The sequence below is a fragment of the Mesorhizobium sp. L103C131B0 genome, assembly GCF_000502275.1.
Lineage (GTDB): Bacteria > Pseudomonadota > Alphaproteobacteria > Rhizobiales > Rhizobiaceae > Mesorhizobium.
The window spans coordinates 1-43,623 of the sequence record NZ_AYXC01000030.1 but is presented as its reverse complement, the minus strand read 5'-3'; the positions used below and the strand labels follow the sequence as shown (position 1 = coordinate 43,623).

General features: G+C 60.9%; 39 protein-coding genes. 21 read left to right on the top strand and 18 right to left on the bottom strand.

The features are described 5' to 3' along the window. Positions 1 to 304 (top strand): cbb3-type cytochrome c oxidase subunit I (locus X730_RS0134870; protein ID WP_031197449.1); only part of this gene is annotated, 304 nt, incomplete at its 5' end. A gap of 265 nt (positions 305 to 569) precedes the next feature. Here X730_RS0134870 and X730_RS136980 read toward each other — a convergent pair. Together X730_RS136980 and X730_RS136985 are read right to left on the bottom strand one after the other, a co-directional pair. Further along, the gene (locus X730_RS136980; RefSeq protein WP_023827605.1) at positions 570 to 2,204 is read right to left on the bottom strand and encodes a GMC family oxidoreductase; all 1,635 of its coding nucleotides are present in this window, start codon (positions 2,202 to 2,204) and stop codon (positions 570 to 572) included. Between the two features lie 283 nt (positions 2,205 to 2,487). Next, positions 2,488 to 2,778 carry a DUF982 domain-containing protein gene (locus tag X730_RS136985; RefSeq protein WP_023827604.1) on the bottom strand — a complete coding sequence of 97 codons (291 nt, stop codon included), beginning with the start codon at positions 2,776 to 2,778 and terminating at the stop codon, positions 2,488 to 2,490. Positions 2,779 to 3,521: 743 nt separating this feature from the next. On the opposite strand from X730_RS136985, the gene X730_RS136990 reads away from it, so the two are divergent. The 3 genes from X730_RS136990 (at position 3,522) to X730_RS137000 (ending at position 8,850) form a co-directional block, all read left to right on the top strand. After that, on the top strand, positions 3,522 to 4,694 hold the full coding sequence (locus X730_RS136990; RefSeq protein WP_023827603.1) for an efflux RND transporter periplasmic adaptor subunit: 1,173 nt from the start codon (positions 3,522 to 3,524) through the stop codon (positions 4,692 to 4,694). Positions 4,695 to 4,701: 7 nt separating this feature from the next. Continuing rightward, complete coding sequence (locus tag X730_RS136995; RefSeq protein ID WP_023827602.1) at positions 4,702 to 7,845, top strand: efflux RND transporter permease subunit; 3,144 nt, start codon at positions 4,702 to 4,704, stop codon at positions 7,843 to 7,845. 498 nt (positions 7,846 to 8,343) lie between these two features. After that, complete coding sequence (locus tag X730_RS137000; RefSeq protein ID WP_023827600.1) at positions 8,344 to 8,850, top strand: GNAT family N-acetyltransferase; 507 nt, start codon at positions 8,344 to 8,346, stop codon at positions 8,848 to 8,850. A gap of 30 nt (positions 8,851 to 8,880) precedes the next feature. Here X730_RS137000 and X730_RS137005 read toward each other — a convergent pair whose 3' ends face one another. From X730_RS137005 to X730_RS137035, 8 genes are all read right to left on the bottom strand, one after another. Next, the gene (locus X730_RS137005; RefSeq protein WP_023827599.1) at positions 8,881 to 9,318 is read right to left on the bottom strand and encodes a nuclear transport factor 2 family protein; all 438 of its coding nucleotides are present in this window, start codon (positions 9,316 to 9,318) and stop codon (positions 8,881 to 8,883) included. Between the two features lie 461 nt (positions 9,319 to 9,779). After that, positions 9,780 to 10,283: a DoxX family protein gene (locus tag X730_RS01715; protein ID WP_245261439.1), complete on the bottom strand. Its 504-nt coding sequence runs from the start codon at positions 10,281 to 10,283 to the stop codon at positions 9,780 to 9,782. Between the two features lie 49 nt (positions 10,284 to 10,332). Then, positions 10,333 to 10,812, bottom strand: a complete 480-nt coding sequence (locus tag X730_RS137010) for a tetratricopeptide repeat protein (RefSeq protein WP_023707900.1) — start codon at positions 10,810 to 10,812, stop codon at positions 10,333 to 10,335. A gap of 31 nt (positions 10,813 to 10,843) precedes the next feature. After that, entirely contained in the window at positions 10,844 to 11,815 is a 972-nt protein-coding gene (locus tag X730_RS137015; RefSeq protein WP_023827596.1) for an MBL fold metallo-hydrolase, read from the bottom strand. Between the two features lie 95 nt (positions 11,816 to 11,910). Further along, positions 11,911 to 12,156 (bottom strand): DUF680 domain-containing protein, encoded by a 246-nt coding sequence (locus tag X730_RS137020; RefSeq protein WP_023827595.1) that lies wholly within the window; start codon positions 12,154 to 12,156, stop codon positions 11,911 to 11,913. Between the two features lie 275 nt (positions 12,157 to 12,431). Continuing rightward, positions 12,432 to 13,271: an anti-sigma factor gene (locus X730_RS137025; RefSeq protein ID WP_023827594.1), complete on the bottom strand. Its 840-nt coding sequence runs from the start codon at positions 13,269 to 13,271 to the stop codon at positions 12,432 to 12,434. Continuing rightward, positions 13,268 to 13,765 carry a sigma-70 family RNA polymerase sigma factor gene (locus tag X730_RS137030; RefSeq protein WP_245261438.1) on the bottom strand — a complete coding sequence of 166 codons (498 nt, stop codon included), beginning with the start codon at positions 13,763 to 13,765 and terminating at the stop codon, positions 13,268 to 13,270. Before X730_RS137030 ends, X730_RS137025 begins: the two co-directional genes overlap by 4 nt. 576 nt (positions 13,766 to 14,341) lie before the next feature. Next, positions 14,342 to 15,250, bottom strand: coding sequence for a LysR family transcriptional regulator (locus X730_RS137035; RefSeq protein ID WP_023827592.1), 909 nt, complete (start codon positions 15,248 to 15,250; stop codon positions 14,342 to 14,344). 109 nt (positions 15,251 to 15,359) lie between these two features. Between X730_RS137035 and X730_RS137040 the strand changes: the two genes are divergently transcribed. The 5 genes from X730_RS137040 (at position 15,360) to X730_RS137060 (ending at position 20,541) form a co-directional block, all read left to right on the top strand. Then, positions 15,360 to 16,163, top strand: coding sequence for an alpha/beta hydrolase (locus X730_RS137040; protein ID WP_023827591.1), 804 nt, complete (start codon positions 15,360 to 15,362; stop codon positions 16,161 to 16,163). An 82-nt stretch (positions 16,164 to 16,245) separates the two neighbouring features. Continuing rightward, positions 16,246 to 16,803, top strand: coding sequence for a carboxymuconolactone decarboxylase family protein (locus X730_RS137045; RefSeq protein ID WP_023827590.1), 558 nt, complete (start codon positions 16,246 to 16,248; stop codon positions 16,801 to 16,803). A 909-nt stretch (positions 16,804 to 17,712) separates the two neighbouring features. After that, on the top strand, positions 17,713 to 18,618 hold the full coding sequence (locus X730_RS137050) for an SMP-30/gluconolactonase/LRE family protein (protein ID WP_023713489.1): 906 nt from the start codon (positions 17,713 to 17,715) through the stop codon (positions 18,616 to 18,618). Between the two features lie 68 nt (positions 18,619 to 18,686). After that, the gene (locus tag X730_RS137055; RefSeq protein WP_023827589.1) at positions 18,687 to 19,859 is read left to right on the top strand and encodes an alpha-hydroxy acid oxidase; all 1,173 of its coding nucleotides are present in this window, start codon (positions 18,687 to 18,689) and stop codon (positions 19,857 to 19,859) included. Further along, the gene (locus X730_RS137060; RefSeq protein WP_023689452.1) at positions 19,852 to 20,541 is read left to right on the top strand and encodes an aldolase; all 690 of its coding nucleotides are present in this window, start codon (positions 19,852 to 19,854) and stop codon (positions 20,539 to 20,541) included. The genes X730_RS137055 and X730_RS137060 overlap by 8 nt, the downstream gene beginning before the upstream one ends. A gap of 13 nt (positions 20,542 to 20,554) precedes the next feature. Here the strand turns inward: X730_RS137060 and X730_RS137065 are convergent, their stop codons facing one another. From X730_RS137065 to X730_RS137100, 7 genes are all read right to left on the bottom strand, one after another. Next, a complete protein-coding gene (locus X730_RS137065; protein WP_280816247.1) occupies positions 20,555 to 21,508 on the bottom strand; it encodes a PleD family two-component system response regulator in 954 nt (317 codons plus the stop codon). A gap of 47 nt (positions 21,509 to 21,555) precedes the next feature. Then, positions 21,556 to 22,593, bottom strand: coding sequence for a chemotaxis response regulator protein-glutamate methylesterase (locus tag X730_RS137070; protein WP_023752935.1), 1,038 nt, complete (start codon positions 22,591 to 22,593; stop codon positions 21,556 to 21,558). Positions 22,594 to 22,615: 22 nt separating this feature from the next. Further along, the gene (locus tag X730_RS137075; RefSeq protein WP_023827587.1) at positions 22,616 to 24,889 is read right to left on the bottom strand and encodes a hybrid sensor histidine kinase/response regulator; all 2,274 of its coding nucleotides are present in this window, start codon (positions 24,887 to 24,889) and stop codon (positions 22,616 to 22,618) included. Then, positions 24,886 to 25,590 (bottom strand): chemotaxis protein CheW, encoded by a 705-nt coding sequence (locus X730_RS1000000166950; protein ID WP_081731675.1) that lies wholly within the window; start codon positions 25,588 to 25,590, stop codon positions 24,886 to 24,888. The genes X730_RS137075 and X730_RS1000000166950 overlap by 4 nt, the downstream gene beginning before the upstream one ends. Next, positions 25,590 to 26,690, bottom strand: coding sequence for a protein-glutamate O-methyltransferase CheR (locus X730_RS137090; protein WP_023827586.1), 1,101 nt, complete (start codon positions 26,688 to 26,690; stop codon positions 25,590 to 25,592). The genes X730_RS1000000166950 and X730_RS137090 overlap by 1 nt, the downstream gene beginning before the upstream one ends. 137 nt (positions 26,691 to 26,827) lie before the next feature. Then, positions 26,828 to 27,295, bottom strand: coding sequence for a chemotaxis protein CheW (locus X730_RS137095; RefSeq protein WP_031197438.1), 468 nt, complete (start codon positions 27,293 to 27,295; stop codon positions 26,828 to 26,830). 23 nt (positions 27,296 to 27,318) lie between these two features. Continuing rightward, entirely contained in the window at positions 27,319 to 28,956 is a 1,638-nt protein-coding gene (locus X730_RS137100; RefSeq protein ID WP_023705668.1) for a methyl-accepting chemotaxis protein, read from the bottom strand. Between the two features lie 1,101 nt (positions 28,957 to 30,057). Here X730_RS137100 and nanR point away from each other — a divergent pair. The 12 genes from nanR (at position 30,058) to ligD (ending at position 42,922) form a co-directional block, all read left to right on the top strand. Further along, the gene (nanR, locus tag X730_RS137105) at positions 30,058 to 30,765 is read left to right on the top strand and encodes a transcriptional regulator NanR (RefSeq protein WP_023689446.1); all 708 of its coding nucleotides are present in this window, start codon (positions 30,058 to 30,060) and stop codon (positions 30,763 to 30,765) included. Further along, the gene (locus X730_RS137110) at positions 30,765 to 31,070 is read left to right on the top strand and encodes a putative quinol monooxygenase (RefSeq protein WP_023669450.1); all 306 of its coding nucleotides are present in this window, start codon (positions 30,765 to 30,767) and stop codon (positions 31,068 to 31,070) included. Before nanR ends, X730_RS137110 begins: the two co-directional genes overlap by 1 nt. 47 nt (positions 31,071 to 31,117) lie before the next feature. Next, positions 31,118 to 31,894: an aldolase/citrate lyase family protein gene (locus tag X730_RS137115; protein WP_023705665.1), complete on the top strand. Its 777-nt coding sequence runs from the start codon at positions 31,118 to 31,120 to the stop codon at positions 31,892 to 31,894. A gap of 14 nt (positions 31,895 to 31,908) precedes the next feature. Beyond that, positions 31,909 to 32,961, top strand: coding sequence for an NAD(P)-dependent oxidoreductase (locus X730_RS137120; protein WP_023827584.1), 1,053 nt, complete (start codon positions 31,909 to 31,911; stop codon positions 32,959 to 32,961). Positions 32,962 to 33,081: 120 nt separating this feature from the next. Then, entirely contained in the window at positions 33,082 to 34,737 is a 1,656-nt protein-coding gene (locus tag X730_RS137125) for an extracellular solute-binding protein (protein ID WP_023827583.1), read from the top strand. Between the two features lie 27 nt (positions 34,738 to 34,764). Beyond that, on the top strand, positions 34,765 to 35,763 hold the full coding sequence (locus X730_RS137130) for a sugar ABC transporter permease (protein WP_245260549.1): 999 nt from the start codon (positions 34,765 to 34,767) through the stop codon (positions 35,761 to 35,763). Further along, complete coding sequence (locus tag X730_RS137135) at positions 35,763 to 36,611, top strand: carbohydrate ABC transporter permease (protein ID WP_023827582.1); 849 nt, start codon at positions 35,763 to 35,765, stop codon at positions 36,609 to 36,611. The genes X730_RS137130 and X730_RS137135 overlap by 1 nt, the downstream gene beginning before the upstream one ends. 12 nt (positions 36,612 to 36,623) lie before the next feature. Beyond that, complete coding sequence (ugpC, locus tag X730_RS137140; RefSeq protein WP_023827581.1) at positions 36,624 to 37,718, top strand: sn-glycerol-3-phosphate ABC transporter ATP-binding protein UgpC; 1,095 nt, start codon at positions 36,624 to 36,626, stop codon at positions 37,716 to 37,718. Beyond that, on the top strand, positions 37,715 to 39,688 hold the full coding sequence (locus tag X730_RS137145; protein ID WP_031197436.1) for a hypothetical protein: 1,974 nt from the start codon (positions 37,715 to 37,717) through the stop codon (positions 39,686 to 39,688). The genes ugpC and X730_RS137145 overlap by 4 nt, the downstream gene beginning before the upstream one ends. A gap of 440 nt (positions 39,689 to 40,128) precedes the next feature. Then, entirely contained in the window at positions 40,129 to 40,623 is a 495-nt protein-coding gene (locus tag X730_RS137150) for a YidB family protein (protein ID WP_023827579.1), read from the top strand. Positions 40,624 to 40,678: 55 nt separating this feature from the next. Then, positions 40,679 to 41,038 carry a DUF4112 domain-containing protein gene (locus X730_RS137155; protein WP_023827578.1) on the top strand — a complete coding sequence of 120 codons (360 nt, stop codon included), beginning with the start codon at positions 40,679 to 40,681 and terminating at the stop codon, positions 41,036 to 41,038. 96 nt (positions 41,039 to 41,134) lie between these two features. Next, a complete protein-coding gene (ligD, locus tag X730_RS137160; RefSeq protein ID WP_023827577.1) occupies positions 41,135 to 42,922 on the top strand; it encodes a DNA ligase D in 1,788 nt (595 codons plus the stop codon). 13 nt (positions 42,923 to 42,935) lie between these two features. Here ligD and X730_RS1000000169300 read toward each other — a convergent pair whose 3' ends face one another. Further along, positions 42,936 to 43,031, bottom strand: coding sequence for a hypothetical protein (locus tag X730_RS1000000169300; RefSeq protein WP_348633135.1), 96 nt, complete (start codon positions 43,029 to 43,031; stop codon positions 42,936 to 42,938). Positions 43,032 to 43,623: the final 592 nt, after the last annotated feature.

Below are 43,623 nucleotides of genomic sequence, written 5' to 3'. Positions count from 1 at the left end.
CTGGACGACCTTCGTCGGCGTGAACCTCGTCTTCTTCCCCCATCACTTCCTTGGATTGGCTGGCATGCCGCGTCGTTATGTCGACTATCCCGACGCATTCGCCGGCTGGAACATGGTGTCCTCGTATGGATCGTACCTGTCGGCCGCGAGTGTCGTGATTTTCCTCTTCGGCATCTTGGAAGCTTTCTACCGGCAAAGAGCCGCCGGCATGAACCCATGGGGGCCAGGAGCTACCACATTGGAGTGGGAGCTGACCTCTCCACCCCCTTTCCATCAATGGGACAGGCTGCCGCAAATCAGATGAGGCCGGGTTGTCGAGGTCCTTTCGGGCGGGCCTGCCCCGGTTCCGCCTTGCTCGACTGGAGACGACTGTCCTGGCGAGCTATCCGTCGGAACCCGCAGCCAGGGGAACCCCCAAGAGCGTGAGTTATGTTGCGCAGCAATGTGCAAGCCCTCGATCTCAGAGCCGCCGCGTCAGGGAATAAGCGGGCCATGCCGGAGCCGGATTTCGCACCTGGAAGCATTGGTCGAAGCGGCGGCTGTCATTCCGCTTCTGCCCGCATCGGTCATCACTGTCGAAACTTCTCGGCAAGGCGGAGCCCAAGGGCCAAGATAGTCAGCGTGGGATTGGCCTCGCTGGATGTGGCCAGAACCGAGCCACCTGCGATGTGCAGGTTCGTCAACCCATGCACTCGGCATTCAGCGTCAACAACCCCGTCACTCGGGCTGGCAGACATTCTTGTAGTGCCGAGATGATGACCATTCATGGCTCCTGATTTTCTTGCCATTTCGACCACATTGTCAGGCTCAAATCCGGAAATGGTGGCTCCGATCTTCTCCAACTTGCAACCCAGCAGCCGATGGGCGCGGGCAATGCTCTGGAGATCGTTGTCCGTGAATTTCCAATCGACGCGCAGCTTCGGCATGCCCAGCCGATCGCGTTCGGTCGTTAACGTCAACCTGCTTGCGTGGTTCGGCTCCTGCTCCGAATGGAACTCCAGGTCGACCAAATTGGAGCGCGGCTCCAACACCACAGAGGGCAGCTTTCGCCGTGCGAATGTTCTGTTCGCCATCCAGCCCGCACTGAAGCGCCCGAGGCGCAACGGCGAAGAAACGACGTTGTGAAGGTGCGCGAACGTTTGCTTCAGTGTCACTGAACGTTGCTGCTGACCTCTCAGGTATCTTGGGAGAAATGTCCTTTTAACGAGATACATCGCCGAGAGGATCGGGTCGTTGTGGCTGGGGTCGGCAGGATCTGGTAGATGGGTGCGAAAGATCTGGTTGAGCAACCCATGCTCCCGCTGCGCTCCGTGAGTGAGCGCCAGCCGCCTTCGGCAGTAGATTCCCGCCGCGTCCCGCTCGTACCCAAAAGCGACTGCCTGAAGGGCGTTGGGCAACCTTAGAGCTCCGACTGTGCCTCCAAGATGGGCCATATAGTAGCGGCCAAGCTGATCTCGGGCGTTGCCGATTCCAGCCTGCATCACATCATTCGAGGCGAGTAGCAGCCGGGTAGTCTCGAGGCCGCCGGCGGCCAATATGTAGTGGCACGCTGTGACCTCACGCTTTGTGCCCTTCAGGTCAACAACGTCGATGTGGTGAACTGAGCGCCCGTTCGGCACCAGGCGAATTCCCGTCGCCGCAGCGTTTAACCAGACGTGGATGTGCTGTGAGCGCCGCAGCAACTTGGCAAACCGCTTCCACATGTTCGTTGGTGGGCTAAACCGCTCCAACCGGGTTCTAAACAAATCGCCGTCGACACCTTGGACGAGTTCAGGTGGAGAACCCGGTAACGCACTTGTTGGATCGTAGTCGAACGGCCCAGCCTCGATCACCTCGTGCGCAAGACGATAGTAGGGCAGCAAGGTTTCGTAGGTGATTGGCCAGCCCGATTGGTTCACCCATTCGCGCTTCTGGAAGTCAATGCTATCGAACGGCACGCAGCGGCCACCCCATGCTCGGCTCGACCCTCCCAGAGCGCGTATCCGGAAACTCTTCAGCGACGAATGGGCGAGAGGATCTGCAACGATGCCGTCATAGAGCTCTTGCGAGCGCTTGGTCTGCCACTTCCCGCCAGCTTCCAGAACGCAGATTCGAAGCTTCGCATCTTCGAGAGCCGAGGCAATGGCCAGTCCGACAGTGCCACCTCCGATAATGCAGATATCGTAGGCAAGTCCATCACCCGCTGTGGTGAATTGAGCGATCAAGCTTCACTCCGTGGCGAGCCAAGGCATTCGCACGAAAGCAGAAGGGTTCCAACGCCAAGCGCGCTCAAAGCAGGCCCTCGCCCGGCTTGGCAAGGCAGGTAGGGCGCGAAGGAGCAGTTTGATGGGTGGTCGGTCTCACTAGAAAAAACCCCGGGGGAATTTACGCCAGTGGCGTCGCGTTCTCTCCGTTTGGGCTTCATTAGGCCAACTGCAAGCGCGCGTAACCAATCTCTACCCTGGGTCCGGAACGTCAGCCAGAGCCCTTGCTTGAACAGTTGAGCTTTCAGACCCCCAGCCACTCTTCCGCGTGACGCGCGGCGGCCGTGTCGATGGCGTCCGGCGCGAGGATGCCTCGGGCTCGGGCGAACTCCTCGAAGGCGACACGCGCCTGCTCCGCATGACCGCCGCCCAACAGGGCCGAACGGCAGGCCGCCAGCGTCTCCGAATGCGCGGTACCGCGGCTGCCAGACCAGTCTTCAAGCACGCGGTAGGCCTCGAGAACGGAACCGACCTCGTGCGGAAATCCCAGCCCTACAAAGACGTGTACAGGGTGGATGAAGGTGCAGGACATCATGGTGGGAACTCCTTGATCTATATCTTCGGAACGTGCGAACGGCCCGACAGTTGCATGGGCCCGAGCGACATCCTGGGCAAGCTGCTTGGCGTGGAGCGAGCACCAATCCTTGAAAGATTGCCGCTCTTGTAGGCATTCGCCATCGGCTTCACCTGGTCCTTGTCATCCGCCAGAATCCGGAGGGCGCCTAACCGGGCCACGGCGTCATTGTTCCGTCGGGGTACCCTCTGACGTGGCCTGCAAGTGGGCTGGCAGTCGTTCCTGCCGGTCTTCAGCTCAGCCATCGCAACGAGCGCTGCAGGCGCGAGGCGGCCTCGGTTTGAACCAGTTCGTCAAGGTGACGCGCTGCCAGCACGAGACTGGCGCGGTGCGGGCAAGGGCTTCGTCAGTGGCTTGCCGATGCCGCTGGACGCTCCGGTGATGACGATGACGCCTGCGCCTCTCGGCGGCGCTGGAGCCGCTCTTCCATTGCAAATCCTTTCGAATGAGGCCCGGCCGAACGGGACCGGGCGACCCGACAGCGAGTGGATCGAGCCATGGTTGCGCCCCGAACCACGCTGCGGCCCAGGCGTTCCCGCACGCCGCGACGAATCCGCGGCCGTGACCGGCCGAGAGGGCCGGGGATTGTAGAACGAACAATTTGGCGCCTTGCCAGTTAGGGCCCTTCGTAACGCCTTCCCGAGCGCGACCAGCGCATTGATCAACGAGGTAGCGTCGTGAGATTTTCATCGGCTCCCACCCTCTTGGCGGCAGCGCTTGCCGCGACATTCAGCGGCTGCTCGAACAGCGATAGCAATTCGGCTGCGCCGGTCGGCGCGGCCGCGCCCGCGGTTCCGCAAGTCGGCTTCGTGACGCTGCATGGGCAGCAGGTTCCGTTCGTCGCCACCGTGCCGGGCCGCACGGTCGCTTCGGGGGTCAGCGAGATACGCCCGCAGGTGAGCGGGATCATCCAGAAGCGGCTCTTCCGGGAGGGCGGGGAAGTCAAATCCGGCGATGTCCTCTACCAGATCGACGACCGCCTATACCGGGCGGCGCTCGATTCCGCCAAGGCCGCCGCGGAACGGGCCAAGGCGACGGTCGCCAATGCGCAGGCCGAGTTCGGGCGTCAGGGCGAACTCGCCCGCCGCAACGTCGCCTCGCAGCAGCAGCTCGATGTCGCGCGCGCGGCGCTGGCGCAGGCGCAGGCCGATCTTGCCGGCGCGAATGCGGCGATCGAGACCGCGCAGATCAACCTCGACAATACCCGGCTGACAGCACCGATTTCGGGACTGATCGGGACATCGCTGGTCACCGAGGGAGCCCTGGTCACAGCGAACCAGACCAGCGCCCTGGTCACGGTCAGGCAGACCGATCCGATGTTCGTCGACATGACCGCGTCCAGCGCCAACCTGCTGCGGGTCCGCAAGATGATCGCCGAAGGCACCTTGCATCAGGCAGGTCCGTCGCCGGAAGTCCGGCTCACACTCGAGGATGGCTCTCAATATCGGGAGGTCGGTTCGATCGAGGCTGCCGAGGCGAATGTCAGCGAGACGACCGGAACCGTGACGATACGGGCGCGCATCGGCAATCCGAAACACGTGCTGCTGCCCGGCATGTACGTGAGCGCGACGGTCGCGGTCGGGACCGGTGACAAGGGGTTTCTTTTGCCGCAGCGCGCGGTGAGCCGCAATGCGAAGGGGCAGGCGACAGCCATGTTCGTCACCGCCGACGGCAAGGCCGAGCAGCGCGTCCTGCAAACGCAACAATCGTACCATGACGCCTGGCTCGTCTACGAGAACGTGAAGGAGGGCGACAGGCTGATCGTGGACGGCTTGCAGAAGCTGCGCAACGGAGAGGCCGTGAAGACGACCGAAGTCGGGCTCGATGCCCAGGGCGTGGCGCAGGACGCGACGTCCTCAACCACGCCGAGCCAATGAGGCCGACATGTCGCTGTTCTTTATCCGCCGGCCGGTCTTCGCCTGGGTCATCGCGATCGCCATCATGCTCGGCGGCGCGCTCGGCATAACCAGGCTGCCGATCTCGCAATATCCGGAGATCGCCCCGCCGACGATCCGCATCACCGCGACCTATCCCGGCGCCAGTGCGCAGACGGTGGAAAATTCGGTAACCCGCGTCATCGAGCAGAACATGACGGGGCTGGAAAATCTCGATTACATGACGGCGTCGAGCGATTCCAGCGGCCGCGCCAGCCTGACGCTGACCTTCAACAACCAGGCGGACCCCAACATCGCGCAGGTCGACGTGCAGAACCAGCTGCAACTGGTCGAATCGCAGATGCCGGACCCCGTCCAGGCAAATGGCATCAGGGTCAACAGGTCGACGACCAGCATCCTGATGGTCGTGACGCTGACCTCGACCAATGGCAGCATGAGCTCGAACGACCTCGGCGACTACATCTCCAGCAACATCGAGGATGTCATCCGGCGGGTGCCGGGTGTCGGTGACCTCAACGTCTTCGGCTCCGGCTATGCGATGCGGATCTGGCTCGATCCGACGCGGCTCGAACGCTTCCAGCTTACCCCCGCCGATGTCACGTCAGCCGTCCGGGCTCAGAATACCCAGGTCTCCGTAGGCCAGCTCGGCGCGACGCCGGCGGTTTCCGGCCAGCAGCTCAACGCAACGATCACCGCTCAGAGCCAGCTGCAAACGCCCGACCAGTTCCGCAACATCATCCTGAAGACCGAGACCGCCGGCGCGGTCGTGCGCCTCGGCGACGTGGCGCGGGTGGAAATCGGCGCCGAGGCCTACGCGACCAGCTCGCAATATAACGGCAAGCCCGCCGCCGGTTTCGGCGTGAACCTGGCCGCCGGAGCCAACGCGATCGACACGGCCGCCGGCGTGCGGGCGGCGATGGAGCGCCTGAAGGGAACGCTCCCCGCCAATGTTCAGGTGGTGTACGCCTATGACACGACACCCTTCGTCGAGCTTTCGATCGGGGAGGTGGAGCGTACGCTGCTTGAGGCGATCGTGCTGGTATTCCTGGTGATGCTGCTGTTCCTGCAGAACTTCAGGGCGACGATCATACCGATGATCACGGTGCCGGTGGTGCTGCTCGGAACCTTCGGCGTGCTGTGGATCGCGGGCTATTCGGTCAACACGCTCACCATGTTCGCCATGGTGCTGGCGATCGGCCTTCTGGTCGACGACGCCATCGTGGTGGTCGAGAACGTCGACCGGCTCATGGGGGAGCAGGGGCTTTCGGCGCGCGAGGCGACGGAGAAGTCGATGGGGGAGATCACCGGCGCGCTGATCGGCATCGCGCTGGTGCTGACGGCGGTGTTCGTGCCGATGGCATTCTTCGGCGGATCGGTCGGCATCATCTACCGCCAGTTCTCGGTCACCATCGTGACGGCGATGCTGCTGTCCGTCCTGGTGGCGCTGATCCTCACGCCGGCGCTTGCGGCGTCCTTGCTGAAGCCGCGCCAGGGGGAGAGCCGGTTCCCCCCGTTCCGCTGGTTCAATCGAGCGTTCCAAGGCACGACCAACGGCTACGAGCGCTCGGTCGGCGGCATCATCCGGCGCCCGGCGCGCGTGGTTGTCATCTTCCTGTTGATTTCCGCCGGCGCAGTCTACCTGTTTCGCGACCTGCCAAGCTCGTTCATTCCGGCCGAGGACCAGGGCGTCCTGATGGTGCAGGTGCAACTGCCGAGCGGCGCGACCGAGCAGCGGACACGGGCTGTGCTCAGCCAGATCAGCGATCATTTCCTCAACACCGAAAAGCAGTCGGTGGAGAGCGTCTTTGCGGCGATCGGTTTCGGCTTCGCCGGAAGCGGGCAGAACGCCGCCATGGCATTTGTCCGGCTGAAGCCGTTCGAACAACGGGCAAGCCCGGACATGGCCGCCACCGCGATCGCGATGCGCGCGATGAAGCGGTTCGCCGCCATTCGCGATGCGCAGGTGTTCGCGCTCGCACCCCCCGCCATCCCCGGCTTGGGCACTTCGGCCGGCTTTGACATGTATCTGCAGGATACCGCCGGGGCAGGCCGGGATGCGCTGGTCAGCGCGCGTGACGCCCTGCTTGCGAGCGCCAACCAGGATCCGAGCCTGAGCGGGGTGCGGCAGAACGCACAGGAGGACCAGCCGCAATTCCGCATCAACGTCGACGGCGAGCGGGCCGGCGCGTTCGGCGTCGGCATCGCCGACATCAATTCGATCCTCGGCACGGCCTGGGCCGGATCCTATGTCAACGATTTCGTCGATCGCGGCCAGATCAAGCCTGTCTATGTGCAGGCCGACGCCCCGTTTCGCATGCAGCCCGAAGATGTCAGCCGCTGGTACGCCCGCAATTCGAACGGCGAGATGGTGCCGTTCTCGGCCTTCACCAGCACGCAATGGGCTTTTGGACCACCGAAGCTCGACCGGTTCGGCGGCGTCTCGGCGGTTGAAATTCAGGGGACGGCCGCAGCTGGGACCAGTTCGGGCACGGCCATGGACAGGATGGAGGAACTGGTGGCGAAGCTTGGCAACGGCTTCACGGTGGCCTGGACCGGGCTGTCTTACCAGGAGCGTCTGTCGGGAAGCCAAGCGCCGGCGCTGTACATGATCTCCCTCGTCGTCGTGTTTCTCTGCCTGGCCGCTCTCTATGAAAGCTGGTCGATCCCCTTCGCGGTGATCTTGTCGGTCCCCATCGGCATCTTCGGCGCGCTGCTCGCGGCGTGGCTGTTCGGTCAATCCAACGACGTCTACTTCAAGGTGGGGCTCCTCACCACCATCGGCCTCGCCTCGAAGAACGCGATACTGATCATCGAATTCGCCCGCGACCTCGAAGCCTGCGGCCGCAGCCGCGCCGATGCGATCATGGAAGCGGTGCGGCTGAGGTTCCGGCCGATCATCATGACCTCGCTTGCGTTTATTCTCGGCGTCACGCCGCTCGCGACCGCGACAGGAGCTTCTTCGGGTGCGCAGAACTCAATTGGGATCGGCGTCATGGGCGGCATGCTGGCGGCAACCTTGCTCGGGGTGTTCTTCGTCCCGCTGTTCTTCGTCCTCGTCTCGGCGCTGACGAGCCGACTGCGCGGCGAAAAGTCCGCGCGCGGACAGGCAGATGGCCGGCAAGAGCCTGTCTAGCGCCGTCCACCGGGCCGGCCCGTACCCTTCGGGACCCCCATAGGTGGCCGACGGCTACCGCTTCCTGGCCGGCCGCAAATGGTGGGTGGTGATCTTCAACCCCGCAGCCATCGTTTCGCTTGCCATGGCAACCGACGTGATCGCCCAAGGCATCGGCGCTTTCGAAAAACGATGGATGAATGCCAGCAGTTCTGGTCCTTCTCGGCCATCACCAGATTGCGTTGCTACCGCACATCAGCAGAACCGGATTTCGAAAAGTCGTTCCTTAGCTCATAGATTTTGTCGAATATCGTCTCCCCCGGTTCGACCCGGTCGCTGTACTGCTTGCTACGAGTTCTCGGCACGAGCGACTCAATCGCAGACATGTGTGAAAATTCTTTCGATCGGCGTGGTTCCGGGTAAGGTTCCTCTCGGAATTAGGGGCAGGCCCATACGGAATTTGCCAATTCTGTTTCAAACAGTAACTTCTGCTTTGTGTCGCTTTTGGGAGGCGTCTAGGTGGTCATTGACATTTTACTGGTTGCCCCGACCGATCTCCTTCGGGTCCGGGACCTAGCCCTGGTCATCTGGCAGGCCCACTATACACCCCTGATCGGCGCAGACCTGGCGGCGGGCATCGTAGCCGATATCTATTCCATGCCCAGTCTCTACGCGGACATGCACGAGCGACGGCAAAGCTATTGGATCATTACGACAGACGGGAAGGACGCAGGTTATGCCTCCGCGTATGTTCAAGGCGGAACCCTGTGGATCAAGAAGCTGTATCTGCTGCCTGAAACCCGAGGGATGGGATTGGGCAAACTCCTGATCGAGACAGTTCGCAACTACTTCGGCGTAGGTTATCCGCAAGCGCTCTTTGTCGCTGAAAAGAACCAATCCGCGATCGATTTCTACCGTTCCCAGGGGTTTTCGATCGAGCGTCTGGAGCCTGTAATGATGGGTCCACACCAATTCCACGACTACTTGATGACCAGAGCGGGTTTACCGGACGCAGCAGGAAAATAATGGCTTCACCCGGCTGCGGCTATCGGCTCATTAATCCAATATATCTGTGGGCAGGCTCGTGTCCTCCCCTGCCTTGTCCCAAGCCTGCGCCGCAATCTTCCAGTTGCCCTGATCCTTCACCAAAAGCATCATTTCAACCACTCGCTCCAAGTTGATCTCGTTTTCGACATTCTCACAGGCGATAACTGCCACTGCTACATTGCCAAACACCTGTATCTTGCTGCCGAGAACCCTTTCATCAAGCGACAACAGGTCGCTTCCTGCGAGAGAACTCATTCGCTTGATGAACGCGGGGACGGATTGGGGCCGGGCCGGCCGCGATGAAGGAAACATTTGCGCATCCGGAAAAAAATCGGATCGGAATTTCTCCCAGTCGGGCTCGCCCGCCGCCTTCCAACTCATGCTTGCAAACTGGCGCGAGATCAGAGCCCGTATGGCGTTACAGTCGCTCTCAACCGTTGTGTCCATTGCAGAATCCTCCTCAGATTATACTCAGGGGTTAGCAGAGGCTTCCCGGGCCGATTGGAACGCTGCACCCTTTGCGATAGCTGCTCCAAGACCTGGTCCAATAATGTGCTTTCCGCAAAATCTTTGGCATGCCATCCGAAACAGAACCGCTTCCTCCTGTTTTAGAACAAAGTTGCATTACAACTGATGCCGGTGGGGACAAACGCATCCGTGATTGGATCCCCGCAGGAGGGCAGCTTCGATCTGCCGCCAGCTAACAGTGGACGTTCAGCTCTCGGCCCCAAGGCTGCCGGACCGCAATGCGCCTCATATCGGCCGATAGGGCGTTCCTATCCGTGTCGATAAGCGGACGTGGATAAACAACCCGCCATGAACGGCTTTCGTCATCAGGGGTCGCCCGAGGCGTTTGTAGCGTTCGGATCGGGCGGGCGGGTTGATATGAGACCCGACGTCTTGCCGATTTAGAATGGAAGCTTGATTTCGCCCAACGAGAAAGGCCTACCGGCCGCTATGAGCGCCGCAACCGTCTTTCTGTCCTGTTGCCGGCACTTCACGAGGCCGTTCAGAACCCTGTCGAGAGATATCGCGCCGGCGCCGGCTATGGCCAGGACGAACATGCCGCCCGCTATTGCGAGATCCTTTTCGAAATGCAGCAATTCGTTCTGGTTGGCGAAATTGGTGTGGAACAAAGCTGCCGTTGCCAAACAGAAAAGTCCGAGCGCCACCGCGCCCAGACGCGTCAGCAGACCAAGGCCGACCGAAAGGCCAGCTCCCAGCTGCAGCGCTAAGGTGGCTATTAAAAGCGGCAGGCTGACGCCGAGCGCCGTCATTGCCTTGGCTGCACCGGCGAAATGCGTCGCCAGCTCCAGGCCTTCATGCACGAAGAGCAATGAGAGCAGCAGGCGACCCGTCAGCAGGGTCAAGTCGGTGAGATGTGGTTTCCAGGCGGTTTGTGTCGTTGTCACGATGGGCTCCATGGGAAAGGAGCAGGCGCCTTGCAGCGCCTGCCTGGTTTTACTTGGTCACCTTGGTGTCGATGGCCTTGTGGAGGTCTTCGAGTTCTTCACAGCCGGCGGGACACAGCTTCTGCAGCGACGCCAACTGCTCGTTGGCCTTGGCCATGTCGCCGGTCTCTACATAGAGTTCGCCCAGATATTCGCGGGCGGCCTTGTGGTCGGGCTTCAGCTCGAGCGCCTTGTTGTAGTAGGTCAGCGCCGTGGTGAAATCGCCGGTCTTGCGCAACGTGAAGCCGAGCAGGTTGTAGACGTCGGCCTGCTGGTTGTCCTGCGCGAGATCACGCAGATCGGCCAGCGCGCCCTTGTAGTCCTTGACGGCGATCTTGGCCTGGACGGCGGTGAGGTCGGGTGCATCGGTGCCCTCGATGTCGTCGACCGCATAGGCCGGCATGATAGTGGCCACGGGAACGATGGTCAGCACGGCAATGGCGCCAAGCAGGCCAAACAGGGCGTGCTTGCCCAGATAGGATTGTTTCATCATCTTTCTCGCTCGGGTTGGGAGCTCGCGCTCAAATCTGAACTGGGGTGAAACCATAGGCATTGCCGTCTTTCACGAAGACGCCGGTGCCGGGGAACGGGAAATGCGAACCCGAGATCCGGATGTCGTCGGCGATCACGCGATCGATCAGCTTGTGCCGCGTGGTGATCGCCATCGGCCCGTCCTGGTCGTAACTGCCCTGCCACTCCGGATGCGGCGCCAGAAGGGCGGGCACATACATGGTGTCGGCCGAGATCATCAGCTGTTCCTTGCCGGAGTTGGCGAGGTAGACCGAATGTCCCGGCGTGTGGCCGGGCGCAGCGATGATCTGGATGCCGGGTGCGACTTCGGCGTCGTCATTGACCAGCTTCCAGTTCTTCCATTTCGGAAAATTTTCGGCGATGCGCTTGCCCGCCGGCTTGCGGCCTTCCGGCAGCTTGGCCAGCCGGCTGGGGTCGGTCCACCACTTATATTCCGTGGCGTTGACGATCAGCTCGGCATTGGGGAACACCGGCGCATTGGTGCCCTTTTCCATCAGGCCCCAGACATGGTCGGGGTGGAAATGCGAGATCATGATGGTGTCGATCGTCTTATAGTCGATGCCGGCGGCGGCCATGTTGGCCGGCAGATGGGTGGCATTGGTCTGCCATTGGCCGACGCCCGATCCGGCATCCATCATAATCAGCCTGCCGTTCATCTTGAGGACGACGACGGTGAGCGGGATGGGCATGAAGTCTGTCGTCAGGCCGGCCTTGGCAAGCGCTGCCTTGGTGTCCTCGACGGAGACATCCTTGATGAAGGCCGGGTCGTGCGGCTTGCGCCAGATGCCGTCATAGATGGCGGTGACCTCGATATCGCCGACCTTGTATTTGTAGAAGCCGACGGCCGGCTCGACCGACGTTTCGGCGAAGGCGGGACGGGTGAATTCCAGCTTGCCGGCCAGACCGAAGGCGGTCGCGGCGAGCGTGGTTCCAAGCAACGTGCGACGTGTCATCATGAACATAGGTGATCTCCTGCAGCCTTATGGGGTGATGATGGAGAGCCAAAGGTTTGGCTCTCCATCGTGAGTGGTAAGAGAAGATGTTCGGAAGGGTGTCTTCAGCGGCCCCAGATGCCGTCGTTGTTGTGCCTGGTGATGATGTCCTGAGCCGACCCCTGGCGCGGCCCGGTCGTCACCATGGTGTCGACGCCGGCTTGGCGCGGGGAGGGGGAAATGGAAGCAGTGGCATTGGTGTCAACGGTAGCGACCGGCTGATTGGAGTTGTTGCCGCCATGGTCGCTGCCGGCAAAGGCAGCGGTTGAGGCAAGCAGCATGGCAGCCACGCTGAGAGCGAGCTTGGTCATTTCGGTAGATCCTTTTTTCGTTTCTTGGGTGCGTGCCGGGAAACTGGCCCCGCTAACAAGAAGACCCATCAGGACGTCCCTTTATTCCCGGGCGGCGCGAAAATTCTTTTGGAGGTCCCGACATCAGGGGCGGCGCCCGCCCGGAACTGGGGCCGACGCTGCATGCGCACGTCCAAGGTCGGCACCATGCTGCCGTAGTCTCAGCCCGTGTAAGGAGCTGAGCCAACAGTGACATCGCACTTGATATCGGCTGAAGAGGCTTCGACAGACGGTTATCAGCCCGTCACGATGGCGACGCGGAAGCGCGCCACGAAGTCGTCGATCTCCGGCCGCTCCATGTCGGAAATCGCCCAGTATGAGAAGGCGCCGTCGCTCCAATGCACAAGTGAAAAACCGCCCTCCGAGAGATCGACCGGGTCGGTAACCACCCCGGCATTTTGCGGCTCGGCCACAAGGGTGATCAGATGTTCGCGGTGGCGATAGACCAGCGCTGGCACCGCCCGGCCGCCGATGACCTCGACCCTGCCACCGATGAGTGCAAATCCGTCCTTGGCCATGTCCGGCGCCGGCGGCGAAAGGCCGAGCCTTGCATCGAGCCATGGCTTTACCGTGTGCCGGTCCGACGAGACGACATCGACGGGGCTGGTCGCCAGCAGGCTGCGTTGGTGGCCGCTGGCTACCCCTGCGGCAAAGCTGTCGGCTACGCTAGGCTGCATCGCCCATTGCGTCGCGCCGCTGGCCAGAACTGCGCTGATCATGATCGAGGCCGCCATGGCGCGCCAGTCGAATGATCCGAAGTTGCGCGCCGACCACCACGTTCGAGCGGACTTCGCCCGTATCGGCGCTCTGGGCCGCAGCACCTCGACGCTGCCGGATGCTGCCATGGCTGCAATGCGCGCGCTGAACTCGTCGCTCACCTGGGGCTTCGGAAGCCTGGCCACAGCCCCTTGCAAGACCATGATGCGGGCATGTTCGGCCGCCAGCTTGGGATCGGCCGCGATGCGCCGCTCGACAGCCATGGCCGCGGCGGCGTCAAGCTCGCCATCTATCAGCGCGTGCAGCATCAGGTTCATGCCTGCGGCGTCCTCGGGCAATCCATCGTTGTGCGCACTCATTGCGCCCTCCCAAGGTCAGAGATCAGCAGGCCACGCGCCCGCGCCAGCCGCGACATCACCGTGCCAATCGGCACGCCCAGCATGGCTGCGATATCGCGGTAGGCGAGGCCATTCACGTCGCGCAGCACGAGCGTTTCTCGAAAGGGTTGCGGCAGAGCGGCGATCGCCGCCTCCAGGGCCGCCACGTCTGTCTTGGCGATCAGGCTCGCCTCCGGGCTTTCGCTCTCACTCAGATCGACTGCGTGAGCGGCGCTCACCTCGTCGAGATCACCGAGGTCGCCCACCGAGACGATGCTGCGCGGGCGATTGCGCGCCAGCCATGTGTAACACGAGTTGCGAACGATGGTGAGCAGCCAGGCACGTGCATTGCCGCCTGCATAGCTTGCGATGTTGGCGTGTGCCTTCATGCAGGCGTCCTGCACGACATCCTCGGCGTCGGTGGCATTGCCGGTCAGCCAGCGGGCCAGCGAAAGCGCGTCGGCGAGATGGGGCATTACCACTTCGCCGAAGCGGTCGGCTCGCGCATTGCTGCTTAGCATCGGTACACCGTCACATGCGCCTCGCCTTGAGTGCTCATGGGGCGAGAATGGTTCTGCCTTGCGATCGAACCCAGAGGAAACATGCCGGGTCGCCAGTTGCGGTGAATTTGAAGGCAACTGTCTCATCGATGTCAATCACACACAGGACCGCAACGATGCATCCACCCGGACGCGCTCTTGAGCACAAGCATTGCCGAATCCACGGCCGGCATGGATCCGTGGCGTCTTAGCATTCTCGATCCCGACCGGGGCAGGACGTTTTAAGGTAGACAGGCTGGGAGCCAGCCAGCCGCAGGCGCCCAACGCGTCGCCTTCAAGAGGTCTCGGGAACGCGTCGACCGTTGCCGTCATGGTCGTCAGTATGTGGAATTGCAGGGGGGCGTTCCTTCAAGGTCAATCAGCAGCGTATGCATGGAAGACCAGGGCGGGCGGCGTTTTATTCCCGGACAGCGAAAAAAGATGACTGGAGGCCATGTGACAGGCGCCACCAGCGGCGCACAGACATTGTCCATCTGGCGTTAGCCGAGAGGATCAAGAGTTCGAGCCCTCCGACAATATCTGCTCTTTAAAGAAATCAATAAATTTCCGCGTCTTCAGGGGCAGGTAGGCGCGCGAAGGATAAGCGACCCACACGGCACTCTCCTGCGCCCCGACGCTGATCTTCCAACCCGGGAGGAGCTGGACGAGCCTTCCGCTTTTGATGTCCTCATCCACCGACCACTCCGGCAGCAGCGAGATCCCGACGCCGTCGCGTACCAACTGGCGAAGCGCCAGTGTGTTGCTGGTCCTGATCTTCGCCGGCACGGTCAATTCGATATTTTCGAGATCCCGCCTGAACAGCCACAGCGGCGTTTGAGGTGAATTCGTGGTCGGCAAACAGACATGCGCACCAATGTCTTCTGGCCGATCGACTTGAGGCACTGAAGACAGATATTCTTTCGACGCCACCAAACGACGCTCGATTGACTTTAACTTGGAGACGATGAGGTCGCCGGTCGGACGCGGCCCGAGACGCAAGGCGACGTCGACCTGCTGGGCAACGAGGTCCACCAAAGCGTCCGAGAGCAGCAGATCAATTTCAATGCGCGGGTACTGCGCGCAGAATCCGGCCAGCAGTGGCGCGACGACCGCTTCGCCGTAGGCGTTTGAGGCTGTAACGCGCAACATGCCGCTTGGCTGTTCGACGGTGGCAAGCGCTGCTTCGCGGGCCGCCGCAACCTCGTCCACAATAGGCAGGATGCGAGACAGGAAAATCGCTCCGGCCTCGGTCAACGACAGTTTCCGGGTCGTTCGCTGGAACAGTCGTGTCCCAAGCTGTGCTTCCAGTCCAGCTATCCTGCGAGACAATGTCGATGCCTCGCTGGCTTCGGCCCGCGCCGCAGCCGCAATGCTGCCAAGTTGAGCGACGCGGCAGAATGTCTTGAGGTCGTCAACGTCCATTCATGCAAAACTGGCATGAATATCATGCAAAATACAAGCATTATCTCTCAGTCATCATCGTCTATCGATACAACGACAGATAGCCGAGCCTTCCAAGGAGAGATGATCTATGAAGTGTGAAATCAAACGTGTCCTGTTCGGCTGGCGGCTGGCGGTGACGGCAGTGGCTGCGTTTTTGCTCGCCTCTGGGGCGACCGAAGCCGCGTCCAGCAAGCCCACCATTGTTCTGGTTCACGGTGCGATGGCAGACAGTTCGTCTTGGAATTCAGTGATCCCGATTCTCTCTCGCGATGGCTACACCGTCGTGGCAGTAGCGGACCCGCTTCGAAGCGTCTCTGGCGATGCCGCAGCCGTTGCCAGCGTGGTGGAGAGCATCGACGGGCCTGTGGTGCTGGTTGGCCATTCCTATGGCGGGTCCGTCATTACAAACGCCGCGCTTAACAGCAAGAATGTCAGGGCGCTGGTTTATGTCGCCGCATTCGCGCCTGACAAGGGCGAGAGCACCTTCGCTTTGATCAGCAAGTTTCCGGGTAGCGAGCTTGGCGCGGCTCTGGCCAAGCCAATTGCGCTGCCAGATGGCAGCCTTCAGTTGTGCGTCGATCCGGCAAAATTTGCCGGACCCTTTGCCGCCGACCTGCCTACGGAGCAGGTGGCACTGATGGCTATCACGCAGAGACCTGTTACCGAGACCGCGCTGAAGGAAGCTTCAGGCGCGGCCGCCTGGAAAACCCTTCCCTCCTACTTCGTCTACGGCGCGGCCGACAAAAGCATCCCTCCGGCTCTGCACGACTTCATGGCGAAGCGTGCGCACGCGCGCGAAGTGGTGGTCGTGCAGGGTGCATCGCATGTTGTCATGCTTTCTCATCCGGCAAATGTTGCTGAAGTGATCGAGGAGGCGGCGCAGGCCCATTGAGCGATCACCGTCACCTGAGAATTCAGGTCTCTACCCCATTTGCGGCGCCAAACTGCGCCCAATTGCCATCAAGGACAGACACATGACGAACTTTCCCATTCACTCCATCGAAACGGCGCCCGGAGCTTCCAGGCCGGCACTTGAGGCACTGAATTCAGCCTTCGGCTTCATTCCAAATATCGCCGGCACGATGGCAACCTCGCCTGTGCTTATCGGCAGCTTGACCGACCTCTTCGCGCGGGTACATGGCGGGAGCTTCAGCGAAGCGGAGATCCAGATCCTGCTTTTGACAAATGCAGTCACCAACAAGGCAGAGTGGGCTGTGGCCTTTCACTCCTATCTGGCGATTGCCGAGGGGGTCGGCGCTGAATCTGTCACCAGCATCAGAGATGGCGCTCTACCTGTGGACGCCAGGCATGCGGCTCTGGCGAAACTCACGCGTACGCTTATCGAGAGGCGCGGTGGGCTCAGCGAGGTGGAAAAGCGCGAATTCCTCGATGCGGGCTTTGATGAGAGCCGGTTGCTAGAGGTGGTCGCCGTTCTTGCGGCGTCTACGATCACCAACTACACGTCCAACATCACCCAACCGCCGCTGGAGACCCCATTTCAGCCGCATGTCTGGCAGACAGGTAGGGGCTGATCCGGACAGTATGCGGTCGTGCCGGGCGCGTTCGATGCATTGGGCGCGGAGGCAAAGACCATGTAACGCCAGGACCGAGTGAAATTTGCCACGCGGCCGTCATCGAGCTTTCCATGTTGCGTGATCTAATCTCAGCTATGCCCAGGTGGCGTTCATCAATCAGCTGATGGTCGGTTTCAGACGTTCGTCTGCCGACCCTTTCGTCTGCTATCATTCTTCGGCGGCCAAAAGCCGAGCTTCCGCTTCCGGCCCCTAACCTGACGTCCGAGCAGTGGGTTGGCGACGCCCTTAGTTGGCCAGGCAGTCCTAGGGAGCGGTGGGATAGTTGTAATGTTTTTGGCAGGCAAGCGAGCCGCAAACCGCCCCATCGAGGCGAGTGCTAGTGCGTTGATATTGCTGCCGTAGAAACCTGGGGATTTCTGGAGCTACTCCCCAGCTTCGGAGAATGATGGGCATTCAGAGAGCGGATAGGGGAAGAAGGTCGTGTCCTCATTCCCCAACTCTCGGCCGAAAACCCCGCGAACGCTGCGCTTCGGGCCGCGATGGAGCGACCGGGAGAATTGTTTCGATTTTGAGGGTGGTAGAGGGAGAGGAACTGAGATTCAACCTTCTCCACCTGCACTTGTTCCTTGCACGCTGGCCTCAGCAGCACCTAATCCTGCCACGCAACCTGGAGGAGCAAGCCAGTGCTACCGAGCTATGTAGACACCGATCGGCTCGTCGCTGTAGCCATAGGCCTCCGCCCGTCGGGGTTCACCGGCGTCGGGGTGGGGGCCGGCCTAGGGGGGGCCCAGCAACGCGCACGTCAGCCTGGCTATCTTTCGAGTCGCCGGGTCCGGTGACCGCCAGATCGTCAGGCTGGATTATACCCGACAAATCTTGATAGGCTGCCGTTCTGGGGGTCGCACGATGAACGAGGTTGAAAAGCTGGCCGTCGAGGTTGTCGCGACCGGCCTTGGCTGGCCCGAGGGCCCGACGGTGCTGCCCGATGGCCGAATTGTCATCGTCGAAAGCTATCGCAGCCAGCTGACGGCCATAGATCGCGACGGAAGTGCTCGCCAGTTCGCGTATGTTGCCGGAGCGCCCAACGCCTGCGTTCTCGGATCGGATGACCTGCTCTATGTCTGCCAGAACGGCGGCACGACCGGACCTTGGCGGGCCGCGGACATGACGACGCCATCGATCCAGCGGGTTGCCGAAGGCGGAAAGCCGGAAATCCTGCTGAGCGAGGTCGCGGGCATTCGGCTCAATGGGCCAAACGATCTTGTATTTGCTGCTGACGGCCGGCTCATCTTCAGCGATCCCGGCACATACAACCCGGGGAATCCGGACCCAAGCTACATCTTTGCCGTCAACCCCGACGGCAGTGCGTACCTTGCTCTCGGCTTCGACAAGCCGACCTTCCCCAATGGTGTGGCGATCGAAGCCGACGGCTCGATCATTTGGGGGGAGTCCTATACGGGGCGCGTCAAGCGGCAGCGTCCGGATGGTTGCGTCGAAGACCTGGGCCGCTTGCCTGGGCCCAATCCGATCCCGGACGGGCTGAAGGTCGGAGCCGATGGCCGCCTTTATGTCACGGATATTGCCGCCAACGGCATTCACGTTCTGAAGCCCAACGGCACAGCGGAAGGTTTCTTCGTCTGCGGCAAGGCAACGACCAACTGCGTCTTCTCGGGCGAGATGCTTTGGGTGACAAATGCCGGCGTGCTGGCGACCGGCAGCGATCCCTCCTTTGAGGGAACACTCTCCTGCGTGCGTGTTCCGGGAGGCGGTGGACCGACGCATCATGGTCGCATCGGCGGAAAGCAACCGTGAGTAGCTCCTCGTCCGCCTCAAACACAGGCGATGACCCCGGCGCCGGCGGTGCGGCATCGTCTGCTTCGATGGCGGCGTTGAAGCGCCTGTACAGCGTGGCCGCGGTCCGCATCGCCGCGCGGCGGACTTTGCCACGCCCGGTGTTCGACTTCGCCGATGGCGGTGCCGAGGATGAGCGAACGCTGCGCCGGAACGAGCAAGCTTTCAACGAGGTTGCCATTCTGCCGCGACCGCTCAACGGTGCAACGACGCGAGACCTTTCCCTTGACCTCTTCGGCGCGAAACTTGCCATCCCGCTGGGCATCGCGCCAACCGGCCTGGCTGGGCTGTTCTGGCCCGACGGCGAGCGCGCAGCCGCCCGAGCCGCAGCGGCCGCAGGGACATTCTACTGCGCCAGCCACGGATCCGTCTGCACGCTGGAGGACATAGCAGCCACCGGAAGTAGCCCACGGTGGATGCAGGTGTTCGTCTACACCGATCGCGGCTTCACCCGAGAAATGGTGCATCGGGCGCGTGCCTCAAGCTACGACGCGCTGGTGCTCACCATCGACAACCAGATGCTTGGCAACCGTGAACGCGACATCCGCAACGGTTTTGCCATCCCGCCGCGCTTCGGTGTGGCCGGAACCCTCGCGACCGCCACCAAGGCGGCGTGGCTTCTTCGTATGCGCACCCGACTCCCGAAACTGACCTTCGGCAACTACGCGCGCCCCGGAGATACGGCCACGGTCGGTGCATTGGCGGGCCGGATGGCGGCAATGCTCGATCCCGGACTCTCCTGGGCCGATGTCGACTGGCTGCGCACTGTCTGGTCCGGACCGTTGTTGCTGAAAGGCGTCCTGCATCCCAGCGAAGCCGCCGAGGCTGTAGCCCGAGGAATCGACGGCATCATCGTATCCAATCATGGGGGACGTCAGCTTGACGGCGCCGCCGCATCCCTGGACGCGTTGACGGCAGTTGTCGCGGCTGTCGCCGGCCGCGTACCAGTGCTTATTGACGGAGGCATCAGGCGAGGCTCTGACGTCGTCAAGGCCCTGGCGCTCGGCGCCTCGTGCTGTCTGATCGGGCGGCCGCAGTTGTGGGGGCTCGCGGTCGCCGGCGAGGAGGGGGTACGCCACGTGCTCGAACTCTACCGCAAGGAAATCGACCGCGTCATGGGACTGATGGGCGCGCGGAGCCTGCGCGACCTCGGGCCGGACTGTATTTCGTTCGTTCAGGGAATGGGGCCGCTACATGATTGAAGACCCACCACTGCTCACCATCAAGCGCCGTTTCGAACGGCCCGCAGCAGAAATCATCAGTGCTTTTGCGGGCGTGCCGGTTAGCCAGGTCGTAGACGCGATGGGGGGACGCGGCGCCTTGCATTATGCGATCAAGCCACTGTCGCCAGCTACTGCGACGATGGTCGGCGTCGCCGTGACCTGTCACTGCGGTCCCGCCGACAACCTCGCCCTGTTTGGAGCACTGGATGCCGCAGCAAGTGGCGATGTCATCGTCGCGGCCACCGACAGCTTTGCCGGTACGGCGGTAACTGGCGATCTCGTGCTCGGCATGGCGCGCAACAAGGGGGTCGCCGGCTTCATCACTGACGGCCTCGTGCGCGACGTTGTCGGGATCGAGGCGGTCGGGTTGCCGGTTTACTGTGCCGGGATCATTGCGAACTCGCCTGCGCGCAATGGTCCAGGCACGGTCGGATTCCCGGTGGTAGTGGGAGGAGTGACTATCTCGCCGGGAGACATACTGGTCGGCGACCGCGACGGTCTCGCCGTGGTGCCTCGCCTGGAGGCTGAGACGGTGCTGGCCCGGCTCTCCGCCATCAGGGCGGCTGAGAAAACTCTTGATGGCCTGGTGCGGCAAGGTCTCGAGATGCCCGACTTCGCCAAGGTCGTCCTCAAATCGAACAGGGCGCGCTTCGTTGACTGAGATGTGAGCTTCTCTAGCTGCGGGACATATGAAGCGCAACACGATTTCGTCCTTCCGATTTGGCACGAAACAGAGCCAAATCGGCGGCATTGACGAAATCGTTTGGCGTCTCGTTCTCTGTGGGCACCGCTGTTGCGACGCCGACGCTGATGGTCACGCGATCCGGGCCGTGGGGTATGTTCAACTCTCGCACGCTCTGGACGAGCCGCTCGGCGATCGCACTGGATTGTTCCAGTATAGTGTCGACCAGCACGATGACGAACTCTTCGCCTCCGTACCGCGCAGCGAGATCGGTGGAACGGCCGGAACCGCTCTGGATTACGCGGGCGATTTGCTTGAGCACATCGTCGCCGGCCATATGGCCATAGGTATCGTTGTATCGTTTGAAGTTGTCGGCATCGATCATCAACAGCGACAGTGGGGACTGTGCGCGAAAAGCGCGTTTCCATTCAGCCGCCAGATATTCGTCAAGATAGCGCCTGTTACCGAGACCCGTCAGGCCATCGATCCGCGTCAGACGTTCAAGCTCTAGATTTGCACTGATCAGCTGTCGCTGGCTTTCCCTCAGCGCTCGGTGTGCCGAGTCTCGCTGGACGTGATCCAGATAGGCCCGCGTGTGATATCGAATGCGTGCAATCAACTCGATACGATCCGGCAGTTTGACGAGATAGTCGTTCGCGCCCGCAGCGAAGGCTTCGCCCTTGGTGGCTGGATCTTCCTTGCTCGACAGCACAATGACTGGAACCGCGCGTGTCGACGCATGCTTCCTGTATTCTCGCACCAGATGTAGCCCGTCCACCCCGGGCATGACGAGATCCTGCAGGATAACGGTTGGCTTTACCTCATCCGCGACCGTCATCGCTCTCAACGGGTCGGTGCAGAAGTGTAAGGATATATCGGGCTCGTTGGCTAGAGCGCGCCTGACCGCCTCGCAAACCATGATCTGATCATCGATGAGCAGAACCATGGATGAATAGTTATCTGCGAGTGGCGGGACCAACTCTGGTTCTTGCGTCATCGGAACGGGCCTTTCACGTGGGGACGCTCGCAGGCTTCGATTATACGTGAGCCGATCGCACCCAAAGGAAGAATATCAACAGCCGCGCCGATGTCGGCGGCGGCCTTCGGCATGCCATAGACGGCACTGGTTGCTCTATCCTGCGCGATTGTGAGATGCCCCTTGTCACGGAGCTGTCTCAGCCCGCGCGCACCATCCCTGCCCATGCCTGTGAGCAGAACACCAATCACTGAGCCAGGCCACCATTGCGCCGCACTTTCGAAGAACACATCTACGGACGGCCGATAAACATTGTCCTTGGGGCTGGGCGTATAGCCAAGTTGCTGAGCTGACTTGAAAACCAGATGATCCGCAGAACTGGCAACGAGAACGGTGCCCGCTTGAGGACTATCCCTTTCCCCCGCCGGACGGATCGGGAGACGCGTATGCTGCCCTAGCCAATCAACAAGGCCTGGAACGAACTGAGCATCGAGATGCTGGACGAGCACAATCGCGCCGCCAAAATCAACGGGAAACGCGCTCAGGACTGCGGCAACGGCAGCCGGCCCGCCCGCAGAGGCGCCGATTGCTATCAGGCGTCGAGTTGACGGCTCAGCCGCACGTGACATCCGCCTTTTTGCCTGGGTAGGCGCATCACCGATCAACTTGCCTATCGTTCGTATCTTGTTCGTCAAAAGCCGGGCGGATTGCGAGGAGGCGTTGCCTTCGATGCCAACCGACGGAATATCGACTGCGTCAAGCGCGCCATGACCCATTGCTTCGTAGACGCCGGCGAGGTTGGCTTCGATACTGGCGGTCACCAGCAAGATTGAGCACGGGGTTTCCGCCATGATTCTGCGGGTCGCTTCCACGCCGTCCATCTCTGGCATCGCTAGATCCATGAGTATCAGATCCGGCAGATCACGTCTGCAGACCTCGACCGCCTCACGCCCATTGGTCGCGATCCACGCGACCTGATGTTCGCCGGTCGACAGGACCAGTCGACGCAGAAGTTCAACCGCCATCGGCATGTCGTTGACTACGCCGATTCTCATTCGCTGGCTTCCAATCTCGATCTCATTCAGCCGCCTCGCCAATCATGTCCACGACGGCATGGATCAGCGCCTCGTCCTGAAAACTACTCTTGGTCAGATAATAGTCCGCACCTGCGTCGAGCCCGCGCGCGCGATCTTCTTCCCGATCCTTGTATGAAACGATCATAATGGGTGTGTTCTTGAGATCAGCGTCCTTTCTGATCAAACTCACCAGCTCGATGCCATCCATGCGAGGCATGTCGATGTCGGTGACGACGAGATCGAAAGGACCAGACCGGACGGCATTCCACCCGTCCATGCCGTCTACCGCCACTTCGACCTCATAACCGTAATTGCCGAGCATCTTGCGCTGGAGTTCGCGAACCGTCAGTGAATCGTCAATCACGAGCACGCGCTTGCGCCTGCTCGCTTCGGGACCGCCCGCGGCGCGCCGAAGAGCTCGAAATCCGCTGGACGATGCAAGCTTTTCCACCGATCGGATCAGATCGTCGACATCGAAGATCAGAACAGGCGAACCGTCTTCCATCAGGGCCGCTGCGCTGATGTCCTTGATCTTGGCAAACCGTGGATCGAGAGGTCTGATCACTAACTCGCGTTCCCCGAGAAAACGGTCAACGATCAGGCCGTACGCATCGCCCCGACCCGCATCCACGACGACGACCGATAGTTCGTTCGGTTCCGATCCGGGCTCACCTCGATCGAGCACCTCGCGAGCGGTGACCAGCCCGATCTGTCGATCGTTCAATCGAAAATGCGGCCGGCCCTGCAGGACGTTGATCTCCGTCCGCTGCAGTTTCAAAGTCTTGGAAATGGCAGCGAGTGGAAAAGCATAGGGCTCTCCATCGACATCGACGAGCAGCGTGCGCAGGACCGACAGTGTCAGCGGCAATTGCAGTTGAAATCGGGTTCCGTGGCCAAATTCTGAGGAGACGCTTGCGACTCCCCGGACTTCCTTCGTCATGGCTTGCACTGCATCGAGCCCCACACCGCGACCTGAGACGTCGGTAAGGCCCGCTTTCATGGAAAAGCCTGGCAGAAACAGAAACGCGAGCAATTCGCTTTCGCTGAGTGTTTCAGCACTTTCCCTGGTTGCAAGTTGCCGGGCGACGACGGTCTCGCGCAGCTTCGAGAGCTCTATCCCCCTGCCGTCGTCCACCACGGCTATCTGCAGCAGCCCGGCATTGTGCCTCGCTTCGAGCCTGATGAGCCCCTCTTCGGGTTTGCCCATCGCGAGGCGCTCCTCAGGCGGTTCAAGCCCATGGTCTACAGCGTTGCGCAGAAGGTGCCCCAAAGGGGCATCGAGCTGCTCGAGGATATCGCGGTCGATGCCGGTCGAGCCGCCTACGATCTCCAGTCGCACCCGCTTGCCAAGGGTATGACCGAGGTCGCGGATCATTCTCGCATAGTGTCGCACGCCGTCCTCAAAAGGCCGCATCCGGCTCGCCAACGTTTCGTCGTACAATCTGTTGGCAAGATCGGTCGCTTTCCGATCCACTGAATCCAACTCATCGAAACGCTCCGCCAGGAACGCTTGGCTCAACCGAAGCTTTCGCTGCGCTTCAGCCAGCGCCTCCACCACCGCCGCATCGTTTGAAACCGGCGGCAGCACTGCATGAAGATTGTCGAACGCACTTGCGAGGTCCGATTGAAGTCGCTTCAGCCGTAGCAGCCCGTCAGCGAATGGCCTGAGCCGCCGAGCTTCCATCAGCGACTCGCCAGCCAGCCCGAGCAATCGGTTCAGGCTGTCTGCCGTCACCCGAACCATTCTATCAGAGCCGATGCTGCCGTGGGCTTGCGGTACCGCCCCAACGAGGAGGTTCGCTGAAGAGGTCGTCGCCAGTTGCTCCTGGGCATGATCTGGAGTTGCGACATCAGCTGCAGAATCTTGGGGACCGGGCTTTGCCTGGGGGAGGGACAACCCCTCGAACTTCGCGAGAAAGGTTTCGACTTCTGAGTTGGCGCTCTCGCTCGATGATCCCGATGCGATCAATTTCAAAAGGTCAGAACCTTGCAGAAGCGCATCTATATGCTCCCGTCGCACCCTCAGATGCCCGCGTTGCGCTGCGACCAGGCAGTCTTCCATCGCATTTGCAACTTTGACTGCGGGCATCAGGTCGATGATGCGGGCAGCTCCTTTCAGAGAATGCGCGGCACGCATGCATGCTTCCAGGGCGTCGGCGGCGATAGGATCGCGTTCGAGTGCCAGAAGTCCAGAGGTTAGAGCCCGTGACTGCGTCTCCAGTTCGGCCTGGAAGAGGCTGAGCATCGAAACCTGGCTGAAGTCTTCATCTGTCATGCGATGCTCCGATACAGCATCGTGAGCAGTTGTCGTGGATCGAGACAGCCAACGGCTCGTCCTTGCCATGGCAGCACGGCAACCGTAGCGGCCGACAGTGCCTTGCCAATCATGGCCGGAACAGCGAGAGTGTCGCGTTCCTGGTACCGATGTAAGCCGTGGATCTCATCAACCATAAAAGCAACCCGCTTGTCGCGCTCGCCTACCACGACAAGGCGGCGAAATACCTTGGTTCGTGTGCCTTGTTCCCCTTCCTTGCGCTCGTCTATCCCGAGCAATTCGGCCAGGGAAAGGCAAATGAGCAATTCACCACGGACATTCGCAATGCCGAGCAGTGCACTGTTCCTGCGATGTGGAAGTGAATGAACGCGACGAGATTCAGCCACTTCATGAAAAATACCGACCGGAAGTGCCAGCCATTCCTCCCCCAAACGGAAGAGAACGGCCGTCTGCAGCGCGTCGCTGTCTGCCGAATCGATCCCTGCACGACCAGCGTTGTCAGGCCATTCGTCGCGAGATGCCGAGGGAGCTGCACGGTCGAGGAGGCGTCGTGCGATCTTCTTGTAGGTCGGGCAATTGCGGCAGTGGAGATGCTGCTCTAGTAGCGGACATGACTTGTCACCCCGTACGCCTATTTGCCGCCAGCAGTCGTTGATTTCGATCTCCTCCACCGGCTGAGCGATCCTTGTCGAAGCCGCCATCAACTGCCGCTCCTTTTCTGGACCCGACCCAGCCGGCCGGCCAGCGCCTCGGCGCCGTTATGGTCGCCTTGCTTGATAAGCAGCAAGGCCAGATGGACAAGAGCTTCTCGATGATTTGGCGCGAGATAGAGCGCCTTGCGATAACTTTGCGCGGCTTCGGGTGCAGAACCATCCGCATCCTGGACGAGGCCCAGCAGGTAGAAGATTTCTGCGGAAGGACCGAACTCCTTGAGATGCGCCAGGGCGACCTCCTGTGCCTCCTTTACGCGTCCTGCATTGGCGATCCGTTCAACCGCGATGAGGCTTTCCGAGGCGTGTGCAAGCGGCTTGGCCGGAGCCTGCCCGCGGCCTTCATTGCCAATTGTCGGTCGGAACGGACGAAGAGGCTCGCTCTTGTTGACCTTAGGGCTTGGCGTCCGCACCGGGAGGGCGGCCGAAACTTTCGGCGCCGTGGTCTTGACGGGCTCCGATTTCAGAAAGGCGAAGGCCAATGGCCATTCAGCGGAAATAAAGCCATGCACCCTTGGAAGGGCTGCTTCCGCCGGACCGACCAGAAGAAGTCCGTCTTTGGCCAGCAGGTCCTTCAGGCAGATCAATGCGCGATCCTGCAGCTCTCGATTGAAATAGATCAGCAAATTGCGGCAAAGCAGGATGTCATAGACCTCTTGCCCGAAAGGCGCGTGAGAACCGAACAGGTTTCCTACCATGAACCGAACCTGTTTCAGCACCCCAGCAACAGGCCGCAACCCGCCCTCGGTCGCTTCGAAATAGCGATCCTTGAATTCGAGATGGCTGCCGCGAAACGAATTGCGGCCATAGATGGCGCGTTCAGCCGTCGCGATATTGCGGCTGCTGACGTCCACGCCATCGATCTTGAACTCATGCGCCTCAAAGCCGGCATCGAACATGGCCATGGCGACCGAGTAAGCCTCTTCGCCGGTTGAACATGGCAGGCTCAGGATTCTTATCGGCTGAGCAGGCTTGTGCGCGCGCGCATGCCGCGCCAGCATCGTGAACGCTTCTCGGTCGCGAAAGAACCAGGTCTCTGGGATCACCACCGCATTGATCAGCTCCTGCAGCTCCTGCGAGGAACCGGCCAAGTGTTGCCTATAGGCCTGAGGGTTGGTTATCCGGCATGCTTCCATCCGTTCTCTGACCGCCTGACGAACCACTGTCGGACCAACGCTGGCACTGTCTAGTCCAATGGTTTCCGTCAGGAGCTTTTCTATTGCTCCGGTCATTGATCACCTATTGCCGCCTGGCGGAGCAAAGCGGTACGAATCTCTTCCGAAAGCAGCGCTTCCACTTTGACCCACTGAATGATCTCCAAACCATCGGAAGCCACCGGCCCAAGATAGGGCGGGGTTCCTGGTTCCAGTCCGAACGGCGCGAAATCGCTCGGGTCTCGCTCGATCGTATCCGTCACCCGTTCCGCGATCAGCCCCAGCAGGCGTCGCTCGCCATCATCCGCCGGATAGCGCGTCACAACGATCCGGGTGCTCAACAGGCGCTCCGATGGTCGGCCAAGCGCAAGAAGGGTGACATCGATCAGGGGGATGGGTATTCCGTTATAGCTGACCAAACCCACCACACCATTTGGCGCACCCGGAAGAACTTTCACGTCGATATAGGGCAGCACCTCTTCAATTTTGTGGACATCGATCAAGTAGCGATCCGGACCCATGTTGAAGGCGAGGAATAGCATTGTCACCTCCTACTGCCGGCTCGCTATGCTCGTAGCTTGAACCTCGATATGCTACTTCGCATGCCGCCTGAGACTTGATTGAGCTCGTCGATCGCGAGCGTCGATTGCTGAAGGGACTCGACTGTTTGCTGAGCTGCCTCGCTTAGCTGGGTTAGCGTGTCGCTGATCTGCCCCGCGCCGGTCGCCTGTGCTTGCATGCCTTCATTGGCGACTTCGAAACGTGGCACCAGCCCCTGAACCTGCTGAATGATCTCGAAGAGTTGCCCGCCGACCTGCTGGATGTCCTGCATACCCCGACGGACCTGCTCGGAAAACTTGTCCATGCCCATCACCCCGGCCGCGACTGCCGACTGGATGTCCTTGACCATTTGCTCGATATCGTAGGTGGAGACAGCTGTCTGGTCCGCGAGCCTTCGGATTTCCGTCGCCACCACTGCAAAACCCCGGCCATATTGGCCTGCCTTCTCCGCCTCAATGGAAGCGTTGAGCGACAACAGGTTCGTCTGATCGGCCACTTTGGTGATGGTCGTCACCACCTGATTGATGCTGCCGGCTTTCTCGCTCAGGATCGCCAGTTTGGAATTGATCGCGCCAGCCGCTTCCATGACCTGCTGCATGGTTTCTTCCATACGGGTCAGCCCCGCTTGCCCCCCGCCAGCCACGGCAGCGGTTTGTTCGGCAACTGTGGAGACCTCGTTCATCGTGCGGACCAGTTCGTTTGATGTGGCGGAGATTTCCTTGGCTGTCGCTCGGATTTCTGTTGTGGTCGCTGCGATTTCAGTCGCAGTTGCCTGCTGTTGCTTGGAGGTGGCGGCGATCTCAGTTATCGACGTGCCGACCTGTATGCTGGACCTTTGAACCTGACCAATGAGGGTTGTGAGATCGTCCGCCATTGCGTTGAAGCCGTCGGCAAGCACGCTGAATTCGTCTCGGCGCCTCAGATCGAGCCGTTCGCTGAAGTCGCCTTGCCGCATCAATTGAACCGCGTCGACCAAACGGGTGAGCGGACCTGTAATGGCGCGAAACAGCTGGTAACCCAAAAGAAGGGCTAGCCCGAGGGCTATCAACAAGCCAACGCTCAAACCGACTTCGGCCGTTCTGACGATCGAGCTGATCCGCTGCGTCGCGCTGTTTGCCTCGCCTCTGTGATCCTCAACCATGGCCTGCAGAGCGGACTGCAATTTTACAAAGATCGGCTCTACTTCGTTCTTGATAGCTGGGCTTTCATTGGGAGTTTCACCTTTCGACAAGGCAGCCCGGCTTGTTTCCAGCACAGCAGTTTCAGCCAGACGGAATTGGTTGGCGAGTTGTTTGACGGCTGCATAATTCTGCTTGTCGATATCGGAGACGATCGTTGCCTCATAGTCGTCCATCGACCGCTGCACCTGGTTGCGATTGGTCGTGATCGCGTTTGCAACCGTGCTTCTGTCTGACGGGTTGTCCTGAAGGGCATATTCCTGAAGCAGACTATGGGCCGCCATCTGGCCCGTCATGATCTCGGTACTGTGATAAAGGTCCGGAAGGATGCCCTTCTCGACCTCAGTCGCCTCCTCCCCCGCCTGAAGAAACCAGGCGTACGCGATGAGGGCTATCACGGACATGACCACCAGAACGGCTGCGAAACTGACGAGGATGCGGTGGCGTATTGTCAGACTCTTCATGGAACCGGTTCACCAATGGGGGGCATCGTGGGCTGCGCGACAAGCGCTCGTTCCGACATATTCGAAAAGGTGCGTCGAAAAGCGGTAGTCTGATGCTGAATGGTTTCTTTTCCGTTCCATAGCTAATGATGGCGAGGCGGCTCGCCAATCGGCGCCGCCAGAAGCGGTGGTCAAAGGACGACTGCCGTCCACGCACATCAGCCCGAGATCGGCTGGATGGCACGCCGCGTCAGGAGGAGCGTGGACGAGCTGCTTGAGGCCACGAATTGAATGACTGCTTAGGCCAGGTCGAGGCAAGAAAGCCGACGTCCTGCTTGCTGCCCCTAAGCTGCCAGGCGGGAACGCGCCTCATATCAGCCGTCCAGCATGATCGTCGCACTGAAAGCGGATCGCCGAAACCACATGTCGCAAACTGGCCAGCGCGTAGATTGGCGCCGAGTACGGGTTCGACATGCGCAGGTGACGATAACTAAATGGCAAGCGCCCCCGCCTGAGGCCCCTCAGGACTAAAATGATCTTGAGACAGTTTCAAATGCGCATCCTCAAGCGGCGGCCGCCAACCGCACAAGGATGAGCACAACGTGACGAGCGCTCTGGAGCGTAGAGGGGACTAACCCGACAATCCCTTCCTTTGCGACATTGCGGCGGGGAAAAAGATTACGAGATGGAGCAGGCGTATTGCCAAAGGGGTCCAGCAGCGAGAGTTCGCGTTTTCCGCCTCGGCTGTGAACCCGCTTCCATTCGCTGATCTTGCTCAGGTCGAGGTCTACTTGCCATCGAGGGCTCATGTCCCAGCTCATAAGCAGGCGGTTGGGTAGGTCTCGGCCAGCACACGGCCCGGTGGCACTCTGGGGTCCACACCGCAGGTTCAGACTGACCACCGACCCAGGGTTCGAAGACCGTTCCCGATCGGAACACCGAGCAGATTGTGCTCGCTCTCCCTCAAGTTACTGAAATCTTCGTGAAGACATTGAAGGCGTCGCAAAGGACGCCTGGACAACGACGGAGTCGCTTTAAGGGCTGCCACCGGATGCTTAGATCTCGTTGACAAGGGGTGCTATGGGATCATAACGTACCTGATTGGTATAACAGGTATGCCACATGATCGGAGTTCTGATCAAGCAGCGGAAGCTTTCGGACGAGGTGGCAGCGCACCTCGAACGGATGATCCGAGAGGGAGAGTTGGCCGAAGCCGACCGTCTCCCATCTGAACGGGAACTCATGCGGCAGTTCGGGGTAGGGCGGCCTTCCATCCGTGAGGCGCTGCTGCATCTGAGCAAAATGGGCCTTGTCGAGGTAAAATCGGGGGAGCGTGCCCGCGTCACTCGACCCACTCCTCAATTCGTGATTGACGCCCTTTCAGGGCCGGCTCGGCACATGATTTCGGCGCCGGGAGGGGTTCACGACTTCCAGAGCGCGCGCTTGTTTTTCGAGGTCGGTCTTGCCCGCAACGCCGCTGTGCATGCTACCCCGGAAGACATTGAGAGCCTCAAGGAGGCGCTCGAACTCAACCGGCAGTCGATCGGCGATCTGGCGCGCTTCGAGCGCACGGACGTAGACTTCCATTACGTGCTGGCGGTAATCACCCGCAATCGGATCTTTACAGCTATTCACGCGGCCTTGGCTGAATGGTTGCTCGAACAGCGTCGCACCACATTGGCCAAGGGTGAAGACCGCAAGGCTTACCAGGCTCATCGCGAAATCTTCGAGGCCGTCGCCGCGCGCGATCCAGACGCGTCAGAGACGGCCATGCGCAGCCATCTCGAATATGTGGCCAAGCGGTATCTGCAACTTGCGAGGCCCAAGTGATGACCGGATTTGTCGTCTGGGTCGATTTCCGCCTGAGGCCTGGTGCCCGGGACAGATTCCGAGAACTTGTCGACGCCAATGCGACCGCCTCGATGCGCACCGAGGCCGGCTGTCGCCGCTTTGACGTGACGGAGGCGCGCGGCGAACTGGATCGGGTCCTGCTCTATGAGATTTACGATAGCGAGGCCGCATTCGAGGACCACTGCCGCACCGCTCATTTCGACGAATTCAATACGCAGAGCGCGCCGCTCGTCGTGACCAAGTTGGTGACGACCTGCGACCTCGTTCTTGAAGCCACGCATTGAAGCGAACATAGGCGGATTGGCCCATTGGGGCGAACGGGAGGAAGTGCATGTCGGAGCCAAGTCTCAGGGCGTTAGCTTCTCACAGGCGGGTCAAGCTCGGTACGCTCGTCGCCGAGTTCGCCACGCCGGGAATCGGTCACATCCTGAAGTCCGCTGGCTGCGATTTCGTCTTTTTCGACATGGAGCATTCGGGATTTAACTTGGAAACGCTGAAGAGTGCGATCCGTTATTTCGAGGCGGCCGATCTGCCGGTGATGGTTCGTGTGCCATCGCAGGACTACCATTTCCTCGCCCGCGCCATGGACATGGGCGCCGAAGGCCTGATCGCGCCGATGGTGAGCAGCGTCGAACAGGCGCAGCACATCATCAACTCCATGAAATACCACCCTGCCGGCGCCCGCGGCGTGGCGCTGCAGATCGCTCATGACCGTTACCGTCCGGGCTCGGTCGCTGACAAATTCGAGGCCGCCAACAAGCGCTCGACGTTCATCTGCCTGATCGAGACCGCCGACGGCGTCAAGAACATTGACGGCATCGCGGGACTGGACGGGGTCGATTGTCTGTGGGTCGGACATTTCGATCTGTCCGTCTCGCTCGGCATTCCTGGCGACTTCGCCCACCCCACTTTCACTGCTGCAATGGCCAAAATCGTTGCCGCCGCCAAGAAGCACAACAAATCGCTTGGACGCTTGGTGCCCAACGTCGCCCAGGGACACGAGTTCTACGCACAGGGCTTCGATTTTATTTGTTATTCAGGCGACGTTTGGGTCCTGCACGACGCGATCGCCGACGCGGTTTCCAAGATCCGGGCCGGGTGCCAATAGGAGCGGAGGAGACGATGGACAGCGTGAAATTCAGGGTGGCGCTTTCCGGTGATTTCCGCAGGCCGGACGGCTCGCCGACCTACCCAGATTTCGATCTGGAGCCGCTGCGCAATGCGACAGGTGTCGAGATGGTGTTCCTGGAGTCAAACAGTCCGCTTCGCGCCGACCAACTTGAGGATTTCGATGCGCTGATCCTCCTCGCCCATCGTTTCGATGCCACGAGTGTCCCCAGGAGCGGCCGCCTGGCCGTCGTTGCCCGCTTCGGGGTCGGCTACGACACTGTCGACGTTGAGGCATGCACCGCAGCCGGTATTGCCTTGGTCATCACGCCCGATGGCGTGCGACGGCCCGTCGCCGTATCCGTCGTCACCTTCATGCTGGCGCTGACCGGCAAGCTGCTGACAAAGGACGCGCTCACCCGCAAAGGGTCTGTTGGTTTTGAGAAGCGCTCCGAACATATGGGGGTCGGCCTCGTCGGGCGTACGCTTGGGTCGCTGGGCATCGGCAACATCGGTGCCGAGGTCTTCCGCTTGGCGAAGCCCTTTGACATGCAATTCATCGCCCATGACCCGTTTGCCGACAAGGGGGTCGCTGCCGACCTGGGCGTCGAGCTGGTAGGGCTGGAGGATCTGTTTCGCCGCGCCGACGTGCTGTCGGTGAGTTGCCCCCTGTCGCCCCAGACCCACCACATCGTCAATGCCGAGCGGATCGCCCTGATGAAGCCGACAGCTTACCTGATCAACACCGCGCGCGGCCTGATCGTCGACCAGAAAGCGCTGACGCAAGCACTGCAGGAGCGCCGCATCGCCGGCGCCGGTCTCGACGTGCTGGAACAAGAGCCTCCCGCCGCAGACGATGCGATCCTCAAACTCGACAATGTCATCCTGGCGCCGCACGCGCTTTGCTGGACCGACCAGTGCTTTGCCGGCAACGGTGCCGCGGACGTCAAAGCGGTAATGGAGGTGCAGCGCGGTCGCGAGCCGCGCGGCGTGGTCAATCGCGAGGTGCTTTCGAGCGAGCTGTGGAAGACCAGGCTGTCTGGGCTCGCCGCCCGCTTTGGAACCTAGGAGGACACTGATTTTCGGCGCGCCGCCGCGGCCTGTTTGCGGCGACCTTACGGGAGGAAATGCTTGACCGCTGCGCCGGCGGACGAGTGAAGCAAAAGGAAAATGGGAGGACCAAGCACTATGAACGATCGTGAAAAACATGACTTTCAGGCAGGCCTCGAAGCAGAGGTCGACGCCTTCATGCGCGGCGAAACCACCCGCCGAACTTTCATCACCCGCTTCGGTCAGATGACCGGCATGTTGGCCGTGTCCGGCCCGCTGCTGGGGATGATGACCGATTGGGCGCTGGCGCAGCAAACATTGGAATTGGCGGACGCCACGTCGCCGCTCGGCCAGGCGCAGGCCGCAGCCCTGAAAGCATCGAAGGAAGGGCCTGCGGACGGTTCCGCCTTTCGCGCGGCGGAGGCGGCCAAGGCGCATTCGGGCGTCACCCTCAACATGACCTACGAGGCTGGCCTGCAGGCACTCGACCCGCGCAATTTCAGTGGGCCGATGTGGGAGCAGCTTACCGGGATGAAGTCGAATGTCGTCGAGCTGTCGAACCCGGACCAGTACTCCAAGGCGGTCGCCGAGCACATCGCCGGCTCGGGTGCCTATGACGTCCTCGACATCTCGCCGGCCTGGACGCCGTCGCTAGCCGATGGCGGCGTCATCGCCCCTCTAGACGACTACATCGCCAAATACATGAACCCGGCGGACCTCGAGGACTATCATCCCCTGTACAAGGCGCTGCCGACCTACAAGGGCAAGATCTGGGGGTTCTTCGACGACGGCGACATGTTCGCTCTCTACTACCGCAAGGACATTTTCGAGGATCCGAAAATGATGGAGGCTTACCAGGCGAAGTTCAACGCCAAGCTTGGGCCGCCCAAGACATGGGAAGAATATGCCCAGATCGCCCAGTTCATCACCGACCAGATGGCGCCAAAGGTCTATGGCGCGGGACATTTCCGCAAGGCGGGCAGCCCCGGCAATCAGTTCGACTTTCTGCAGCAGTACCGGGCCAACGGCGGAAAACTCTTCGGCGACGACATGAAGGCAGGTTTGGTTTCGGATGCCGGCGTCAAGACGCTGACAAACATGCTCGCCGCAAACAAGGCCTCGATCCCCGGCAACAACGAGCTCGACGCCGTCTCCTTGTGGGCGGCTTTCCTGACCGGCAAAGTCGCGATGATCTATTCCTGGCCTCCTAGCGGCCGTATGGCGGCGAACTATTCGCAGTCGGCCACGGCAATCAACTTCATTCCGCAGTCCCAAATCGCCGGCAAGGTCGGCTATGCCGTGGTTCCGGGAAATCCGGAACATGCCACCGGCTACAACAAGGCACTGTCGGCCGACTCGCCCAACCCTGAGGCGGCGTATCTGTTCATGCAGTGGGTATGCTCGCCACCCGTCTCGCTGGCACGTTGCATGCTGCCCTACGCGCTACGCGACCCGTACCGCATCTCGCACTTCAAGTCCGAGCTCTACGGAGCGCTCTTCCCGAGTGCCAAGGAGTACCTTGCCAACCTCAACAACTCGGCAAACGTCGGTCTGCTCGACCCGATCATGCCAGGCGCGCAGGACTACTTCTTGAGCATCGATCGCATGTGCACGGCGGTGTGGGCTGGTGCGGATCCGAAGGCGTCGCTTGAAACGGCGGCCGCCGAGTGGAACGAGACGACCGACCGACTGGGTGTGGATTCGCAGAAGGGCTTCTACACCGAGTTCTTGAAACTGCCTGGCGCCACCGCCGACAACACGGTGGAAAAACTTGGCATGGCGGTCACCCTCTGAAGGGAGGCGGACTCTCTGGAGCAATTGGTGTTGCGGGCGCTTGGCTCGCAACACCTCCCCGCTAAGCGGCGATTGGATACGCCTATGCAGCCCACAGCCACGATCCGCCATTTGAAGGCCGCCGGCGCACCGCCCCGGCTGTCTGCCTTTGCCCAATGGGCTGACCGTCATTTCAAGTGGCTGCTGGTCGCCCCCGCTGTGCTGCTGATATTGGCACTGTCGATCTATCCGCTTCTGTTCTCGCTGGTGGTATCCTTCATCAACTACGACTTCCAGGTGCCGGGCCACGCCTTTGTCGGATTGAAGAACTTCGAGCGGGTCGTGTTCGATCCCGTAGCACGTTGGTCGCTGTTGCTGACAGCATCGCTGTCGGGCATCAGCGTCGCTATAGAGTTCGTTCTCGGCCTCCTGGTGGCGCTGACAATGGTGCGCAGCTTTCCGGGCCGCGGTGTGATCATGTCGATCCTGATCGTGCCGCTGTTCATCAGCCCGGTCATCGTTGGCCAAGCCTGGACGCTGCTCTTACAGCGGCCTTTTGGACCGACCAACTATGTCCTGACGCAACTATTGGGGCAGGAGGTTACGATCGGCTGGATGACGGAGCGCCCGTGGCTCTACGTCTCGCTGATCATCGCCGATGTCTGGCAGTGGACGCCGTTCATGTTCGTCATCCTGCTCGCCGGGCTGACCGCAATCCCACCCAATCTCTATGAGGCGGCAGAACTCGACGGCGTCAACGCCTGGCAGGTTTTTTGGGCGATCACGCTCCCGCATCTCGGGTCGATGATGCTGCTGGCGCTGACCTTCCGTCTGCTCGACGCAATCCGTATGTTCGATACCATTTTCATCATGACAGGGGGTGGCCCGGGAACACAAACCTACACGGCCTCCTATTATCTTTATACCATAGGCTTCACGCAGTTTCATCTGTCGCAGGCAACAGCAGGAAGTTGGCTGTTCCTGATCTTTACGGCGCTCATCGTGACGTTGCTGGTGCGTCGGCTCTTGAAGGTGGAACCGGTCTGATGGCCGCCGTCGCGCCCGCCCGCCGCAGGAAACGCCGGTCGTTGCCGATCGGCCGAATTCTGCTGCTGGGGTTCTTCCTGGTGTTCGTGCTGTGGCCGCTCTACTGGATGTTCAACACCTCCATCAAGCCCAGCGACGACTACCTCACCGTACCGCCTGTCTGGTTCCCCGCCGCTCCGACGCTTGTCCACTACAAAGCTGCGCTGTTCGCCTATCGTGGTCTCGACGGGCTCATCAACAGCCTGATTATTTCGCTTTCGGCCACGGTGCTTTCGGCGCTGCTCGGCACGCTGATGGCCTATAGCCTGGCGCGCTACGACACCGGCGGCAAGCATCTGTCTTTCTGGGTGCTGTCGCAGCGCTTTTTGCCGCCGATCGGGATCGTGCTGCCGGTGTTCCTGATCTATCGCCAGGTCGGGCTCTACGACACTCATGTCGGCCTGATCATCGCCTATACGGTCTTCACGCTGCCGGTGTCCGTTTGGATGATGTTTGCTTATTTCCGCGGCATGCCCAAGTCGATGGAGGAGGCGGCCCTCGTCGATGGCTGCACGAGATGGGAGGCGTTCTGGCGCGTTGCCGTGCCGCTCGCAGCACCGGGCATCGTCGCGGCGGCTGTCTTCGCCTTCATTGCATGCTGGACGGAGTTCTTCTTCGCTCTGATCTTGACCAGCCGAACTGCCTTTACACTGCCAACGGTCTTCCGCGCCTTCATCGGCTTCCAGGGCGCGCAATATGGCGAAGCCGCGGCCCTTGCCATCGTCTCCCTTGTGCCATCGATCGCCCTTGGGGTCCTTGCTCAACGTCATCTGGTGCGCGGGCTGACGCTCGGCGCCGTTCGCGGTTAGGAAAGCTCCCGCATGGCCGAAGTCAAAATTACCGGCTTGCACAAGCGCTACGGCGCGTTCCATGCCGTGCGCGGCATTGACCTGGACATTCGCGACGGCCAGTTCACCGTTCTGGTTGGACCGTCCGGCTGCGGCAAGTCCACGCTGCTCCGGACCATCGCCGGCCTGGAGGAGATATCGGAAGGCACGATCGAGATCGGCGGCGAGGTGGTCAATGATTTCCGGCCGCGCGATCGCGACGTGGCAATGGTGTTTCAAGATTATGCGCTCTATCCGCATATGAGCGTGGCCAAGAACATTGGCTTCGGCCTCAAGGCTCGCAAGATGCCGAAGCCAGAGGTCGAGGTGCGCGTGGCCGAGGCGGCACGCATGCTTGGCATCACTCCCTTGCTGGGGCGTTTTCCGCGCCAATTATCCGGCGGCCAGCGCCAGCGCGTCGCCATCGGCCGCGCCATAGTCCGCAACCCCCGCATCTTTTTGTTCGACGAGCCGCTGTCCAACCTCGACGCACAGCTTCGCGACGAAATGCGCGGCGAAATCAAACGCCTTCACCAGGACATTGCGACAACGATGATCTACGTCACCCATGACCAGATCGAAGCGATGACGTTGGCTGACCGCATCGTGCTGATGCGCGACGGGTTGATAGAGCAGCAGGGCGCGCCACTCGAGTTGTTCGAGCACCCGGCCTCAACGTTCGTCGCTGGGTTCCTGGGTTCGCCGCGGATGAGCTTCCTGCCAGGTACCCTTGCCTTGGACGCAGGCGCCGCTGCCATCCGGCTCGCGGATGCACTGCTGCCTTTAGCGCGCGGCAGGGGGCTGAAGGGCGTCGTGGACGGACAGCAGGTGCTGCTCGGGTTGAGGCCAGAACACCTCACCCGTGCGCACACTGCCATGCCGGAGCAGGGCACGTTTCGCTATGAGGCAACGATCGACCTGCTGCAGCCGACCGGCTCGCGCAGTTACGCGACATTCCGACTGGCCGGCGCGCCGGTGATGGCTGAGCTGCAGGCGCACGATGTCAGCCGTCCGGGCGAGAAGCTTGCGATCGACATCAACATGAACCGGGCCTCGATCTTCGACGCCACGACGGAGCGCGCAATTTGACCTCGACAGCTTCCCTGGCAGTCCGCTTGTGTGGCACCGAACAGCTCGAGGCACCGCTGCGCACACTGCGCGCCGGATCCTTGTCGGTCGCGTTCGACAATGGCGCCTTGCGTTACATCCGCATCGGGACGATCGAGGTCTTGCGCGGAATCTCGTTTCTTGTACGGGACGAAAACTGGGGAACATGTACCACCGTTCTCGATGATCTGCGGATCGACGAGAGGCCGGATGCGTTCGCCATTGAATACCGTGCAACATTTGCCGCAACATCCGGCCGCCTGATTTACCGGGCGCGCGTCTCAGGCAGTGGCGATGGTGCGCTGTCGTTTGTGGCGGAGGCAGAGCCCGAGACTGACCTTTTGACGAATCGGACCGGCTTCGTCGTCCTTCATCCGATCGAGGGCTTAGCCGGCAAGCCGATAAAGGTGCTGCATGAGGATGGTCACGACGAGCTATCGTTCTTTCCGGACCACATCGATCCAAAATGTCCGTTCACCGACATCCGGGCGTTGTCGCACGAGATCGCGCCTGGGATCTGGGCGACATGCACCATGGAGGGTGATGCCTTTGAGATGGAGGACCAACGCAATTGGTCTGACGCCTCCTATAAAACATATGTCCGCCCTCTGCGTCGCCCGTGGCCTTACAGACTGCCCAAGGGCCAGAAATTCACGCAGGCCGTCCGGCTTCACGTGTCAGGAACGCTCCCTGCCGGGACGTCTGAAAATCGCAATCCACTCATCAACCTGACGATCGGCGGACCGGTCGGCCGAGTGCCCCGCACTGGCGTCGGCGTCGCCGCCGACGAGGCAAAGCACGCGCTCGAAACCCCCGAGCTCCTACCACGAATGGCTCCGCAGTGGATGGTCTGCCAGGTCGATCTCCGGATCGCACACGGCCAGGACGAACTAGAAAGCTACGCCGCGCTCGCACGGCTGACCGGCGCTGGCGTGGTCCTCGAGATTATCACCAAGGGCACGCGCGATCCATTCGGCGAATTGGCGCCGGTCGCGGATGCTGTCCACTCACTCGGCCTCAAACTAGAAGCTGTCTCCGTCTTTCCGGCGCAGGACATGATATCCGTACAGCCGGGAGCACCGTGGCCGACTATGCCCAGCTTCCACGAAAGCTACTCCGCCGCTCGCCGGGCTTTCCCGGGCATCGCGCTGGGCGGCGGCATGGCCGCTTACTTCACCGAACTCAACCGCAAGCGTCCGCCAGCCGAAGCGCTCGACTACGTGACCTTCACCACCTGTCCAAGCGTGCACGCCGCAGATGATGTCTCGGTGATGGAGACACTTCAGGCAATCCCCCATCTAATCCGCTCCGCGCATGCTTTCATGGGGGAACGCTTGCCACTGCGTATCGGTCCCATCCAGCTCGGCTGCCGTGAGAACCCATACGGAAAATCCACTGCGCCGAATGAAGCGAACGCTCGCGTCTGTCTATCGCGCATTGATCCTCGTCAGCGCGGGCTGTTCAATGCGGCTTGGACTGTCGGATATTTCGCGGCCTGCGCTCGCGAAGGAATCGAGGCCGTCGCGTTCGGTGACTTCGCCGGCCCCTTTGGCCAAATCCATAGGAAGGCTGATTTCATGCAGCCATGGTATGACCAGCAGGATGGCCCAACGGTCTATCCCGCTTTCCATGTCTTGGCTGGTCTCTCAAAGATCGGCGGAGCCACCTTGCTGTCCGTAGGAACTTCCGGCTGTGACGGCGTCGTGACGATCGCGGCTGAAAAAGATCGCCGCGTGACCCTGTGGGTCGCTAACCTTACCGCCAAGACGCAATCTGTGCGGCTTTCGGATTCGCCGAGCAGCGCCCGCATTGCTCTTCTCGGCGCCGAGCAGTTCGAGCGGGCGGCAACCGATCCCGACTTCATGGAAAGTTCCGCAAGACCGCTGGATGATCAAAGCATCTCGCTTGGCGCCTACGCCGTCGCGCGAGTCGACCTCGATCGATCGTCTTAGGCCTAGCCGATGTTCGCTGTTTGGCCAAACCCCCGTCAAGGATGAGGGTGGTAGTTCCATACTCTAAGGCAGCGCGTGGGATCCATCTCGCTTATACGTTCTACTATCGCGACGGCGACCAGGCTCGCCAGGTTCCGCCTGCCGAGACGCCAAGTTTTGAGGCCGCTCGCGCCGAAGCGATCCGTTGCGTAATTGGCCTGTTGGCTGATCTGGGCGATGACGATATGGCCGGATGGTTAGTGCGCATGCGCGATCAGGCAGGCAACGAGCTTTGCACGATCAACGTTCTGCGAGGCCGAAGCCGCACCGCAAACGGAAACAAGCCGGTTAGGAGCACCGCTCACCTCTGTGTCGATACGCCAGCCCTTATTCAATTAGATCGTCGCCGGTCGGAACTTTTGTGATGTTGAGCCCTTGTCCATTGAACAGTGGAGGTACCAATGGCTAACCTGGGAAAATTGGCGATCGCGATGCTCGGCGTCTTGGCATACCAAAATCGCGACAAGCTCGGCGACATGATCCGTGGAGCGGGTGATCGCAACCCAAATGATCCGCAAGGCGGGATTCTGGATCAGCTTTCAAAAGGCGTTTCGGGGACCGCGCTTGGCGATATTCTCGACCGGTTCAGAGGGGCGGGCGCCGGATCGAAGGTCGATTCGTGGGTAGGCACCGGGCCGAACGAGCCGATCCAGCCAAGCGAGGTGGAAGCAGCCATAGACGAAGACACCCTGACTTCCCTCTCGATGCAGACCGGCCTTTCGCGCGAGGAGCTCATAAGCCGGATCACGCGAGATTTGCCTGAGGCCGTCAGCAAGATGACGCCTACTGGTGAGTTGCCCGTTGAGGCGCCGAAAAGCTCCGGTGAGACGACCTTGCTCGACGACGTGCCATCGCACAGGACGCAAGCGAATTCAGGCGGTCAAAGCGATATCTAAGGTGACGGCTATCCATCAGGGAGAGATACTAAATCGTACTGGCGCGCGAGTTGGCATGATCGGGCAGGGCGGTCACGGTGGTCATACAGCAAACGTACTTGCCGAGTTGGATCTATTGGCCGCGCTACTCGATTCCCGCTGGCGCATTCCAGGCACATCAATTCGTTTTGGACTGGATGCGCTCGTAGGTCTGGTCCCCGTACTCGGAGATGCGGCGACGGGCATTGTCTCGGCCTACATCGTCTTGCGAGCTCGAAACGTCGGTGCCGGAAATGGGTTGGTCGCTCGCATGCTAGGCAACGTGCTGCTGGATACGCTCGTAGGAAGTGTCCCAATTCTCGGCTCGATCTTCGACGTCTATTTTAAGGCGAACAATCGCAACGTCACTCTGCTGCGCCGTCACATCAACAAGTGAGGCGGATAACCAATCGTCGCGATGCAATTCTTCTAAAAGGCTCGGAACCGACAGGGGCGCTGGGGCTTGAGTCGCGATTCCTGGAGTCGCGAGCATATGACCAGTGCCATTGACCGGCTTTCGTTCATCGAGTTCCAATCGCCCACACTGGTCGAGAAAGCTCCCGAAGGCGGAGATTGGCTTCACGAGATCAAATATGACGGCTACAGGACGCAGCTGGTCGTTGAAGGCGGAAAGGCGCGAGCATTCACGCGTCGCGGCTACGATTGGTCCCACCGTTACAAGAGGATTGTTCAGGCCGCGGCAAGCCTGCCGGTCAAATCCGCTATCATCGATGGTGAAGCTGTCGTCCTGGGCGACACCGGCCTGCCGGACTATCAAGCCCTGGAACGGGAGCTGGGCAACCCAAGTTCGCTGCGGATGACTCTCTACGCTTTCGACCTCCTGTACCTCGATGGCCGTGATCTACGGGAACAACCGTTGGTGAAGCGCAAGGCTGCGCTGAAGAAGCTGCTGACCGAAACCGAGCCAACCCTGACTTATGCCGAGCATCTGGAGGTGAACGGCAAGGATATGTTCGACCATGCCTGCCGGATGGGCATAGAGGGAATCGTATCGAAGCGAGCGGATGCTCACTACCGCTCGGGCGTCCAGACCAGTTGGGTCAAGGTCAAATGTGTCAAGAGCGACACTTTTCGAATCGTGGCTTTCGTCGAGAAACTTGGCGCGCAGCCGCGCCGCATCGCATCGTTGTACATCGGCAGGCGAGAGGGCGACCGGCTGCTTTATGCCGGGAAGGCCCAGACCGGCTATACGCTGGACGCAGCCCGGCGCGTTAGGGAGCGGCTTGATCCGCTTGTAATCGCCAAGTCACCGCTGTCGGAGCCGATCAAGAAGCCCAAGGCGACATGGGTCGAACCAGACGTTCTTGCCGAGGTGCAATTCAGTGGCGTGTCGGACCGGGGCATCTTGCGTGAGGCGGTCTTCAAGGGACTCCGCGAGGACCTTCAGGCAATCCCGCCCAAGCCTCCATCGCCGTCCAAGCCTCCATCGCCGTCCAAGCGGAGGTCGGAAGGCCAACACGGCGTCCCGCGCGAGAACATTCTCCAGCTGCTACCCGATGCGGTTGCACCTTCCAAGGAAGAGCTGGCAGACTATTGGCGGCGGGTCGCTGATCAAGCTCCAGTTCATCTCGTTCGGCGACCGCTGAAGCTGGTCCGCCACGCCTCCGGCGCAACCTTCTATCACAAGGGACCGCTACCTCGGATACCGGCGTCCGTACATCAGCTCCGGGTTCAAAAGCGCGAAGGCGGCGAAGGCATTCGGGTATGGATAGATGACATGGATGGTCTGCTTGGCTTGGTCGAGATGGATGCCGTTGAGCTTCATCCGTGGAACGCGACGATTGATGACATCGAACATGCGGACCGGCTCGTCCTCGACCTCGATCCCGGAGAAGGCGTTCCATGGGACGATGTGATCGAGGCCACGCTGGCGCTACGGGGCATCTTGGAAGCGGCAGGCTTGGAGAGCTGGCCAAAGGTCACTGGCGGCAAAGGCATCCACTTGATGGCCCCGCTCGTTGCGAAGATGACCCATGACAGCGCCCGGAAACTGGCCAAGTCGCTCGCCCACCGTCTGGTTGATACCGATCCTGACCGATACCTGTTGTCAGCTGACCCCGCAGCCCGAGGAGGCCGGATCTTTCTCGACTATCTCCGCAACGGACGGGGCAATACCGCAATAGGCGCTTTTTCCCCGCGAGCGCGGCCCGGCTTCCCAATTGCCCACCCGGTCACATGGAAGCAAGTCGAGGCGGGCATCCGGCCAGACGTTTTCACGTTCGCGCAGCCTTTCAAACCCGCTCGTCGAAAGGCCGCGTGATGCGTCGCGACCATCAGCCGGTATCAGCCCGTTTTCTTGCCTCGCGTTCGAGCCTCTTCCGGTCGTTGCCGTGTTCTCTGATTAGCTCGCGGACCTGTTCTGGCGCGATACGATGCTGTTTGGCGAAATAGCGAACCTCATAATCTTCATCGACTGATACAGGTTGCGATCTCGAAAATCACGCTTGCTCTTATCGTCTGCCATTATCTTTCCTCCTGATCAGAGAAACAACGACCGACGTTGTATGTTCCCGGCGCCTCACTTCGGCCGCCAGAGGCGCGGGCTGTCCGACCGTACTGGGGCCGCAGGCATTGCGAAGGTGATCTGGCGAAAGTTGGTTGGCCAAAGGCGAGGGTGATTTCGTTTGCTGTTCGGGATAGCTGACCGCCGATCGAGCCTGCCTGCGGGCCTCTTGGTTTTTTACGACGCCAGTCGGAACCCCGACGGGTCGCAGATGATTCAGATGCGCATCCGGGCTATTAACGAGGATCGTGAGCAAAATGGCGGGGGGTGACCACGAAGGCGACAAAGCTGCGCTCCGGGAGCCCAAAGTTGGTAGTGTGCTGAGAGTTCTGCAAATTCGCTGAGAGGGGGCGGTCATGGCAGGCTGGTGATTGTTCACGTCACTGATTCCCGCGAAGGAACGCCGCCATGACCAAGACTGAAGTTAAGACCGCCAGCGCTGCCGTCAAAGACATTTT

Bases quoted from the DNA above. Each gene is read 5' to 3' on its own strand.
- X730_RS136985 (WP_023827604.1), bottom strand. From the start codon at position 2,778: ATGATGTCCTGCACCTTCATCCACCCTGTACACGTCTTTGTAGGGCTG.
- X730_RS136995 (WP_023827602.1), top strand. From the start codon at position 4,702: ATGTCGCTGTTCTTTATCCGCCGGCCGGTCTTCGCCTGGGTCATCGCG.
- X730_RS137005 (WP_023827599.1), bottom strand. From the start codon at position 9,318: ATGGACACAACGGTTGAGAGCGACTGTAACGCCATACGGGCTCTGATC.
- X730_RS137010 (WP_023707900.1), bottom strand. From the start codon at position 10,812: ATGAAACAATCCTATCTGGGCAAGCACGCCCTGTTTGGCCTGCTTGGC.
- X730_RS137015 (WP_023827596.1), bottom strand. From the start codon at position 11,815: ATGTTCATGATGACACGTCGCACGTTGCTTGGAACCACGCTCGCCGCG.
- X730_RS137020 (WP_023827595.1), bottom strand. From the start codon at position 12,156: ATGACCAAGCTCGCTCTCAGCGTGGCTGCCATGCTGCTTGCCTCAACC.
- X730_RS137025 (WP_023827594.1), bottom strand. From the start codon at position 13,271: ATGAGTGCGCACAACGATGGATTGCCCGAGGACGCCGCAGGCATGAAC.
- X730_RS137030 (WP_245261438.1), bottom strand. From the start codon at position 13,765: ATGCCCCATCTCGCCGACGCGCTTTCGCTGGCCCGCTGGCTGACCGGC.
- X730_RS137035 (WP_023827592.1), bottom strand. From the start codon at position 15,250: ATGGACGTTGACGACCTCAAGACATTCTGCCGCGTCGCTCAACTTGGC.
- X730_RS137040 (WP_023827591.1), top strand. From the start codon at position 15,360: ATGAAGTGTGAAATCAAACGTGTCCTGTTCGGCTGGCGGCTGGCGGTG.
- X730_RS137045 (WP_023827590.1), top strand. From the start codon at position 16,246: ATGACGAACTTTCCCATTCACTCCATCGAAACGGCGCCCGGAGCTTCC.
- X730_RS137050 (WP_023713489.1), top strand. From the start codon at position 17,713: ATGAACGAGGTTGAAAAGCTGGCCGTCGAGGTTGTCGCGACCGGCCTT.
- X730_RS137055 (WP_023827589.1), top strand. From the start codon at position 18,687: ATGGCGGCGTTGAAGCGCCTGTACAGCGTGGCCGCGGTCCGCATCGCC.
- X730_RS137060 (WP_023689452.1), top strand. From the start codon at position 19,852: ATGATTGAAGACCCACCACTGCTCACCATCAAGCGCCGTTTCGAACGG.
- X730_RS137065 (WP_280816247.1), bottom strand. From the start codon at position 21,508: ATGGTTCTGCTCATCGATGATCAGATCATGGTTTGCGAGGCGGTCAGG.
- X730_RS137070 (WP_023752935.1), bottom strand. From the start codon at position 22,593: ATGAGAATCGGCGTAGTCAACGACATGCCGATGGCGGTTGAACTTCTG.
- X730_RS137075 (WP_023827587.1), bottom strand. From the start codon at position 24,889: ATGACAGATGAAGACTTCAGCCAGGTTTCGATGCTCAGCCTCTTCCAG.
- X730_RS1000000166950 (WP_081731675.1), bottom strand. From the start codon at position 25,590: ATGGCGGCTTCGACAAGGATCGCTCAGCCGGTGGAGGAGATCGAAATC.
- X730_RS137095 (WP_031197438.1), bottom strand. From the start codon at position 27,295: ATGCTATTCCTCGCCTTCAACATGGGTCCGGATCGCTACTTGATCGAT.
- X730_RS137100 (WP_023705668.1), bottom strand. From the start codon at position 28,956: ATGAAGAGTCTGACAATACGCCACCGCATCCTCGTCAGTTTCGCAGCC.
- nanR (WP_023689446.1), top strand. From the start codon at position 30,058: ATGATCGGAGTTCTGATCAAGCAGCGGAAGCTTTCGGACGAGGTGGCA.
- X730_RS137110 (WP_023669450.1), top strand. From the start codon at position 30,765: ATGACCGGATTTGTCGTCTGGGTCGATTTCCGCCTGAGGCCTGGTGCC.
- X730_RS137115 (WP_023705665.1), top strand. From the start codon at position 31,118: ATGTCGGAGCCAAGTCTCAGGGCGTTAGCTTCTCACAGGCGGGTCAAG.
- X730_RS137120 (WP_023827584.1), top strand. From the start codon at position 31,909: ATGGACAGCGTGAAATTCAGGGTGGCGCTTTCCGGTGATTTCCGCAGG.
- X730_RS137125 (WP_023827583.1), top strand. From the start codon at position 33,082: ATGAACGATCGTGAAAAACATGACTTTCAGGCAGGCCTCGAAGCAGAG.
- X730_RS137135 (WP_023827582.1), top strand. From the start codon at position 35,763: ATGGCCGCCGTCGCGCCCGCCCGCCGCAGGAAACGCCGGTCGTTGCCG.
- ugpC (WP_023827581.1), top strand. From the start codon at position 36,624: ATGGCCGAAGTCAAAATTACCGGCTTGCACAAGCGCTACGGCGCGTTC.
- X730_RS137150 (WP_023827579.1), top strand. From the start codon at position 40,129: ATGGCTAACCTGGGAAAATTGGCGATCGCGATGCTCGGCGTCTTGGCA.
- X730_RS137155 (WP_023827578.1), top strand. From the start codon at position 40,679: ATGATCGGGCAGGGCGGTCACGGTGGTCATACAGCAAACGTACTTGCC.
- ligD (WP_023827577.1), top strand. From the start codon at position 41,135: ATGACCAGTGCCATTGACCGGCTTTCGTTCATCGAGTTCCAATCGCCC.